Source organism: Nonomuraea sp. NPDC049309, from assembly GCF_043196965.1.
GTDB classification, from domain to species: Bacteria; Actinomycetota; Actinomycetes; order Streptosporangiales; family Streptosporangiaceae; genus Nonomuraea; species Nonomuraea fastidiosa.
Window position 1 is genome coordinate 1,747,224 of record NZ_JBICSH010000001.1, and the last position, 57,671, is coordinate 1,804,894.

General features: G+C 73.9%; 38 protein-coding genes (2 of these 38 cut by a window edge). 21 read left to right on the forward strand and 17 right to left on the reverse strand.

Annotated elements, in window-relative coordinates:
• A protein-coding gene (locus ACGFIM_RS07950; RefSeq protein ID WP_393196427.1) for a GNAT family N-acetyltransferase crosses the window boundary here: on the forward strand, nt 1-177 show its 3' portion. The gene continues 690 nt to the left of window position 1, outside the view; only the last 177 of its 867 coding nucleotides appear in the window; the start codon falls outside the window, past its left edge; the stop codon is at nt 175-177.
• Nucleotides 178-182: 5 nt separating this feature from the next.
• On the opposite strand, the gene ACGFIM_RS07955 is transcribed toward ACGFIM_RS07950, so the two are convergent.
• Nucleotides 183-1,292: an exo-beta-N-acetylmuramidase NamZ domain-containing protein gene (locus ACGFIM_RS07955; RefSeq protein ID WP_393196430.1), complete on the reverse strand. Its 1,110-nt coding sequence runs from the start codon at nt 1,290-1,292 to the stop codon at nt 183-185.
• A 57-nt stretch (nt 1,293-1,349) separates the two neighbouring features.
• Here ACGFIM_RS07955 and murQ point away from each other — a divergent pair, with 57 nt between their 5' ends.
• The 11 genes from murQ to ACGFIM_RS08010 all read left to right on the forward strand — a co-directional run bounded on the left by murQ (nt 1,350) and on the right by ACGFIM_RS08010 (nt 25,078).
• Nucleotides 1,350-2,249 carry an N-acetylmuramic acid 6-phosphate etherase gene (gene murQ / locus ACGFIM_RS07960; RefSeq protein ID WP_393196433.1) on the forward strand — a complete coding sequence of 300 codons (900 nt, stop codon included), beginning with the start codon at nt 1,350-1,352 and terminating at the stop codon, nt 2,247-2,249.
• A gap of 125 nt (nt 2,250-2,374) precedes the next feature.
• Nucleotides 2,375-3,436, forward strand: coding sequence for a serine hydrolase domain-containing protein (locus tag ACGFIM_RS07965; protein WP_393196436.1), 1,062 nt, complete (start codon nt 2,375-2,377; stop codon nt 3,434-3,436).
• 183 nt (nt 3,437-3,619) lie between these two features.
• Complete coding sequence (locus ACGFIM_RS07970; protein ID WP_393196439.1) at nt 3,620-4,921, forward strand: MFS transporter; 1,302 nt, start codon at nt 3,620-3,622, stop codon at nt 4,919-4,921.
• A 1-nt stretch (nt 4,922) separates the two neighbouring features.
• Entirely contained in the window at nt 4,923-5,126 is a 204-nt protein-coding gene (locus ACGFIM_RS07975) for an MbtH family protein (protein ID WP_393196442.1), read from the forward strand.
• A gap of 2 nt (nt 5,127-5,128) precedes the next feature.
• On the forward strand, nt 5,129-9,001 hold the full coding sequence (locus ACGFIM_RS07980) for a condensation domain-containing protein (RefSeq protein ID WP_393196445.1): 3,873 nt from the start codon (nt 5,129-5,131) through the stop codon (nt 8,999-9,001).
• Nucleotides 9,002-9,039: 38 nt separating this feature from the next.
• On the forward strand, nt 9,040-10,098 hold the full coding sequence (locus ACGFIM_RS07985) for a MupA/Atu3671 family FMN-dependent luciferase-like monooxygenase (protein ID WP_393196448.1): 1,059 nt from the start codon (nt 9,040-9,042) through the stop codon (nt 10,096-10,098).
• 158 nt (nt 10,099-10,256) lie between these two features.
• Complete coding sequence (locus ACGFIM_RS07990) at nt 10,257-14,864, forward strand: amino acid adenylation domain-containing protein (RefSeq protein WP_393196451.1); 4,608 nt, start codon at nt 10,257-10,259, stop codon at nt 14,862-14,864.
• Nucleotides 14,861-18,646, forward strand: a complete 3,786-nt coding sequence (locus ACGFIM_RS07995; protein ID WP_393196454.1) for an amino acid adenylation domain-containing protein — start codon at nt 14,861-14,863, stop codon at nt 18,644-18,646. Before ACGFIM_RS07990 ends, ACGFIM_RS07995 begins: the two co-directional genes overlap by 4 nt.
• Nucleotides 18,646-21,828: an amino acid adenylation domain-containing protein gene (locus ACGFIM_RS08000; protein WP_393196457.1), complete on the forward strand. Its 3,183-nt coding sequence runs from the start codon at nt 18,646-18,648 to the stop codon at nt 21,826-21,828. The genes ACGFIM_RS07995 and ACGFIM_RS08000 overlap by 1 nt, the downstream gene beginning before the upstream one ends.
• Nucleotides 21,825-23,888 carry a beta-ketoacyl synthase N-terminal-like domain-containing protein gene (locus ACGFIM_RS08005; RefSeq protein WP_393196460.1) on the forward strand — a complete coding sequence of 688 codons (2,064 nt, stop codon included), beginning with the start codon at nt 21,825-21,827 and terminating at the stop codon, nt 23,886-23,888. Before ACGFIM_RS08000 ends, ACGFIM_RS08005 begins: the two co-directional genes overlap by 4 nt.
• The gene (locus ACGFIM_RS08010; RefSeq protein WP_393196463.1) at nt 23,885-25,078 is read left to right on the forward strand and encodes a cytochrome P450; all 1,194 of its coding nucleotides are present in this window, start codon (nt 23,885-23,887) and stop codon (nt 25,076-25,078) included. The genes ACGFIM_RS08005 and ACGFIM_RS08010 overlap by 4 nt, the downstream gene beginning before the upstream one ends.
• Before the next feature lie 222 nt (nt 25,079-25,300).
• On the opposite strand, the gene ACGFIM_RS08015 is transcribed toward ACGFIM_RS08010, so the two are convergent.
• Nucleotides 25,301-26,188, reverse strand: coding sequence for a TIGR03619 family F420-dependent LLM class oxidoreductase (locus ACGFIM_RS08015; protein ID WP_393196466.1), 888 nt, complete (start codon nt 26,186-26,188; stop codon nt 25,301-25,303).
• Between the two features lie 158 nt (nt 26,189-26,346).
• On the opposite strand from ACGFIM_RS08015, the gene ACGFIM_RS08020 reads away from it, so the two are divergent.
• Together ACGFIM_RS08020 and ACGFIM_RS08025 are read left to right on the forward strand one after the other, a co-directional pair.
• Entirely contained in the window at nt 26,347-27,204 is an 858-nt protein-coding gene (locus ACGFIM_RS08020; RefSeq protein WP_393196469.1) for a phosphotransferase family protein, read from the forward strand.
• A gap of 59 nt (nt 27,205-27,263) precedes the next feature.
• Entirely contained in the window at nt 27,264-27,515 is a 252-nt protein-coding gene (locus ACGFIM_RS08025; protein WP_393196472.1) for a zf-TFIIB domain-containing protein, read from the forward strand.
• A 65-nt stretch (nt 27,516-27,580) separates the two neighbouring features.
• Here ACGFIM_RS08025 and ACGFIM_RS08030 read toward each other — a convergent pair whose 3' ends face one another.
• Both ACGFIM_RS08030 and ACGFIM_RS08035 read right to left on the reverse strand, forming a co-directional pair.
• Complete coding sequence (locus ACGFIM_RS08030; protein WP_393196475.1) at nt 27,581-28,447, reverse strand: hypothetical protein; 867 nt, start codon at nt 28,445-28,447, stop codon at nt 27,581-27,583.
• Nucleotides 28,448-28,589: 142 nt separating this feature from the next.
• Complete coding sequence (locus tag ACGFIM_RS08035) at nt 28,590-30,425, reverse strand: ABC-F family ATP-binding cassette domain-containing protein (RefSeq protein ID WP_393196477.1); 1,836 nt, start codon at nt 30,423-30,425, stop codon at nt 28,590-28,592.
• Nucleotides 30,426-30,847: 422 nt separating this feature from the next.
• Here ACGFIM_RS08035 and ACGFIM_RS08040 point away from each other — a divergent pair, with 422 nt between their 5' ends.
• Nucleotides 30,848-32,605: an AMP-dependent synthetase/ligase gene (locus tag ACGFIM_RS08040; RefSeq protein ID WP_393196480.1), complete on the forward strand. Its 1,758-nt coding sequence runs from the start codon at nt 30,848-30,850 to the stop codon at nt 32,603-32,605.
• A 49-nt stretch (nt 32,606-32,654) separates the two neighbouring features.
• On the opposite strand, the gene ACGFIM_RS08045 is transcribed toward ACGFIM_RS08040, so the two are convergent.
• The 3 genes from ACGFIM_RS08045 to meaB all read right to left on the reverse strand — a co-directional run bounded on the left by ACGFIM_RS08045 (nt 32,655) and on the right by meaB (nt 36,721).
• On the reverse strand, nt 32,655-33,152 hold the full coding sequence (locus ACGFIM_RS08045; RefSeq protein WP_393196483.1) for a hypothetical protein: 498 nt from the start codon (nt 33,150-33,152) through the stop codon (nt 32,655-32,657).
• A gap of 175 nt (nt 33,153-33,327) precedes the next feature.
• The gene (locus ACGFIM_RS08050) at nt 33,328-35,613 is read right to left on the reverse strand and encodes a CehA/McbA family metallohydrolase (RefSeq protein ID WP_393196486.1); all 2,286 of its coding nucleotides are present in this window, start codon (nt 35,611-35,613) and stop codon (nt 33,328-33,330) included.
• Between the two features lie 148 nt (nt 35,614-35,761).
• Nucleotides 35,762-36,721, reverse strand: coding sequence for a methylmalonyl Co-A mutase-associated GTPase MeaB (gene meaB / locus ACGFIM_RS08055; protein WP_393196489.1), 960 nt, complete (start codon nt 36,719-36,721; stop codon nt 35,762-35,764).
• A gap of 110 nt (nt 36,722-36,831) precedes the next feature.
• Here meaB and ACGFIM_RS08060 point away from each other — a divergent pair, with 110 nt between their 5' ends.
• Complete coding sequence (locus ACGFIM_RS08060) at nt 36,832-39,087, forward strand: serine/threonine protein kinase (RefSeq protein ID WP_393196492.1); 2,256 nt, start codon at nt 36,832-36,834, stop codon at nt 39,085-39,087.
• Nucleotides 39,088-39,367: 280 nt separating this feature from the next.
• Here ACGFIM_RS08060 and scpA read toward each other — a convergent pair whose 3' ends face one another.
• The 5 genes from scpA to ACGFIM_RS08085 all read right to left on the reverse strand — a co-directional run bounded on the left by scpA (nt 39,368) and on the right by ACGFIM_RS08085 (nt 46,991).
• On the reverse strand, nt 39,368-41,515 hold the full coding sequence (scpA, locus tag ACGFIM_RS08065) for a methylmalonyl-CoA mutase (RefSeq protein WP_393196495.1): 2,148 nt from the start codon (nt 41,513-41,515) through the stop codon (nt 39,368-39,370).
• A complete protein-coding gene (locus ACGFIM_RS08070; protein WP_393196498.1) occupies nt 41,512-43,257 on the reverse strand; it encodes a methylmalonyl-CoA mutase family protein in 1,746 nt (581 codons plus the stop codon). Before ACGFIM_RS08070 ends, scpA begins: the two co-directional genes overlap by 4 nt.
• Before the next feature lie 46 nt (nt 43,258-43,303).
• On the reverse strand, nt 43,304-44,071 hold the full coding sequence (locus ACGFIM_RS08075; protein WP_393196501.1) for an N-acetylmuramoyl-L-alanine amidase: 768 nt from the start codon (nt 44,069-44,071) through the stop codon (nt 43,304-43,306).
• 81 nt (nt 44,072-44,152) lie between these two features.
• On the reverse strand, nt 44,153-45,091 hold the full coding sequence (gene mtnA / locus ACGFIM_RS08080) for an S-methyl-5-thioribose-1-phosphate isomerase (RefSeq protein ID WP_393196504.1): 939 nt from the start codon (nt 45,089-45,091) through the stop codon (nt 44,153-44,155).
• 34 nt (nt 45,092-45,125) lie between these two features.
• Nucleotides 45,126-46,991, reverse strand: a complete 1,866-nt coding sequence (locus ACGFIM_RS08085; RefSeq protein ID WP_393196507.1) for a potassium transporter TrkA — start codon at nt 46,989-46,991, stop codon at nt 45,126-45,128.
• A 218-nt stretch (nt 46,992-47,209) separates the two neighbouring features.
• Between ACGFIM_RS08085 and ACGFIM_RS08090 the strand changes: the two genes are divergently transcribed.
• From ACGFIM_RS08090 to ACGFIM_RS08105, 4 genes are all read left to right on the forward strand, one after another.
• Entirely contained in the window at nt 47,210-48,319 is a 1,110-nt protein-coding gene (locus tag ACGFIM_RS08090) for a DUF5925 domain-containing protein (protein WP_393196509.1), read from the forward strand.
• 153 nt (nt 48,320-48,472) lie between these two features.
• Complete coding sequence (locus ACGFIM_RS08095; protein WP_393196512.1) at nt 48,473-49,603, forward strand: C39 family peptidase; 1,131 nt, start codon at nt 48,473-48,475, stop codon at nt 49,601-49,603.
• A gap of 3 nt (nt 49,604-49,606) precedes the next feature.
• On the forward strand, nt 49,607-51,466 hold the full coding sequence (locus ACGFIM_RS08100; RefSeq protein ID WP_393196515.1) for a prolyl oligopeptidase family serine peptidase: 1,860 nt from the start codon (nt 49,607-49,609) through the stop codon (nt 51,464-51,466).
• A complete protein-coding gene (locus ACGFIM_RS08105) occupies nt 51,463-52,731 on the forward strand; it encodes a M20/M25/M40 family metallo-hydrolase (RefSeq protein WP_393196518.1) in 1,269 nt (422 codons plus the stop codon). The genes ACGFIM_RS08100 and ACGFIM_RS08105 overlap by 4 nt, the downstream gene beginning before the upstream one ends.
• On the opposite strand, the gene ACGFIM_RS08110 is transcribed toward ACGFIM_RS08105, so the two are convergent.
• The 3 genes from ACGFIM_RS08110 to ACGFIM_RS08120 all read right to left on the reverse strand — a co-directional run bounded on the left by ACGFIM_RS08110 (nt 52,732) and on the right by ACGFIM_RS08120 (nt 55,027).
• Complete coding sequence (locus tag ACGFIM_RS08110) at nt 52,732-53,475, reverse strand: DUF427 domain-containing protein (RefSeq protein ID WP_393196521.1); 744 nt, start codon at nt 53,473-53,475, stop codon at nt 52,732-52,734.
• 202 nt (nt 53,476-53,677) lie between these two features.
• On the reverse strand, nt 53,678-54,265 hold the full coding sequence (locus ACGFIM_RS08115) for a hypothetical protein (RefSeq protein ID WP_393196524.1): 588 nt from the start codon (nt 54,263-54,265) through the stop codon (nt 53,678-53,680).
• Nucleotides 54,266-54,559: 294 nt separating this feature from the next.
• Nucleotides 54,560-55,027 (reverse strand): adenylyltransferase/cytidyltransferase family protein, encoded by a 468-nt coding sequence (locus ACGFIM_RS08120; protein ID WP_393196527.1) that lies wholly within the window; start codon nt 55,025-55,027, stop codon nt 54,560-54,562.
• A gap of 169 nt (nt 55,028-55,196) precedes the next feature.
• On the opposite strand from ACGFIM_RS08120, the gene ACGFIM_RS08125 reads away from it, so the two are divergent.
• Nucleotides 55,197-55,649, forward strand: a complete 453-nt coding sequence (locus ACGFIM_RS08125) for an ATP-binding protein (protein WP_393196530.1) — start codon at nt 55,197-55,199, stop codon at nt 55,647-55,649.
• A gap of 13 nt (nt 55,650-55,662) precedes the next feature.
• Here the strand turns inward: ACGFIM_RS08125 and ACGFIM_RS08130 are convergent, their stop codons facing one another.
• Nucleotides 55,663-56,634: a response regulator transcription factor gene (locus ACGFIM_RS08130; RefSeq protein WP_393196533.1), complete on the reverse strand. Its 972-nt coding sequence runs from the start codon at nt 56,632-56,634 to the stop codon at nt 55,663-55,665.
• A gap of 455 nt (nt 56,635-57,089) precedes the next feature.
• Nucleotides 57,090-57,671: the 3' portion of a magnesium transporter CorA family protein gene (locus ACGFIM_RS08135; RefSeq protein ID WP_393196536.1), read on the reverse strand. It continues 387 nt past the right edge of the window; 582 of the gene's 969 nt are visible here — the last part of the coding sequence; its start codon lies beyond the right edge, outside the window — the gene reads right to left on this strand; the stop codon is at nt 57,090-57,092.

The window sequence follows — 57,671 nt, forward strand, 5'->3', positions numbered from 1 at the left end:
GCCCGCGGCCTGGGCCTCGGGCGGGTGCTGCTGCGCAGGTGCCTGGCGGAGCAGCGGGCCGCCGGGCAGGACCACGCCCAGATCGGCTGGGTGGGGCCGTTGCGGTTCTACTCGCGCGCCGTGGGCGCGCGAGCCGAACGCGTCTTCTGGCTCTACCGGCGCGATCTGGCGCGATGAGCCGGTCAGTACAGAAGTCCTCCCTCGGGGCGGGCCGGCGGCGGGCACAGCTCGCGCGGGTCCTCCCCGGCCTCCAGGCACTTCTTGAGGGAGTCGGACCCCCACAGGTGGTCCAGGAACAGCTCGGGCCCCGCCCACTTCAGCTCGTCCGGGTAGAGGGTGCGGGCCACGTGCAGCATCGACAGGCCGGTCAGCACCGGCCGGAACGCCGCAGGGTCGTGCACGTGGAGCTGCACCCCCCGTACGGGGACGCCGGCGTGCTTGTGGAACGTCGGCGTGAACCACGCCTCCCTGAACCGCACGCCCGGCAGGCCCAGCTCGTTGAGCGCCGGCGCGAAGCGCGCGTCGGCGTAGGGCGCGCCGATGAGCTCGAAGGGCCGGGTGGTGCCGCGCCCTTCGGAGAAGTTCGTGCCCTCGAAGAGCCCGGTGCCCGGGTAGACCAGCGCGGTGTCGGGGGTCGGCATGTTGACCGAGGGCATCACCCAGGGCAGCCCGGTGTCGGCGTAGCTCATCTCCCGCCGCCAGCCCTCCATCGTGACGACGGTCAGGTCCAGGTCGAACCCGAACATCCCGGCCAGCTCCCCGGCCGTCCTGCCGTGCCGCAGCGGCAGCGGGAAGCGGCCGACGAAGCTCGCGAAGGCCGGATCGAGCAGCGGCCCCTCCTCCACGGCGCCGCCCAGCGGGTTGGGGCGGTCGAGCACCACGAAGCGCAGGCCGAGCCGGGCCGCGGAGGCCATGAGGTCGTACATGGTCCACACGTAGGTGTAGAAGCGGGCGCCCACGTCGGCGATGTCGAAGACGAGCGTGTCCACCCCGGAGGCGGCCACCACCTCGTCCAGGGGCGCGCCGGAGCGCTTGTGCGTGTCGTAGACCGGCAGGCCGGTCCGCTCGTCCACGCCGTCGGCCTCGCTGCCCGCGGCCTGCGCGGTGCCGCGCATGCCGTGCTCGGGGCCGAAGAGCGCGGTGAGCTTGAGCCCTGCGGCCAGCAGGGCGTCGGGGGTGGGGGTCAGATCGGGCAGGACGCCGGTGGGGTTGGTGATCAGGCCGATGCGCGTGCCGCCCGCCAGGGCGGGGTCCGCGGCCAGCCGTTCGGCTCCTGTTCTCACGTGTGGCATGAACCCATTGTCTGAAAGATATTTACAAGAGAGAAGTAGAGGGTGGAAATTAGCGACATGATTGATCCGCTATCAGAGGCGTCCACCGAGCAGAGCGACCCCCGCTACGCCCAGATCGACCGGCTGCCGACGCTGCAGATCGCCCGGCTGATGAACCAGGCGGACGCCGCCGTGCCCGCCGCGGTCGCGCTGGCGCTGCCGGCGATCTCGGAGGCGATCGACGCCATCGCCGCGAGGATGAGCGAGGGTGGCCGGCTGCTCTACGTGGGCGCGGGCACGTCGGGGCGGCTGGCCGTGCTCGACGCCAGCGAATGCCCGCCGACGTTCGGCACCGACCCGTCGATGGTGCAGGGCATCATCGCGGGCGGGCCGGAGGCGCTGACCCGTTCCGTCGAAGGTGCCGAGGACGACGCCGAGGCCGGCGCCGCCGCGCTGAAGGACCTGGAGGTGGGACCGCTCGACTCGGTGGTGGGCGTGTCCGCCAGCGGGCGGGCTCCCTTCGTGCTGGGCGCGCTGGCGGAGGCGCGCGATCGCGGCGCGCTGACCGTGGCGCTGTCGTGCAACGACGGCACCCCGCTGTCGGCTGCGGCCGAGCACGCCATCGAAGTGGTGGTGGGCCCCGAGGTGGTGACCGGTTCGACCCGGCTGAAGGCGGGCACGGCGCAGAAGCTCGTGCTCAACATGATCTCCACGATCACGATGGTCAAGCTGGGCCGGACGTACGGGAACAAGATGATCGAGATGTCGGCGATGAACAGCAAGCTCGCCGGGCGGGCGCTGCGCATCGTCAGCGACATCACCGGGGCCGACCACGCGACGGCGGAGGCGGCGCTGGACGCGGCCGGCGGCCAGGCGAAGATCGCGGTGCTGATGATCCGGCACGGGCTCGACGCCGAGGCGGCCAGGGAGCTGCTGCGCTCGCACGGCGAGCGGCTCAGCGACGCGCTCAGCGGCTGAACCGGGCGACCCGCAGGGGCCGCCGCGCGCACACCGGACGCGCGGGAGGGCTTGCGTGCGGCGGGCCGCGTGGTTTACGGCGTTGGTGGACGTCTTGGTGACAGATGAAAAGGAGGAGTACCGGGATGTCGGACCGGCTGGAGGAGATCCTGGCGACGGCGGTGCCCGAGGTGTGCCCCGCCGCGGTGGCGCTGATCGCCGTGGACGGCTCCGTGATGGCCGCGGCGGCGGCCGGCGAGCTGGTCAGATACGCCGACGCGGACGGCACGCTCGCCGCGCACCGCCCGCCGGCACGGCGTGACTCGATCTTCGACCTCGCCTCGGTCAGCAAGCTGTTCACCACCGTCGTGCTGCTCTCGCTGGCCGAGGAGGGCAGGCTGGACCTCGACGCGCCGGTGACCGGGCACCTGCCGGCCGCCGATCCGCGCATCACGCCGCGCCACCTGCTCACCCACACGGCGGGCCTGCCCGCGAGCCGGCGGATCGACAGGGAGCTGCCGCAGGCCGATCCCGCCGAGCGCCTGGCCGCCATGGTCGCCACGCCCCCCGCTCACCCGGTGGGCGGCCCCTATCTCTACAGCGACGTCGGCATGGTGATGGCGGGCCGCCTGGCGGAGGTGGCCGGAGGGGCGCCGCTGGACGTGCTCGTCCGCGAGCGCGTCACCGGCCCGCTCGGGCTGCTGGACACCGGCTACCGGCCGGGCCCGGAGCTGCTCGACCGGATCGCCGCGACCGAGTGGAAGGCCGAGCGTCCCGTGCCGGGGTGCGTGCGCGGCTCGGTGCACGACGAGACCGCGTACGCGCTGGGCGGCGTGGCCGGGCACGCGGGCCTGTTCGCCTCCGCCGACGACCTGCTGGCCTTCGGCGAGGCGCTGCGGCGCGGCGGCGGGCCCGTCCTCAGCACGGCGACCGTGGCCGAGATGACGCGGGACCACGGCGTCGAGGACGCGCCGTTCCGCCACGGGCTCGGCGTGCGCATCGGCGATCCGGGCATCGTCGGCCCGCTCAAGGACGCCTACGGCCACTCGGGCTTCACCGGCACGTCGCTGGTGATCGATCCGGACCGCCGCCTCACCGTGGTGCTGCTGACGAACTTCGTGCACCCCGTACGCGGGCGTGAAGGCATCCGCACCCTGCGTCACAAAGTGGCGGAAGAAGCGGCGAGGCTGGCTGACCTCGTTTCTTGACGAAAAGTAATTGTCAGACCACAAACCGCTTATTGCCCGGTGCCAAACTGTGTGTGATGGTACAAGTGAGACGCCCGAGGACAAATCGGCGTCTCACAGGTTCCTTTCACCAGAAGGGCCTCGGGCAGCATGGGCCAACCTCCCTCGTCCCTACAAAACCGATTTATCCAGCGCTTTTCTGGAATGAGCCGTTTCGGCCTGGTGTGGTGTGGCCAGGTCGTCACCCTCATCGGTAATTCCGTTCTCCGTTTCTCCCTGGTGATCCAGGCGTGGACGGTCGATCACCAGGCCACGCAGGTGGTGGCGCTCTCGCTGTGCGCGCTGCTGCCGCAGATGCTGCTCAGCCCGACGGCCGGGGCCCTGGTGGACCGCTGCCGCAAGCGCACCGCGCTCCAGCTCGCCGACCTCGGCGGGCTGGTCGCGGTCGGCGCCATGGCGGCCGTGTACTTCCTCGGTGACCTGCACCTGTGGCAGGTCTACGTGACCGTCGCGCTGCTCGGCGCGTGCGCCGCCTTCCAGTTCCCCGCGCTGTCGTCGGCGGTGCCGATGCTGGTCGGCAAGGAGCAGCTGCAGCGCGCCAACGGGCTGCTCGCCACCGCCAAGAGCGTCGCCGACGTCGGCGGCCCCGCGCTGGCGGGGCTGCTCGTGGTGACCGGCGGGCTCGGCGCGGTGCTCGTGATCGACCTCATCAGCTTCGCCGTCGCGCTGGCCACCATCCGCATGGTCCGCCTGGACGGCGACCGGCCCGGCGAAGGCGGGACCCGCAAGCGGCTCGGCGCCGACTCGCTCGAAGGGCTGCGCTACCTGTTCGCCCAGCCCAGCCTGCGCGGCCTGATCCTCGTGTTCTTCACCGTCAACCTCGTCATGGTGTTCGGCTTCGCCGTCGTACAGCCCATGATCCTGGCCAGGACCGGCAGCGACGTGTCCGTCCTCGCGAGCGTGAACGCGGGCATCGGCGCCGGCGGCATCGCCGGCGGCCTGCTGCTGGCCGCCTGGGGCGGGCCGAAGAACCGGGTGCGCGGCATGATGCTCGGCGTCGTCGGCATGTGCCTGAGCGCGCAGATCGTCATGTCCGTCGTCCACGGCGTCGTCGCGTGGACGGCGGCCATCCTCGTGGGCGCGATGATCATGCCCATCGTGAACGGCTCCATGCAGTCGATCATCCAGACCAAGGTGCCGGAGGAACGGCAGGGACGGGTGTTCGGGGCCGTCATGTTCGTCTCGCAGATCTCCTCTCCGGTCGCGATGGCCTTCTCAGGGCCGCTCGCCGACCACGTCTTCGAACCCCAGGCGGCGGCCGGCACCGGCGTGCCCGGACTGCTCGCGCCGCTCATCGGCACCGGCCCCGGCAGCGGCATGGCGGCCATGCTGCTCATCGCCGGGCTGCTGGGCGCCGCCGCCGCCCTGTGGGGGCTGGCCCAGCGCGCCGTACGCCACATCGACGTGCTCACGCCCGACCTCGAGAAGCAACCCGCGGGAGGCTGACATGACCACCAACCCCTTCGAGGACGAGAACGGCTCCTACCTGGTGCTGGTCAACGACGAGAACCAGCACTCGCTGTGGCCCGCGGACATCGACGTGCCCGCCGGCTGGCGCACGGCCTTCGGGCCCGCCGCGCGCGCCGCGTGCCTGGAGCACATCGAGACGCACTGGACGGACATGCGCCCGGCGAGCCTCATCCGGGCCTGACCATGAGCGTGCCCGAACCGGAACAGACGATCGCGGCGGCCGGGCCGCCGGCCGAGGCGGTCCCCGCAGGCGGAAGCGAGCCGGTGCACGAGGCGTTCGCGGCGCAGGCGGCGCGCACCCCCGAGCGGGTGGCGCTGATCTGCGGGGCCGAGCGGCTCACCTACGCCGAGCTGGACGCGCGGGCCGCGGCGCGCGCGGCCGAGCTGGGCGTCCCCGCGGGGAGCCTGGTCGGCGTGCGCATGGAGCGCGGCGTCGAGCTGGTGGTCGCGCTGCTCGCGGTGCTGAAGGCGGGAGCCGGGTACGTGGTGCTCGACCCGGCCTTCCCCGAGGAGCGGCTGCGCGTCATGGCCGGGGACGCCGGCGTGTCGGCGGTGCTCTCCCCCCGGGGCCTGGAGCGCCGGGCGGAACACGCCCGGCACGACGGGATCGCGTGCGTGATGTTCACCTCCGGCTCCACCGGGCGGCCCAAGGGCGTGGCCGCGCCGCACCGGGCGATCACGGCCACGGTCACCGGCCAGGAGTACGCGCCGTTCGACGCCGTGTGGCTGCAGTGCTCGCCGACGTCGTGGGACGCGTTCGCGCTGGAGCTGTGGGGCCCGCTGCTGTCGGGCGGCACCTGCGTGCTCTACCCGGGCGCGCGGCCCGACCCGCTCGTACTCGGCCGCCTGATCGCCGAGCACGGCGTGACCAGCATGTACCTGTCGAGCAGCCTGTTCAACGTGATCGTGGACGAGTGCCCGGACACGCTGGCCGGGCTGCGCCACCTGATCGTCGGCGGCGAGGCGCTCTCCCCCGCGCACGTCGGCCGGGCCCTCGCCCTGCATCCGGAGCTGCGGCTGCGCAACGGCTACGGCCCCGTCGAAGGCATGATCTTCCTGACCACCCATCCCGTGACCGCCGTGAACGGCCCCGTGCCGATCGGCACGCCGCTGCGCGGCAAGCACGTACGGGTGCTGGACGCGCGGCTGCGGCCGGTCCCCGACGGCCAGGTGGGCGAGCTGTACGCGGCGGGCGACGGCCTGGCGACCTGCTACCTCGGCCGTCCCGGCGCGACCGCCGAGCGTTTCGTGGCCGACCCGTTCGGCCCGCCGGGCGGCCGCATGTACCGCACCGGCGACCTGGTGCGGCGGCGTCCCGGCGGCGTACTCGAGTACGTGGGCCGCGCCGACGACCAGGTGAAGGTGCGCGGGTTCCGCATCGAGCCCGCCGAGGTGGAGTCGGTGCTGTCCGGCCACCCGGCGGTCGGGCGGGCCTGCGTGGTGGCCAGGGAGGACGTGCCGGGTGACCGCCGGCTGGTCGCGTACGTGGTGCCCCGGCCGGGCGCCGCGATCGAGCCCGGCGCGCTGCGCGCGCACGCGGCGGCGGTGCTGCCGGAGTTCATGGTGCCGTCGGCGTTCGTGACGCTGGAGGCCCTGCCGCTGACCGACACCGGCAAGCTCGACCGCGCGGCCCTGCCCGCGCCCGTCCACGGCGAGCCCGCCGCGGCTGCCGCCGAGTCCCGCGACGAGCCGCGCGACGAGGTCGAGAAGGCGCTGTGCGAGCTGTTCGCCGAGGTGCTGAAGGTGCCCTCGGTCGGCGTCCACGACGACTTCTTCGACCTGGGCGGCGACTCGCTCATGGTGGCCAGGCTGCTCAGCAGGATCCACGCCGTGCTGGGCGTCGAGGTCGGCGTCAGGACGCTGTTCGAGACGCCCACGGTCGCCGCCGTCGCCCGCCGCATCGGCGAGCGGCCCATGCCCGGCGGCGCGCCTGCCGCGCCGCCGGGGGATCCCGCCGGGCAGGCGGCCTCCTCGCCGCCTGCGGCGGGAACCACCGAGGAGACGCCCTTGTCGGCGGCGCAGCGCAGGCTGTGGTTCCTCGACCAGGTGGACGCGGGCGTCGCGTACAACATGCCGATGCTCGTCCGCCTGCGCGGCCCCGTGAACGCCGAGGCGCTGGGCGGGGCGCTGGCGGACGTGGTGGCCAGGCACGAGCCGCTGCGGACGGTCTTCACCTTGCGCGACGGCGAGCCCGCCCAGCGGGTGCTGCCCGTGGCGCAGGCGCGGCCCCGGTTCGAGGTCGCCGAGGTCACCGAGGACGAGCTGGACGCGCGGGTGGCGAAGGCGGCGCGGCACCGGTTCGACCTTGCGTCCGAGCTGCCGATCCACGCCGTTTTGTTCGTCACCGGGCCGGAGTCGTCGGCGCTGCTGCTGGTCATGCACCACATCGCGACCGACGGCTGGTCGCTGCCGCCGCTCATGCGCGACCTGTCGCGCGCCTACCGTGCGCGGCTCGACGGCACCTCCGTGGACTGGCCGCCGCTGCCGATCTCCTACGCCGAGTACGCCGCCCTGCACCGCGACCGCGTGGCCGCCATCGCGGACGATGAGCTGGCGTACTGGCGGAAGGCGCTGACAGGGCTGCCGGAACGGCTCGCGCTGCCCCGCATCGGCGCTTCCCCGGTTTCCGGCTCCCCCGGCATTTCGGTCACGAACTCGCGAGGTGTTTCCCCTGCGGGCTCTCCTGGAGTTTCCGTTACGGCCGCTCCCGGAGTTTTCGTTTCGGACTCCGCCGGCGTTTCCATGACGGGTTCTTCCGGCGTTTCCGTGAATCCGTCCGGTGTTTCCACCGCCGCGACATCCGCTGTTTCCGCCGGCGCTTTCCCGGGCGTTTCCGCCGATGGATCCCCCGCCGAATCCACGGTCGCCGGCGCGGACATTTCCGGGGCCGCGCCCCCGGCCCTTTCCGGCACCGGTTCCGGCTCCTCCGCCTTCGGCGGGGCGGCGCAGACCGTCGTCCGGCACATCGACGCCGGCCTGCACGGGCGGCTCGTGGAGCTGGGCCGGCGGCACGGGGCCACGCTGTTCATGGTGCTGCAGGCCGGGCTGGCCGAGGTGCTGCGGCGCGCGGGCGCGGGCGAGGACCTGCCGATCGGCGCGCCCGTCGCCGGGCGGTCCACCGGGCCCGTTGACGATCTCGTGGGCTTCTTCGTCAACCTGCTCGTGCTCCGTACCGACGTGTCGGGGGATCCGACGGCCGAGGAGCTGATCGCGCGGGTGCGGGAGACCGACCTGGAGGCGTTCTCGCACCAGGAGGCGCCGTTCGAGCGGGTCGTGCAGGAGCTGAACCCGGCCCGGCGGCCCGGACTGCCGCCGCTCGTGGACGTCGTGCTCGCGCTGCAGAACAACGCGCGGGCCGAGCTGGCGCTGCCCGGCGTGGACGCGCGGGTCGAGGTCGTCAGGACCGGCGCGGCCAGGTTCGAGCTGCTGGTGGACGTCACCGACACCTACGCGGCGGGCGGTGCGCCCGACGGGATCGCGGTGACGGTCGAGTACCGCGCCGACGCCTTCGAGCGGGCCGTCATGGAGTGGCTGGCCGAGGCGTTCGTCCTGGTGCTCGACGGCATGTGCGCGGCCCCCGGCGCTCCCCTCTCGGCGATCGCCGTGCCACCGCCGCCCGTCCGGCCGGCGCGGCCGGACGCCGGGGCGGCCACGCCGCTCCCCGACCGGGACGCGGGGGTGCGCGCCGCACCGCCCGAGCAGGGCGCCGGGGCGCGCGCCGCATCGCCACCCGAGCGGGACGCGGAAGAGCGCGCGGCGCCGCCGCCCGAGCGGGACGCCGCCGAGATCGAGCGGGCCGTGGCCGCCGTCTGGGCCGAGGTGCTGGGCGTCGCGCGGGTCGGGCCCGACGACGGGTTCTTCGCGCTCGGCGGCAACTCGCTGAGCGCCGTACGCGTCGCCGCCCGCCTGTCCGCCCGGGGCCTGCCCGCCACCGCCGCCCACCTGTTCGAGGCCCCCACGGTCTCCGCCCTGGCCGCCCTGCTGGCGCGGACACCGGCCAGGGCGGAACCCGCCATCACCCGCCTGCCCAGGACCCCGCGCACCCGCACCGACTGAGACCGCCCGTGTCGCGGGCGCCCGTGAGGAGCACGTCCATGGACCTCAGCGTGATGTTCTTCGGCGCCGACCCGGCCGATGCCGGAGGCACCGGCGGACACGCCGCCAAGTACGACGACATCCTGGCCATCGCCCGGGCCGCCGACCGGCTCGGCTTCACCGCACTGTGGACGCCTGAGCGGCACTTCCAGCAGGTCGGGCAGGTGTTCCCGAACCCGGCCCTGCTCAGCGCCGCGCTCGCCACCGTCACAGAACGCATCCACCTGCGCGCCGGCAGCCTGGTGCTGCCGCTGCACCACCCGCTGCGGGTGGCCGAGGACTGGGCGGTCGTGGACAACCTGTCGCGCGGCCGGGTCGGCCTGTCGGTGGCGACGGGCTGGCATTCGCGGGACTTCGTGCTGGCCCCCGAGGCGTACGAGGACCGCAGGGAGCGCGCCTTCCGCGACCTCGAGCTGCTGCGGCGGCTGTGGGCGGGCGAGCCCGCCGAGTTCACCGACGGCACCGGCGCGCGGGTGCGGGTGACGCCGCAGCCCAGGCCGTACTCGGCGAGCCTGCCGCTGTGGACCACCACGTCGGGCAGCCCGAGCACGTGGGAGGCGGCGGGACGGATGCGAACGAACATCCTCGGCGCGACCATCGGCCAGACCCGCGAGGAGCTGGCCGGGAAGATCGCCGCCTATCGCGGCGCCTACGACGCGGCTCCCGGCCGGCCGGGAGCGCCGCCCCGAGGCACCGTGACGCTGATGGCGCACACGTACGTGGCCGAGTCGGACGAGCAGGCGCGGGAGCGGGCGGCCGGGCCGCTGAAGGCGTACCTGCGGTCGTACGTGGCCCAGACGGCCGCGAACAAGGGCGGCCCCGACGGCAGGGCGGCCGCGCTGAGCGAGGCGCAGCTCGCGGCGCTGACCGACTTCGCCTTCCGCCGCTACCTGGCCTGGGGCAGCCTCATCGGCTCGCCGGAGACGTGCCGCAAGAGCCTGGCGGACCTCGCCGAGCTGGGCTGCGACGAGGTGGCCTGCTTCGTCGACTTCGGGCTCGGCCGCGACGAGGTGCTCGCCGGGCTGGAACGCCTCGCCGATCTGCGGGAGGGACTGTGACGGAGATCGCGACCGGAACCCCGACCGGGCCTGTGAACGGGCCTGTGAACGGGCCTGTGAACGGGCCTGCGGCTGGGACCTCGGCCGGGGCAGGAGCCGGGACAGGGGCCGGGACAGGGGCCGGACCAGGGACCGGCACAGGGGCCGGACCCGGGCCGGTGAGGCGGGCGGCGGGTAGGAGCGCGAGCGAGCGGTTCGCCGCGCTCAGCGGGGAGCGCCGTGTCGAGCTGCTGCGCCAGCTGGTGGAGGCGGGCAGGCTGGAGGCGATCCCCGACGTGGTGCCTCCGCGCGACCCCGCGCGGCCGGTGCGGCTCAGCCCGGCGCAGGAGGACCTGTGGGTGTTCGAGTCGCTGTATCCGGACACGGCGGCGCTCAACCTGTGCTGCTCGTACCACTTCGACGGCCCCGTGGACCCGGCCGCGCTGGAGGCGGCGCTGACGATCCTGCTGCGCCACCACGACACGCTGCGCATGCGGATCACCGGGGACGTGGACGACCTGCGGGTGACGTTCGCGCCGCCGGAGCCGTTCCGTCTCGAACGCATCGACCTGCGCGGCACGGGCGTCACGCTGCGCGAGGCGCTGCACGCCTTCAGCCGCCGCACGTTCGACCTCAACGGCGGCCCGCTGATCAGGGGCGGCTTCATCACCGTGGACGACGAGCGGGCGACGCTGGTGCTCGCGCTGCACCACATCGCGACCGACTGGTGGTCGTTCGACGTGCTGCACAACGAGCTGTGCGACGCCTACCGCGCCGTACGCGAGGGCGGCGCGCCCCGGCTGGGCCGCCCGTCCGTCCAGTACGCCGACTTCGCGGGCTGGCAGCGGGAGCTGGAGGCGGCCGGGGTGTTCGACGCCCAGCTCGCCTGGTGGCGCGACTACCTGGCGGACCCGCCGAAACCCCTCGCGGTCGGCTCCGCCGCGCCGGGCCGCCCCTTCGGGGTCGAGCAGGTCGCATTCGGCATCGACGCGCGGATCGAGGCCGCCGTGCGCCGCCTGGCCAGGGAGCGCGGCGCCACCGTGTACGGGGTGCTGATGACGGCCTTCGCGGTGTTCGCGCACCGGCTGACCGGCGAGCCCGACCTGATCACCGGCACGCCCGTCGCCAACAGGTCGGCCAGGGGCCTGGAGCGGGTCATCGGGTACGTCATGAACTCGCTGCCCGTCCGCTGGCGGATCGGGCACGACACGACGTTCGCGGAGCTGCTGGCCCGCTTCACCGCCGAGTTCCCGCAGATCATGGCGCACGGCGACGTGCCCGTGGGCCGCATCGTGCAGGCCGTGCGGCCGGAGCGGGTGGCGGGACGCTCGCCGCTGTACTCGTGGGTGTTCATGCACCTGACGAAGCAGGAGAGCGTGGCCAGGCTGCGCGAGATCACCGACCCCGAGCGGGTGCACACCGGCGGCGAGCACGACCTGGTCGGGATCGTGCGCGACGGCGACGACGGGTTCGAGGCGAGCCTGGAGGTCCGGACCGACGTCTACGACCCCGAGGTGGTGCGGGCCTGGGCGGAGTCGTTCACGGTGCTGCTGGAGTCGCTGGTGTCCGCGCCGGACGAGCCGGTGTCGCGGGCCGCGCTGCTGCGCGAGCCGCCCGCGTGCGCGGGCGAGGCGCCGCCGCCGGGCGCGAGCCTGCCGGAGCTGGTGGCCCGGCGGGCGCTCCAGGCGCCCGAGGCGGTGGCGGTCGAGTCCGGCGGGGAGCGGCTGACGTACCGGGAGCTGGTGTCGCGGGTCGACGGGCTGGCCGGGGCGCTGATCGCGCGCGGCGTGGGGCCCGAGCGGGTGGTGGCGCTGGCGCTGGAACGCTCGGTGGACCGCGTGGTGGCGATGCTGGCGGTGCAGCGGGCGGGCGGCGCGTACCTGCCGCTCGATCCCGAGCATCCGGCGGAGCGGCTGGCGTACATGATGGCGGACGCGGGGGCCTCGCTGCTGATCGCGGAGCCCGGGATGCTGCCCGAGCTGGACGTGGAGCGGGTCTCGCCGCGCGACAGCGCTCAGGTCGCGAGATTTCCGGTTATTTCGCTGGATAGTGCGGCGTACGTCATTTACACCTCCGGCTCCACCGGGCGGCCCAAGGGGGTCGTCGTCACCCACGCCGGCCTGGCCGCGCTCGCCCACTCCCTGGTCACCCGCTTCGAGCTGGGCCCCGGAGACCGGATCCCGCAGCTCGGCGCGGCCACGTTCGACATCTCGGTGGCCGAGCTGTGCATGGCGTTCGGCTCCGGCGGCACGCTCGTCGTCCCCCCGGACGGTGCCCTCGTGGGCGGCGACCTGGCGCGGGCGCTGCGGGACGGGCGAGCGACGTTCGCGCTGCTCCCGCCCTCCGTGCTCGCCACCATGCCGCCCGGAGACTGCCCCGATCTGCGCGGGGTGGCCTCGGGGGCGGACGTGTGCCCGCCCGAGCTGGTGGCGGCGTGGACGGCGGCCGGGGTGCGCTTCTGGAACGCCTACGGGCCGACCGAGACCACCGTCGCCGCCACCGTCAGCGACCCGCTCTCCTCTGACGGCACGCTGCCCCCCATCGGGCGGCCGCTCGCCGGGACCCGCACGTACGTGCTGGACGCCCGCCTGCGGCCGGTGCCCGCCGGGGTGCCCGGCGAGCTGTACGTCGCCGGTGCCGGGGTCGCGCGCGGCTACCTCGGACGCCCCGGGCTCACCGCCGAGCGCTTCGTCGCCGACCCGTACGGCGCGCCCGGCACGCGCATGTACCGCACCGGCGACCTCGTGCTGCGCCGCCCCGACGGTCTGCTCCACTTCCTCGGCCGCAGCGACGACCAGCTCAAGGTGCGCGGGCTGCGCATCGAACCCGGCGAGATCGAGGCCGCGCTCTGCCGCCACCCCGCCGTCGCCCGAGCGGCGGTCACCCTCCACGACTCGCGCCTCGTCGCCTACCTCGTCCCCGCCCCCACGGACGCGAGCACGGCCGGCGCGCACGCGACGCAACGGCCGGAAGCGACCGGCGCGGCGCCGAGCGAGCCGGCACAGGGCGCCGGGACCGAGCCGGCCCTCGACACCCGGGAGGTGCTGGAGCATGCGATGGCGGCGCTGCCCGCGCACATGGTGCCGAGCGAGTTCGTCGTGCTGGACGCGCTGCCCGTGACGCCGCAGGGCAAGCTGGACCGGGCCGCGCTGCCAGCGCCGGGCCCGGCCGCGGAGGCGTCGCGCGCGCCGGCCACCGGGCGGGAGTCGGCCCTGTGCGGCCTGTTCGCCGAGCTGCTCGGCGTGCCCGAGGCGGGCGCGGACGACGACTTCTTCCGGCTGGGCGGCGACAGCGTGACCGCGATCCAGCTCGTGAGCCGGGCCCGCGCCCAAGGGCTCGCGCTGACGCCGCGCGAGGTGTTCGCGGCGCGGACCCCGGCGGCGCTGGCGGCCCTGGCGCGGACGGTGGGCGGGCCGGTCGCGGACTCCCCGGCCGGCAGGTTCCCGATCACACCGATCATGCACTGGTGGCGCGAGCACGGCGGCCCGCTGGAGTCGTTCACGCAGTCGCTGGCCGTCCCCGTGCCGGAGGGCTGCGACGCGGGCCGCATCAGGGCGGCGCTGCGCGCGCTGGCCGCCCGGCACGCGGCGCTGCGCATGCGCCTCCTCCGCCACCCGGACTCCGCCTGGGAGCTGGAGATCCCGGACGAGCCCCAGGACATCCCGTTCGTCCATCCGGCCGCCGGCGGGCAGGACCCGCGGACGCGGCCGGATCCTGAGCGCGGGGTGATGCTGACGGCCGCGTGGACATCACCTGACCGGCTGCTGCTCACCGCGCATCACCTGGCCGTGGACGCGGTGTCCTGGCGGGTCATCGGCTCCGAGCTGGACACGCTGCTCCGCGACCCGGACGCGCGGCTCGCCGCCCCGGGCACGTCGTTCGCCCGCTGGGCGCGCCTGCTCGCCGAGGAGGCACGCGACCCCGAGCGGGTGGCGGCCGAGCTGCCGCTGTGGAAGGACATCGCCGCGAGCGCCGCTCCCCTGCTGCCGCCCGATCACCCCGGCAGGACCGGCGAAGCCGCGGCCGGGCAGGGCCGGGCGGCGGGGGCGGCAGCCGGCGGCGCCGCGACGGCCGGGCGGGGCCGGGGGAAGCGGGCGACGTTCACCGCCGTCCTCCCGGCCGGGCTCACCGAGCAGGCCGTCACCCACCTGCCCGCCGCGTTCCGCTGCGGCCCGAACGAGGTGCTGCTCACGGCGCTGGCCATGGCGGTGACCGGGTGGCGCGGCGGCACGGACGTGCTGGTGGAGGTGGAGGGCCACGGCCGGGAGCCGTTCACCGACGACGTGGACATCTCGAACACCGTCGGCTGGTTCACCGCCCAGTACCCGATCGCGCTGGACGTCTCCGGCACCCCGGCGGACGCCCTCCAGCGGACCAAGGAGCGGCTGCGCGCCATCCCCGGCAACGGGCTCGGGTACGGCCTGCTCCGCCACCTCAACCCCGCCACCGCGGCGGAGCTGGCCACGCTTCCCACCCCCGATCTGCGCTTCAACTACCTGGGCAGGTTCGACGGCGAGCTGCTCGGCATGCAGGACGCGCCCATGGCGTACGCGGTGGAGCTGGACGCCCTGACCCGCGCGGGCGAGCTGGTGGCGAGCTGGTCGTACGCGGCGGAGATCCTCACCGAGGAGCAGGTCGCGGACCTCGCGGGCCGCTTCGAGGCGGCGCTCGCCGAGCTGGCGGGACGGGCGGAGGCGGCGGGCCCCGCGGCCGGTGACTTCCCGCTGGTCGAGCTGACCCAGACCCAGCTCGACGAGCTGGCGGCCGACCTGGACAGCGAGTGGTGAGCGCCCGCCTGGCGGACGTGCTGCCGCTCTCCCCCGCCCAGGAGGGCCTGCTCTTCCACGCCCTGTACGGCGGCCACGACCCGTACGTGGTGCAGGCCAGGTTCGCGCTGGACGAGCCGGCCGACCCGGCCCGCCTGCGCGCGGCGCTGGAGTCGCTGCTCGCCCGCCATCCCAACCTGCGGGCCTGCTTCCGCCACAAGGGCCTGGACCGCCCGGTCCAGCTCATCCCGCACCGGGTCCGCCTGCCGTGGACGGAGGTGGACCCGCCGTCGGAGGCCGAGCTGGACCGCCTGCTGGAGGCGGACCGGCTGCGCCCGTTCGACGTGACGAGGCCGCCGCTGGTGCGCGCCACGCTGGTGGGCCGGCGCGAGCTGGTGCTGACCCTGCATCACATCCTGGTGGACGGCTGGTCGATGCCGATCCTGGCCCGCGAGCTGGCCACCCTGTACGCGGGCGGTGTCCTGCCGGAGCCCGCCCCCGCCTACCGGGACTATCTGGCCTGGCTGCGCGAGCAGGACGGCGAGCGGGCGCTGCGGGCCTGGCGCGAGGCGCTGGCCGGGCTGCCGGGGCCGACGCTGCTCAGGCCCGGCGCGGGCGCGGACTCCGTCCGGCAGGAGGTCCTGACGCTGGAGCTGCCGGACGAGCTGAGCGCGGACGTGCGGCGGCGCGCCCGCGAGTCGGGCGTGACGGTGAACACGCTGGTGCAGGCCGCGTGGGCGCTGGTGCTCGCGCGGATGACCGGGCGTGACGACGTGGTGTTCGGCGCGGTGGTGTCGGGCCGCCCGCCCGAGGTGCCGGGCGTGGAGTCCATGGTGGGGCTGTTCGTCAACACCGTCCCGGTACGCGTCAGGACCGCCGCGCCCGGCCTGCTGCGCCGCCTTCAGGACGAGCAGGCCGCGCTCACCCCGTTCCACCACGTACGGCTGGCGGACGTGCAGCGCGGCACCGGCGAGCTGTTCGACACCCTGCTCGCCTTCGAGAACTATCCGCGTTCCGGCCTCGACACGCCCGGCCTGCGGCTGACGGGCGTCCACGACGCCACCCACTACCCGCTGACGGTGACGGTGGTGGCGGGCGAGCGGCTGTGGCTGCGGCTCGGCTACCGGGCGGGCGTGGTGTCCCGCGCGGAGGCGGAGGCGGTGGCCGCCCGGCTGGTCACCGCGCTCGGACGCGCGCACGTGGACGGGGCCGACGTGCTGCCGGAGGCCGAGCGGCACCGGCTGCTGACCGCCTGGAACGACACCGCACGCGAGCCCGCGGGCGGGTCGGTGCCCGAGCGGTTCGCGGCGTGGGCCGGGCGCGCCCCTGACGCGGTCGCGGTCGAGTGCGGCGAGCGCACGCTGACGTACGCCGAACTGGACGAGCGCTCCTCCCGCCTGGCCGCCCGGCTCGCCGCCCGCATGAAGGCCCGTCCAGGCGGGGCGCCGGAGACGCCGGTCGCGCTGCTCATGGAGCGCTCGCCCGACCTGGTGATCGCCCAGCTCGCGGTGCTGAAGGCGGGCGGCTGCTACGTGCCGCTGGACCCTTCGCAGCCGGCCGCCCGGCTGGAGCGGCTGCTCGCGGACAGCGGCGCGGAGATCGTGCTGACGTCCGCGGACTGCGACGCCTCCGGCAGGGGATTCACGCCCGTGCCGGTGCGTCCCCAGGCCGCCGCGTACGTCATGTACACCTCGGGCTCGACCGGCGAGCCCAAGGGCGTGGTCGTCACCCACGAGAACATCCTCGAGCTGGCCGCCGACCGCCGTTTCGCCGGGCACCGGCGGGTGCTGCTGCACAGCCCGCACACGTTCGACGCGGCCACGTACGAGCTGTGGATCCCGCTGCTCAACGGCGGCACCGTCGTCATCGCCCCGCCTGGCCCGCTGCACGCGAGCACGATCGAGCGCGGCCGCCTGGACGCGGTGTGGCTGACCGCCGAGCTGTTCCGCACGCTCGCCGACCTCGCGCCCGGCGCGCTGGCCAGGGCGGGTGAGGTGTGGGCCGGTGGCGACGTGCTGCCCGCCGACGCGGCACGGCGGCTGGCGCGGCGCGGCGTTCAGGTCGTCAACGGCTACGGGCCCACCGAGACCACGACGTTCGCCACCAGCCACCGCCTCCCCCAGGAGCCGGCGATCGGGCCCGTCCCCATCGGGCGGCCGCTGGACAACACCCGCGTGTACGTCCTCGACACCCGCCTGCGGCCCGTCCCCACGGGCACGGTCGGCGAGCTGTACATCGCGGGCAGCGGCCTGGCCCGCGGCTACCTCGGCCGCCCTGGGATGACGGCGGAGCGGTTCGTCGCCGACCCGTTCGGCCCGCCGGGCGGGCGCATGTACCGGACCGGCGACCTGGCGCGGTGGACGCCGGCCGGCGAGCTGGAGTTCGCGGGGCGGGCGGACGGTCAGGTCAAGATCCGCGGGCACCGGGTCGAGCCCGGCGAGGTGGAGGCGGTGCTGGAGGGCTGCCCCGGCGTGGAGCGCGCCGTCGTCACCGCCCCCGCGTCGCCGTCCGGGCGGCGGCTGCTGGCGTACGTGCTGCTCGCCGAGGGCGGGCGGCTCGACCGGGTGCGCGGGCACGCCGCCGCCCACCTGCCCCGCCACCTCCTGCCCTCCCGGTACGAGGTGCTCGGGCACCTGCCGCTCACCCCGCACGGCAAGATCGACCGCGCCGCCCTCCCCTCCGCCGTCCTCCCGGGCTCCGGCCTGCCGGACGATGGCCTGCCGGACGATGGCCGGGCCGCCGCGCTTCCCACCGGCCCCGCGACGCGGCCCCCGGGAACCCCGCCCGCCACGCCGCGCGAGAAGGAGCTGTGCGGCCTGTTCGCCGAGGTGCTGAACATCCCCGAGGCGCACGCCGGCACGGACTTCTTCGCGGCGGGCGGCGACTCGCTGCTCGCCATGCGCCTGATGGCCGCGATCGAGCACGCGCTGGGCCTGCGCACCTCGATCGCCGCGCTGTTCGAGTCGCCGACCCCGGCCGCGCTGGCGGCCCGGCTCGACAGGGCGGCACCGGAGCTGGACCTGTCGCCGCTGCTGACGCTCAGGGCGGAGGGCGAGCTGACGCCGCTGTTCTGCGTGCATCCCGGGCGGGGCATCGGCTGGTCGTACACGGCGCTGCTGCCCCACCTCGACCCGGGACGCCCGGTGTACGCGCTGCAGTCCCCGGTGCTCCAGGACCCCTCGTACCGGCCGCCCGCCACGATGCGCGACCTGGCCGACGACTACCTGGCGCGGCTCAGGCGGGTCCGGCCCGAAGGCCCGTACCTGCTGCTCGGGCACTCGTTCGGCGGGCTGCTCGCGTACGAGATGGCCGCCCGGCTGCGCGCGGACGGGCAGGAGGCCGGGCTGGTGGCCTCGCTGGACGCGGTCCCCTGGCCGCCGGGCACGCAGGCCGACCCCGACGACGCCGAGCAGGAGGCGCTGACGATCCTGCTGCGCACCCGCACCCTGCACCCCTACGCCGAGCCCGGCCGCCTGGAGCGGGCCCGCGTGTTCGCGGCGGTCAGGGAGAGCGAGGGGCCGCTGTCCGGGCTGGACGACGAGCGCCTGTCGGCCGTGGCGGACACGGTGGCGGGGCATCTGCGGCTGGCGGTGACGTACCGGCCTGCGCCGTATGACGGGACGGTGCTGCTGTTCTCGGCCACCGCCCAGCCCGGCGGCCTGCCCTCACCGGTCAAGGCCGCCCGCTGGGCGCCGGCGACGGTGCGGGTGCACGACCTGGACTGCGGGCACAGCGACCTGCTCAGGCCCGGCCCGGCGGCCGAGATCGCCGAAGTCCTCGAACCGATCGTGAGGGAGTTCTGATGACGCCGGTCGAGTACGAGTTCCCCGTGTCACCCGCGCAGGCCAGGATGCTGGTGCTCGACCAGCTCAACCCGGGCACCGCCCAGTACAACGTGCCGGTCGCGTTCGCGGTGCGGGGGCGGTTCGACGTGGCGGCCTTCGGTGCGGCCCTGGACGCGGTGGTGGACAGGCATGAGGCGCTGCGCACGGTGTTCCGCCCGCACGGCGGCGAGTACGTGCAGGTCGTGGCGGAGCGGGCGCGGGCCGCCCTGCGGGTCGAGCGTGACGTGCCGGCGGGCCAGGCGCGGGCGCGGATGGCGGCGGACGCGGCCGTGCCGTTCGACGTGACGCGGGGCCCGCTGCTGCGCTGCACCGTCTACGCGCTCGACGACGGCACCCACCTCGTGCTGCTCGTGGCGCATCACGTGGTCTGCGACGGCTGGTCGCTGCGCCTGCTGCTGCGCGACCTGGCCGCCGCCTACTCCGCCCGGCTGAAGGGCGAGGCGGTCTCCCTCGGCGAGCAGCCGCTGCAGTACCCCGACTACGCCGCCTGGCAGCGCGACCGGCTGGCCGCGCACGCCCTGGACGAGGCGGTCGCGTACTGGGCCGAGGCGCTCAAGGACGTCCCGCGGACACTGGCGCTGCCCACCGACCGCCCCCGGCCGGCGGTGCAGTCGGCGGCGGGCGGCGTCGTACGCCTCGACCTGCCCAAGGGCGCACGCGACCGGCTGGCGGAGGTGGCGGCGGGGCGGAACGCGACGCCGTTCGCGGCGGTCTTCGCCGCCTTCGCCGCGTTCCTCACCCGCGTCAGCGGCCAGCGCGACTTCGTCGTCGGCGTGCCCGTCTCCGGCCGCGACCACCCCGACGTGCAGGACGTCGTGGGGCTGCTGGCCAACACGCTCGCGATGCGGGCCGACGTGACGGGCGAGCCGTCGTACCTGGACCTGATCGGGCGGGTGCGCGACCGCCTGCGCGAGTCGCGGCCCCACCAGGAGGCGCCGTTCGAGGCGGTGGTGGAGGCGGTGTCGCCGGGCCGCGAGCTCAGCCACGACCCCCTCGTCCAGGTCATGCTCGCCTACGACGACGACCCCGACATGGCGCTCGACCTGCCGGGCGCCCGGGTGGAGCGGCTTGAGCTGCTGCTCGACGACGCCAAGTTCGACCTGCTGCTGAACGTCCAGCGCGACGGCGAAGGGCTGGCCGCCCACCTCGTCTACCGTGCGGACCTGTTCGACGCGGCGACGATCCGGGCCTGGGCGCGGGCGTTCGAGACGCTGCTCGGCGGCCTGCTGAGCCGCCCCGAGCTGCCGGTCACCGCGCACGAGCTGCTCGCCGACGGCGAGCGCCGCCGCGTGCTGCGCGACTGGAACCGCACCGCCGTGCCCGTCCCCCGGCGCCTGGTGCCCGACCTGGTGGCCGAGCAGGCGGCGGCCCGGCCCGGCGCGACGGCGCTGGTGCACGGCGCGACCCGGCTGACCTATCGTGAGCTGCTCGCGACCGCCGACCGGCTGGCGGCCCGGCTGCGCGCGGCCGGCGTCGGCCCGGACGTGCCGGTGGGACTCTGCCTGCCCAGGGGCGCGGAGATGGCCGTGGCGGCGCTCGCCGTGCTGCGGGCCGGCGGCGCGTACGTGCCGCTCGACCCGGCGCATCCGCCGGCCCGGCTGCGGTTCATGATCGCCGACGCCGGGGTCCGGCTGCTCATCACGGCGGCCCCCGCCGACCTGGGCGCGCCGGTGACGATCTACGGCGACGACGGCCCGATCCCGCCCGTCGGCCCGGTCCGCGACACGCGTCCCACGCTGGACGACCTCGCGTACATCCTCTACACCTCCGGCTCCACCGGCAGGCCGAAGGGCGTCGCCGTCGAGCACCGGGCGCTGCTGAACCTGGCCACCGCCGTCCGCCCCCAGTTCCCCGTGACCGCCGCCGACCGGGTGCTGCAGTACGTGTCGTTCGGCTTCGACGTGGCCGTCTCCGACCTGTTCTTCACCTTCGTCGCGGGCGCGGAGCTGCACGTGGCGGGCGAGGACGAGCGGCTCGGCGACGAGCTGTACGCGCGGCTGCGCGACTCCCGCATCACCTACGCCTTCCTGCCGCCGTCGGCCGCCATGTCGCTGCCGTGCCCGCCGGACGCGCTGCCCGACCTGCGCACGCTCGCCATCGGCGGCGAGGCGGTGCCGCCCGAGCTGGTGGAGCGCTGGGCCACGCCGCGGCGGCGGGTGGTGGACGCGTACGGGCCGAGCGAGACCACCGTGTACGCGACCACCGCCGACCTCGCACCGGGACGGCCCGTGGTGATCGGCCGGCCGGTCGCGAACGCGCGGGCGTACGTGCTGGACGAGCGGCTGCGCCCGGTGCCCGTCGGCGTGACCGGCGAGATCTACGTCGCGGGCGACGGCGTGGCGCGCGGCTACGCCAACCGGCCGGGGCTGACGGCGGAGCGGTTCGTCGCCGACCCGTTCGGGCCGCCGGGCGCGCGCATGTACCGCACCGGCGACCTCGGCCGCTACGACGCGGACGGCGTGCTGTCCTACCTGGGCCGGGTGGACACGCAGGTGAAGCTGCGCGGCTTCCGGGTGGAGCTGGGCGAGATCGAGACCGTGCTGGCCGCGCACCCGCGCGTGTCGGTCGCGGCGGCGACGGTGCGCGGCGACCGCCTGGCCGTCTACGCGATCCCCGCCGGCGGGCAGGACCCGCCCACCGTGGCGGAGGTACGCGAGTGGCTGGCCGGGCGGCTGCCCGGCTACATGGTGCCCGACACGGTCGTCTTCCTGGACGAGCTGCCCCTGGGAACGTCCGGCAAGATCGACAGGTCGCGGCTGCCCGACCCGCCGCTCGGCCGGCCCGACCTGGACCGGCCGTACGTGTCGCCGGAGACGGGCACGCAGCGGATGCTGGCCGAGGTGTGGGCGCAGGCGCTCGGCCTGACCCAGGTCGGCCTGCACGACAACTTCTTCGACCTGGGCGGCAACTCGATCAGGCTGCTCGCCGTGCTGGCCGCGCTGCGCGAGCGCGGCAGGGACGGCGGGCTCACGCTGGTCGACCTGTTCCGCCACCCCACGGTCGCCGCGCTGGCCGCCCGGCTCGACGGCGGCGCCCCTGATCGGCGAACCGCAGGAAACGGCGAGGCCAGGCGGCGCGGGCAGCGGCGGCGCGAGCTGCTCGCCGCCCGCAGGAACGCACAGAGAGGTGAGAGGCATTGAGCGACGTACCGGCGGTGGCCATCGTGGGCATGAGCGGGCGCTTCCCCGGTGCGGGGGACGTGGCCGAGTTCTGGCGCAACCTGCGCGAGGGCGTCTGCTCGATCACCGACTTCAGCGAGGACGAGCTGCTCGCCGCCGGGGTGGACCCGGCCGAGCTGCGCGGCCCCGGCTACGTGGCGGCCAAGGGGTTCCTGGCCGACGCCGACAGGTTCGAGCATCCGCTGTTCGGGTTCAACGCCACGGAGGCGGCGGCGCTCGACCCGCAGCACCGCCAGCTCCTGGAGACCGCCTGGTCGGCGCTGGAGGACGCCGGGTACGACCCGCGCCGCCCGCCCGCCAGGACCGGCGTCTATGTGGGCGGCGGGCCGTCGGAGCACTCCGTCGCGGCCCAGGTGGACGGGACGCTGCGGTCCCGGCTGGGGCCGATGCACGTGCGGGTGTTCACCGACAGGGAGTTCCTGGCGGGGTGGCTGTCGTACCGGCTGGGGCTGACCGGGCCGAGCCTGACCGTGCAGACGGGCTGCTCGACCTCGCTCGCGACCGTGCACGTCGCCGTGCAGGCGCTGCTCGGCGGCGAGTGCGACCTGGCGCTCGCGGGCGGCGTGTCCATCGAGTCGCCGTACCCGCGCGGCTACGTCTACGAGCCGGGCGGCATCTCCTCGCCCGACGGCCGCTGCCGGCCGTTCGACGAGAAGGCGGCCGGCACGGTCGGCGGCGACGGCGTCGGCCTGGTGGTGCTGCGCCGGCTGGAGGACGCGCTGGCCGACGGCGACCCGATTTACGCGGTCATCCGGGGCACGGCGGCGACCAACGACGGCCCGGGCCGGGTCGGCTTCACCGCGCCGGGCGTGGACGGGCAGGTCGCGGCCATCGTGGAGGCGTGGTCGACGGCCGGGCTGGACCCGTCGGACGCCCAGTTCCTCGAAGCGCACGGGACCGGCACCGACCTCGGCGACCGCATCGAGATCGCCGCCGCCACCGCCGCCTTCGAGAACGGGTCGGGCAGGCCGGGCCGCTGCGCGATCGGCTCGGTCAAGTCGAACGTCGGCCACCTGAACGCCGCCGCCGGCGTCGCCGGGCTCATCAAGGTGGCGCTGATGCTGAAGCACCGCACGATGGTGCCCACCGTGAACGTCACCCGCGCCCACCCCGACCTCTCCCTGGACGCCACCCCGTTCCGGCTGCTCACCGCCACCGAGGAGTGGCCGGCCCCCGCCTTCGGGCCCCGGCTGGCCGGGGTGTCGTCGCTGGGCATCGGCGGCACCAACGTCCACGTGGTCCTGGCGGAGGCCCCTGCCGGCGCACGTACGGCGACGGCCTGGCGGGACCGGGCGGACGGCGCCCGCGCCCGGGGCGGCGCGGACACCGGAACCGGAGTGACCGCCGCAGGGGCCGCCAGTCGGCGGGACGCCGAGGCCCGTGCCGTGCTTCCGCTGTCGGCGCGGACCGAGGAGCAGCTGGCCACGGCCGCGCGGCGGCTGGCGGCGGCGCTGCGCGAGCCGGATGCGCCCGCGCTCGCCGACGTCGCGTACACGCTGGCGCACGGCCGCGCCGCCCTGGACGTGCGGGCGTACGTGGTCGCGACCGGCCACGAGCAGGCCGCCGCCGCGCTGGAGGCGCAGCGGTGGGGCCGGGGCGATCCCCTCGGCGACGCGTGGCTGGCGGGCGAGGAGGTCGCCTGGCCCGCGGGCCGGCGGGTGCACCTGCCCACGTACCCGTTCGCCGGGGACCGGCACGGCGCGCTCACCCTGCGCCCCCGGCCGCAGCAGGAGCAGGACGCGCCGCCGCCTGAGGGGGACGTGACGGCGGCGGTGACCGAGCTGTTCATGACCACGCTCGCCCTGTCGGGCCCCGGCGACCTGGCCCGCACGTACTTCGCCGCCGGCGGCGACTCGCTGACCGCCGTCTTCCTGGCGAGCGAGCTGCGCGACAGGTTCGGGCTCGAGGTCCCGATCGAGCTGTTCCTGACCGAGCTGCCGCTCAGCGAGATCATCGACCGGGCCGTCAACGGCGAGGAGGACGACCTGCTCGGCGACCTCCTCGACGAGTTGGAGCGATGAGCGGGGGCCGCCCGCAGCCGGACCCGGGCACGTACGACGACCTGGACCTGCTCGATCCGCGCCTGCACGCCGACTACGACCTGACCGCCTACTGGCGGCACCTGCGCGCCCACGACCCGGTGCGCAGGCACGCCGGGTTCTGGAGCGTCACCAGGCACGCCGACGTGCTGGCCGCGGTCCGGGACACCGAGACGTTCACCTCGCTCAAGGGCAACATGCTGCGCACGCTGCTGCGCGGCCACGACCCCGGCGCGGGCCGGATGATCGTGGTCACCGACGGTCCCCGGCACGCGGTCCTGCGCCGCCTGCTGACCCCCGGCTTCGGCCCGCGCACGCTCGGCCCGATCACCCGTTCGATCGAGGCGGCCACCCGCGACCTGCTGGGCGGGCTGGTGCGGCGGGGCGGCGGCGACTTCGTCGAAGAGGTCGCCGCACAGGTGCCGCTGCGCGCGATCTGCGAGCTGCTCGGCGTGCCGGAACGCGACCGGCAGCGGGTGCTGGAACTGACCGGCCGCGCCATGCTGGGCGAGAGCGGCACCGACAAGCCGGGCGCCGAGGCGCGGATCGCCCAGAGCGAGATCCTGCTCTACTACACCCGCCTGGCCGCCGAGCGCAGGGACGCGCCCGGTGACGACGTCATCAGCCTGCTCGTCTCCGCCGACCTGACGGAGGAGGAGGTGCTGCTCAACTGCTACAACCTCATCATCGGCGGCGACGAGACGGCCCGCCTGGCGATGGCGGGCGGCGTGCTGGCGCTGGCCGAGCACGACAAGGAGTGGACCCGCCTGCGCGCCGACCCCGGCCTGGTCGAGCCGGCCGCCGAGGAGATCCTGCGCTGGACCACGCCGGCCGCGCACGTCGGCAGGACGGCCGTGCGGGACACGGAGCTGGGCGGCCGGGCGATCGCGGCGGGCGACGTGGTCGCGCTGTGGACGGTCTCGGCCAACCGCGACGAGGCCGTCTTCGACGACCCCGACACCTTCGACATCGGCAGGAGGCCGAACCGGCACCTCACCTTCGGCCACGGGCCGCACTTCTGCCTGGGCGCCCAGCTCGCCCGCGCCGAGCTGCGGGCGCTGCTGGCGGAGCTGCGCGCCACCGTGTCGTCGATCGAGGTGACGGGCCCGGTGACGTGGCTGCCGTCGAACTTCATCCGCGGCGTCGCATCCCTCCCGGTCGCCTTGGCATAGCCGGCCATGAGCGTCCAGCTGGACCACACGATCGTGCCGGCCAGGGACCGGGAGGCCGCGGCGGGCTTCCTCGTGGACGTGCTCGGCCTGGAGCCGGCGCCGGCCCTTCGGTCCCTTCCGCGTCGTGACGCTGGGCAACGGGGTCTCGCTCGGCGTCGCGCAGGCCGACGAGGTGCCGGCGCCGCACGACGCGTTCCCGGTGAGCGAGGAGGCGTACGGCGGCTAGGGCGCGAGCGCCTCCAGCGCCTCCTCGGCTCTGCGCATCGCCTCCTTGGCGTCCGCGGACGCGATGTCCTGGTCGAAGTTGAGGTCGTGGAAGACGTCGGTGACGCCGGCCTCGGCCAGCGCGGCCACGTCGCGGCGGATCTTGCCATACGTACCCGAGAGCGGCCGCTCCTCGTCGGTCTCCCGCACCCGCGTCACGCCGCGCACCACGAACCTGAACGACTCCGGGTCGCGGCCCGCCGCCGCCAGCTCCTCCTTGATCATCCGGATCCTGCCGCCGATGGCCGTCAGGTCCTCCCTGCTGGAGCTGACCCAGCCGTCGGCCAGCCGGGCGGCCCTGCGCAGCGCGACGTCGGCCGTACCGCCGAGCAGGACGCGCGGCGGCCCCGGCTCCGGCTTGGGGTCGATGTGGGCGGGCGGCACCCGGTAGAACTCGCCGCTGTGCTCCACCACCTCGTCGGTCCACGCCCGGCGCAGCAGCTCGACGAACTCCTCGCCCCTGCGCCCCCGCCGCGCCATGTCCACGCCGCTCGCCTCGAACTCCTCCGGCAGCCAGCCCAGGCCGATGCCCGCCGTGACCCGCCCGCCGGACAGCGTCTGCAGGGTGGCGAGCTGCTTGGCCAGCAGGACCGGCGGCACGTACGCGTTGATCACGGCGACGCCGAGCCCGATGCGGCTCGTCATCCCGGACACGTGGGCCAGCGTGATCAGCGGATCGTGGACGGCGCGGTAGGTGGGCCCCATGCTGCTGCCCACCGGATAGAGCAGCCGCTGGAACGTCCACAGCTCCGCGTAGCCGAGCTCCTCGGCCCTGACGGCGACCCGGCGCACATGCTCCGGCGTGGCCCACGGCCCTGACACGGGTACGGCGAAACCAACTCTCATACGCCTAGTCTGACCGACAAGATCTCCCCTGGACAGCCGCCCGTCCTGAGTCCGGCGCCGCCCGCCGCGAGCGCGGCCGGGCCTTGCCGAACACGTGCGCCGCGGCCGGGCGCGATGATCGTCGCGGTGGCGGCAAGTGGCGGCAATAGGCTGGAGGCGTGGGCTTGGAGGAGGAGCTGGCGGGCATCGCCGCCGCGTACGGCGGGACGGGCACGCCCGTATGGCATCCGACGCGCACCGACGTGCGGGTCTTACGGCTGGGCGAGGTCGTGGTGAAGGCCCACTCGGCGCGCGACGACCCGGAGGCGCTGCGGCCGAGGCTGCGCGCGGCGGCGAGCGCCGCGCTGAGCGGCGTGATGCTCGCCCCGCTGGAGCCCGAGGTGCTGTCGGCGGCGGGCCGCGCGGTGACGGTGTGGCCGGCCGGGCGGCCCATCGCGCAGGACGACGACCCGGGCACCGCGCCCTGGGAGGAGGGCGCGCGGCTGCTGGCCAGGCTGCACGCCGTCCCGCTGACGCTGCTTCCCGCGTTGCCGCCGGCGGGCGGCCCGGCCAGGGCGGCGCGCGCGGTCGGTCGCATGCCGGGCGACGGGCCGGTGGAGCAGCTCATCCGGCGGGCGTTCAAGGAGCTGCCCGACCCGCCGCCCGCGCCGGGGCTGCTGACGCACGGCGACTGGCACCTCGGGCAGCTCGTCCACCGCGAGCGCTGGCTGCTCATCGACGTGGACGACCTCGGCGTGGGCGACCCGGCGTGGGACCTCGCCAGGCCCGCCGCCTGGTACGCCGCGGGCCTGCTCGAACCCGCCGTGTGGGAGCGGTTCCTGGGCGCCTACCTCGCCTCGGGAGGGCCGGCGCTCGGCCCCGGCGACGACCCGTGGCGCTGGCTGGACGTGCCGGCCAGGGCGCTCACCATCCAGCTCGCCGCGACCGCCGTCGTGAACGCCGGCCGCGAGGGCCGGGAACTGGACGAGGTCGAGCATTCGTTGATCGAGGCGTGCAACAGAATCGTCAGGGCGTGACGGGGTTGCGCGCGATGGCTTTCACCTTGAGACCTCGGAAGCTGAGGAGAGCGACTTAGATGCAGTGCCCCAAGTGCCGCGGAAACATGCGGACTTACGAGCGCAACGGCGTCCACATCGAGCAGTGTGACAACTGCCGCGGTATCTTCCTCGACTACGGCGAGCTCGAGACGCTGACCCGCCTGGAGGCCCAGTACCACGCGGCGCCCCCGCCTCCGCCCGCCCCCGGCCCGGCCTGGGGTGCTCCCCACCACGGCCACTACGGTCACCACCGCCACCGCAGCTGGGTGGGCATGCTGTTCTCCACCTGATCCGGGCGTCTTACGGGCCGCGCCCCCGTCCGGGGCGCGGCCTTCCGCGTCTCACGGGGTCCGGATCAGCCTGGGAAGTCGTCGGGGTCCACCTGCGTGGTGCGGGCGTTGCCGCCGCTGATGGCGTGCAGCGTGAGCCGCCAGTCGTGCCAGAGGATCTGCGTCGCCGTGTACGTCGTCTTGAACGTCACGGTCTTCTCGAACCGCTCGAAGCTGCAGTTCCGGGTGAAGGCGCCGGTCTTGCCGTCCCAGTCGGTGCCGTGCGTGAAGTAGATCTTGTACTTGCCGTCGCGCACGCCCTTGACCTTGAACGTCGCCTTCTTGCGCACGTACACGCTGAACACCTTGCTGCCGCCCCGCAGCGCGGTCACGACGGCGTCGAGGTTTCCGCCGTTGTCGATCTCCAGCGAGCTGCGGCCGTCGAGGGTGCCGCCCTTGCGGACGAACGCGCCGTTGCGCAGCCGCCGCGTGCGGCGCTCCCCGGCCTTGACGTTGACGACGTCGGCCGGGTAGTCGCCGGCGGCCTGCAGGGCGCGGCCCGCCTTGTCGAGCGCGGCCAGCTTGTCGCCGAGGTCGGCGAGCACGGCCGAGGAGGTGCACAGGTCGCGGGCGCCGACCTTGCCGGCCGTGGAGCCGAGTTCGGTGGCGACGTCGCGCAGGCTGGCGACGTACGCGTCGTGCTGGGCGCGCACGTCCTCGGGCGGCGTGATGGCGGCCAGCGCCTCGGCGGCGCTGGTCAGCGTCTCCTCGGCCTTGCCCACCCGCTGGTCGAGCGCCTTGAGCCCGCGCGCCTTGGCCAGACCGCTGATCGCCTCGGTCATCGCCTTGCGCCGGCTCTGCAGCGCCTCCTTGTACGCCTCGGGGGTCAGCGCCGCCTTCGTCCCGTCGCGTTCCGCGGGAGCGGTGCCCTCGCCGCCCGCGACGCCCGACACCTTCGACTCTCCCCCGGTCGGTGACTCTCCGGCCGGGGAGCACGCGGCGAGGGTCGTGAGGGTCGCGAGGGCGAGAAGACAGGAGATCAACCGGGGTGTAGCCACCTGCCACACTATCTCCGGATTGATCCCTAACCGTCAATCACGATTCCGACAGTCCCTCCTCACGGTCCTGCCGCAGCCAGCGGGTGATCCCGAGGGTCTCCAGGAACGGCATGTCGTGGCTGGCCACGATCAGCGCGCCCCGGTACGCCGACAGCGCCTCCGCGAGCTGCCTGACGCTGGCCAGGTCGAGGTTGTTGGTCGGCTCGTCGAGCAGCAGGAGCTGAGGCGGCGGCTCGGCCGACAGCAGCGCGGCCAGCGTCGCGCGGAAGCGCTCGCCGCCCGACAGCGTGCCCACCCGCCGCTCGGCGCGCTCCCCGCGGAACAGGAAGCGGGCCAGGCGGGCCCGTACCTCGTTGATCGAGGCCGACGGCGCCACGGCGCGGACGTTGTCCACCACGCTCAGCCGGTCGTCCAGCAGGTCGAGCCGCTGCGGCAGGTAGCGGACCGGCACGTTCGCGCCGTGCGCGACGATGCGCTTCAGCAGCGTGGTCTTGCCCGAGCCGTTGGGCCCGAGCAGCGCGATCCGCTCGGGCCCGCGCACGACCAGCCTCTCCAGCACGATCCTCCGTTCGCCCTCGCCTCCGTCCACCGGCCCCGCGACCGCGTTCTTCGACCCGCCCGCGCCGTCCGGCGGCCCGGCGATCGCGTCCACCGGACCATCGGCCCCGTCCGGCCGAGCGGTCGGCGCACCCACCGGATCGGCGGGCGGATCGAGCGGGGCCGAGGGGATGACGGACCTATCGGGCGAGGCGAAGGGGCCCACAGGAGGTGAGGCGGGAGGGCCCGCGGGAGGCGCGGCGTGGGGCCCGGCGGGCGGATCGAGCGGGGCGGCGGGCGGGTCGAGGGGCAGGTCCAGGATGATGCGGCCGGCGGGGACTTCGGTGCCGGGCAGCTCGATGCGGATCTCCGCGTCGTCGCGCACCGCCTGTTCGGCCTCGCGCAGCCGCTCGCGCGCCTCCGCCAGGCGCTCCTCGTGCAGGGCGCGCTGCTTGCCCGCCGTCACCTGGGCTTTGCGCTTGAGCGCGCCGGCGGCCATCTTGCTCACCTTCTTGTTCTCGAACGCCTTCCGCCCGGCTCTGGCGCTCCGCTCGAGCCTGGTCCGCAACTCGATCAGCTCGCGCTGCTGCCGGCGGACCTCGCCTTCGGCCGTGCGGACGCCGCGCTCGGCGGCCTCCTGCTCGGCGGCGACCTGCTCCTCGTACGCGCTGAGGTTCCCCCCGTACACGCGGACGGCGCCGTCGCGCAGCTCGGCGATCTGGTCGACGAGTTCGAGCAGCGCCCTGTCGTGGCTGACGACGAGCAGCACGCCCTGCCAGGCGGTGACGGCGGCGTAGAGCCGCTGCCTGGCGTCGAGGTCGAGGTTGTTGGTCGGCTCGTCGAGCAGCAGCACGTCCGGGCGCTTGAGCAGCTGCGCGGCGAGCGCGACCATGACGGCCTCGCCGCCGGAGAGCGTGCCCACGGTGCGGTCGAGCCCGATGTGGCCGAGCCCGAGGCGGTCGAGCTCGGCGCGGGCGCGTTCCTCGACGTCCCAGTCGTCGCCGATGACGGCGAAGTGCTCCTCGGCCACGTCGCCGCGCTCGATGGCGTGCAGCGCCTCCCGCTTGCGGGTGATCTCCAGCAGGTCGGAGACGGTACGGCCGGCGCGCAGCGGCACGGTCTGCGGCAGGTAGCCCAGTACCCCGGAGACGGTGACGGACCCCGAGCGCGGGGCCAGCTCGCCGGCGATGATCCGCAGCAGCGTGGACTTGCCCGACCCGTTGAGCCCGATGAGCCCGGTACGTCCGGCGGGGATCGCCGCGTCGAGTTCGTCGAGCACGGACGTGCCGTCCGGCCAGGAGAAGGACACGTGATCCACGACAATCGAAAACGCCATAAAAAGCGGCTCCCATCACAAAAGTCGGAAATTTCGCGACTTTGCGGGAATCACCGCATGCGCACGCGCCAGCGTGGAGGCTCGAAAGAAGAATCCGCGGCCGGGAAGGGCGAGGATCCGCCGGAGGTCCAGGTGACGCGCGCACGCCCAGACGCGGCCCGCGGCCGGGGCGAGCCCACGACGGGGTGCCCGGGACGGTGCTCACGGCAGGGCGGGACGGCGCGGTGCCCGCGACCTCAGATCCTCAAATCTGCTGCCCTCACGGATCGGCGACAGGACGGGGGGAGCTTACGCGAAAAGCTCTGGCCAGGCAAGACGCTTCTCCGCCGGAGAGCGCGGGCAGCGCAGCGGCTCATCGACCATCGACGGAAAGGCCGCGATCACCTTACAGTCGGGGCCAACCACCCCCCAGGAGGTCAGGCATGTCCAGCATTCCCTCCCTGCTGCGCGACCGGATCGCGGCCACCCCCGACGCCGAGGCGTACCGCGTGCCCTCGGACGACGGGTGGGTCTCGCTGACATGGCGCGAGGTGGGCGACCGGGTACGCGGGCTGGCCCTGGGCCTGGCGAAGCTCGGCTCCGGCCCGGGAACCCGCGTGTCGATACTCTGCTCGACCCGTCTCGAGTGGATCCTGTGCGACCTGGCCGTGCTGGCCACCGGCGCGGCGACGACCACGATCTACCCGTCCAACACCGCGGCGGAGGCCGCGTTCATCATCGGCGACTCGGGCAGCACGCTCGTCATCGCCGAGAACGACGACCAGGTCGCCAAGCTCAGGTCGGTGCAGAAGGAGCTGCCCGGCGTCACGAACGTGATCGTCATCGACGGCACGCCCAGCGACGACGGCTGGGTGATCCCGCTCGGCTCGGTCCACTCGGACGAGGGCGACTATGACGCCATGGTGAACGCCATCGCCCAGGGCGACCTGGCCACGCTCATCTACACCTCGGGCACCACCGGCCGCCCCAAGGGTGTGGAGCTGACCCACGACAACTGGCTCTACACCGCCGAGGCGATCCGCGAGATCCGCATGATCTCCGCGTCCGACCTGCACTTCCTGTGGCTGCCGCTGTCGCACTCGTTCGGCAAGCTGCTGGAGGTGGTGACGATCGGCGAGGGCGTGCCGACCGCCATCGACGGCCGCCTCGACAAGATCGCCGAGAACCTCGGCGTGCTGCGCCCCACGTTCATGGCGGCGGCGCCGCGCATCTTCGAGAAGATCCACAACACCGTCGTGGCGAACATGCGCAACGAGGGCGGGCTCAAGCTGCGCATCTTCGAGTGGGCGCGCAAGACCGGTATCAGGGTCGTACGGGCCCGCCGGCGCGGCGTGCCGGTGCCGCTCACCACCCGCATCGAGTACGCGCTCGCCGACCGGCTGGTCTTCGCCAAGCTGCGGGAGCGGTTCGGCGGCAGGATCCGCTACTTCATCTCGGGCGCGGCCCCGCTGTCGCAGGACATCGCCGAGTTCTTCGACGCCGCGGGGCTGACCATCCTCGAGGGCTACGGCCTGACGGAGTCGTCTGCGGGCACGTTCCTCAACCGGCCGGAGTCGGTCAAGTTCGGCACGGTCGGCCTGCCGCTGCCCGGCACCGAGGTGCGCATCGCCGAGGACGGCGAGATCCTCATCAAGGGGCGCGGCGTCATGCGCGGCTATCACAACCTTCCCGAGGACACCGCCGAAGCGCTGGAGGACGGCTGGCTGCACACCGGCGACATCGGCGAGCTGGACGACGTGGGCCGGCTGCGCATCACCGACCGCAAGAAGGAGCTGATCAAGACCTCGGGCGGCAAGTACGTCGCCCCGGCCTACCTGGAAGGCAAGATCAAGGCGGCCTGCCCGTACGTATCACACGTGTTCGTGCACGGCGACCGCCGCAACTACGTCACCTGCCTGGTCACCCTCGACATGGAGGTGGTCCGGCCGTGGGCGCAGGCCAACTCGCTGCCCCTCGACCCCGGCGAGCTGCGCGAGCACCCGCGCATGCGGGCCGAGGTCGAGAAGGCGATCGATCAGGTGAACGCGGGCGAGGCGAGCTTCGCCACGGTCAAGAAGTTCGCCATCCTGGGCAGCGACTTCACGGTGGAGACGGGCGAGCTGACCGCCAGCCTCAAGATCAAGCGGAAGGCCGTCGAGGAGCGCTACGGCAGCGTCCTCGACGGCTTCTACGACTCCTGAGAACCTGAGGATCTCACGACGGTCCGCTCACGGCCGCCGGGCGCGGCTCTCAGCACCCGCTTGGCGCCCGGCGGCGAGCGCACCAGGTAGGCCGGCCCCAGCACGGCGGGGGCGCGAGCACCAGCATGATCGCGAACTTGACGATCGCGATCGCCTCCAGCGGGCGGAGCGCATATCCGAGCCCGGCCGGCACCAGCGGGTGGACGATGTGGACGGTGAAGCGTGCTGGGCGAGGAAGCGCCCGCGCGGCCCCTGCGTGTCGAATCATGCTGATCGCGAAGGCCGTCTCCCACAGCGCGGTCAGCGCGGCCGAGACCACCCCGGCCGTCATGAGGGAGGCGGGCAGCACGGTCGCGGTCGACACGGCGGCCGCGATCAGCCCGATCCGGCCGGCGCGCGCGGGCAAGGAGGTGTACCAGCCGCGCCGCCAGGCCACGCATCCGGCCCCGAACATGGCGGCGTGCTGCGGCAGGAAGTGGGGCGACGGCAGGCCGAGCACGGGCACGTACGAACCGATCGGCACCCGGATCCGCCACACGGTGGTCACCGCCGCGAGCCCCAGCGACGGCGGCCGACCGGGTGACGGCCATGACGCGGACGTCGAAGTCGCGGAACTCGCCGCTCTCCTGGCTGACACAACCGGCCGGCTTTCCCGCTCCGCAGGCCCCGTCCATGCGAACGGGCCCGCCGGCGGCGGGCCCGTGTCCTCGATGAGCCGCGGGTCAGGGCTCCAGACGGTTGAGGTAGACCGTCCTGGCCTGCTCGAGCAGGGACATGTGATCGCCGAACTGGTACGGGCTCACCAGCCGCCCGTGCTGGCGGATCAGCTTCTCCAGCAGGTCGAGCCACTCCAGGCACCACAGCACGTCCTCGCGCCTGGCCACCGGCCTGCCGTCCACGTTCACGTAGACGGGGCTGGTCAGCGCGTACCCGGTGGCGGTGAGCGTGCGCGGGTGCGGCTCGCAGAGCGCCTCGGCCACCACGTACGTGGGCGCGTCCAGCGTCAGCTCGGCCGTGACCGTCAGCACGTCGTCACCGCCGTCGCGGCCGGCGGGGGCCAGCCGCTCGGCCCCCGCCCGCACCCCCTCGGCGGTGCGGATGCGGACCGCCACCACCTCGGGCCCGACGGCGGCGGCCGTGACCGTGACCCGGTCGCCCTCCGTCGCGTGGATGACGTGGCCGGGGCCGTGGCCGTTGACGTCCAGCTCGAGCCACGGCCCGGTGGTGGCGAACGTGCGGCCCGCGCGTACGGCGGCGGCGAACGAGCGCGCGGTCAGCTCGCCCTCGACCTGCGCATAGACGCGGGCCCAGCCGGGCGGGTTCGAGTGGGTGTCGGAACGCGTGAACGAGATCATCGCGTCCGTGCCCGCGGTGACCGCCAGCCGGTTGCCCGCGCCGATCAGCCGCCGGTAGACGGCCGCCGTGGCCGGGATGGAGGCGTGGGTGAGCACGTCGAGGCTGTCCACGAGCCCGAGCGCGGCGTCGGCGACCAGCTCGCGGGCGGTGCAGTCGCGCGGCACCGGCGAGACCACGCCGGACGGCGGGTCCCCGTCGGCGATCGCGCCTTGAAAGGGATGGCTGTAGCCGACGAGCGCCCCGAGACCGCGCAGCTCGCGCAGCCCGTCGGCGTTCGGCGGCCAGTCGGCGTCGTCCTCGAACCCGGTGTGGTAGCGGCCGGGGGCGGCGCGCGGCGCGAACGCGTAGACGTGGCCGAGCAGGTCGTTGCGGTACTCGACGCCCATCCTCGCCACGTGCGTGGCGTCCGACCACGGCAGGTCGCGCCCGGTCCAGTGTTCGAGCGCCTCCCTGTCGTAGACGCGGCGGCCCGACACGTTGCCCGCCAGCAGGTTGAGCACGTGCAGGTCCTCGCCGAGCTGCGCGGCGGCCGCGTCGGCCGGCACGGCCACCAGGTCGCCCGTCCCGTTGAGGTGGACGTGCAGGTCGCCGCCGTACCAGCCGCGGGCGGCGGCGTCGTACAGGCGCTCCGGGGCCAGCTCGACCAGCCGCTCGGTGCCGGGGGCCGGGGTGAGCGCCAGTTCCCGCTCGCCGTACTCCATGCCCCGCGCCACCCGCACGGTCAGCGGCAGGCAGGGGACCTCCACCACCAGGTCGTCGCCGTGGAAGTACGGGCGGCCGTGGTAGTCGTAGCGGTGCGGCACGCCGTCGGGGAACCAGCCGCTGCCGTCCTCGGCCACCACGCTCCACCGGCACGGCATCCCCGCCGACAGGCGCAGCCTGGCCGCGAGCACGGGGCGCAGCAGGCTGTCCAGGCGTACGCGCTCGCCGTCCACTGTGATCACGCTGTCCCGGTCCGCCTCCGCCAGCCAGGCGCCGCGCGGCGCGAGCACCCGCTGGGCGCCGTCCACGCTGACCGTGCAGGGCTCGTCGCGCCGTGAGTCGAACAGCAGCGAGATCCGCTCCACGCCGCGTCCCGGCAGCGGCGCCCGCGCCCCCGGCCAGGGTGCGGCGGAGCCTTTCCGCCCGGCCGCCTCGGCGGGTTCCCCCCCTGCCTCCGCACGCCGCCCGACCGCCTCCGCGCACTGCCCGACCGCCTCCGCACGCCGCCCGACCGCCTCCGCGCACTGCCCGACCGCCTCCGCACGCCGCCCGACCGCCTCCGCACGCCTGCCCGCCGTGTCCTCCGCGGTGACCAGCACCGTGCGCGGCGCGCCCTCCAGCGAGACCGCGCCGGGCCCGATGCGGACGGCGACGAGGTGTCCCGGCAGCTCCCCGTCGAGGGTGTCGCGCAGGACGCGGTCGTAGTCGGGCTCGGCGAGCCGGGCGGCGAGCCGGTCACCCGGCTCGTCCGGATGCTCGTCCGCCACGGCCTGGTGCACCAGGGTCCAGAAGCGGTCGAAAAGCGCAGGCGGCAGAACCTTCCGCCGGGCGAAGAACTTCACGTAATGGATCTCCGGTTCTCCCCAGGTGATGCCGTGGCGGCCGAGGAGGCGGCCGTACTCCTCGAGCTCGTCGGTCACCCTTCCGGGCAGCATCGAATCCGCACCCATGTGCGCCCCTCCCCCACGTCGGTTGCGCGCCATCGTGGCATGGATCACAGGAAGGTCTCGCCGGGCCGGAGCGGGGCGGAGGGGGAATCCTCATCCCCGGGAGAGGTATCTCCACCTGAGGGGTTCCGAAGCTGCTCCCCCTACCCGATCAGGATCGGGTGAATGCGGACAGAATGCGCTCCGCGGCCAGCGCGGGGGTCAGCTCGCCCGCCAGCACGGCGCGTTCGACCTCGGCGCTGATCTCCGCCACCCGCGGGTGCGTGCGCAGCTCGGCGAGCAGCCGGTCGCGCACCAGCGCCCACGTCCAGTCCACCTGCTGGCTGCGCCGCTTGGCGGCCAGGTCGAGGCCGTCCTGGTGGTCGAGCACCTTCTTCCAGACCTCGTCCAGCCCCTCACCGGTCAGCGCGCTGCAGGTCAGCACGGGCGGCGGGGCCGAGTCGGTACGCAGCATGCGCAGCGCGCCCGCCAGCTCGCGGGCCGCCTTCTTGGCGGCCAGCGCGTACTCGCCGTCGGCCTTGTTGACCGCGATGACGTCGGCCAGCTCCAGCACGCCCTTCTTGATGCCCTGGAGCTGGTCGCCGGTGCGGGCCAGGGTCAGCAGCAGGAACGTGTCCACCATGCCGGCCACCGCGGTCTCCGACTGCCCGACGCCGACGGTCTCCACCACGACGACGTCGAAGCCGGCCGCCTCCACCACGACCATGGCCTCCCTGGTGGCCTTGGCCACGCCGCCGAGGGTGCCCGAGGTGGGCGAGGGCCTGATGAAGGCGTTGGGGTCGGCGGCCAGGCGGGCCATGCGGGTCTTGTCGCCGAGGATGCTGCCGCCCGTCCTGGTGGACGACGGGTCCACGGCCAGCACGGCGACCTTGTGCCCCTCGCCGGTCAGCTTCGTGCCGAGCGCGTCGATGAACGTGGACTTCCCCACACCCGGCACGCCGGACACGCCCACCCTGCGGGCGTGCCCGGTGAGCGGGGTGAGCTCGACGAGCAGCCGCTGCGCGAGCGCGTTGTGGTCGGCCCTGGTCGACTCGACCAGCGTGATCGCGCGGGCGATCCACGTACGGGAGCCGACCCGTACGCCCCGGACGTAGTCCTCCAGCGCGTGCACCCCACCACCCCTTTCTTCGCAGTTGATGAGCCTAACTTCTGACAAATGTTGACTTTTGCCAGTAGGGTGCTGGAGTTCGTTTCACAGCCGTCACAGGAGTCACTCCCCTCATGCCCAACGTCGAACCCCTCCGCGAGGGCGACCCGGCAGCGGTGGGGCCCTACCGGCTGGTCGGACGCCTCGGCGCGGGCGGCCACGGTGTCGTCTACCTCGGCCAGGCGCGCAACGGATCCCCTGTCGCCGTCAAGCTGCTGCGCGAGGACCTCGCCGTGGACGACCGCCTGGCCGCGGCCGTCGCCGCCGCGCGCAAGGTCGAGCCGTTCTGCCTCGCGCGGGTGCTCGACGCCTCGACCAGCGGCAGGCCGTACATCGTCTCCGAGTACGTGGACGGGCCCTCGCTGCAGCAGGCCGGCCGGCGCGGCGGGGCGGAGCTGCAGCGGCTCGCCGCGGCCACCGCGACCGCGCTCGACGCCATCCACCAGGCAGGGGTCGTGCACGGCGACCTCACGCCGTCCAACGTGCTGCTCGGCCCGGACGGCGCGAAGATCGTGGACTTCGGCTTCGCCGCGGTCCTCGGCTCGGGCATGAAGGCCACCAGCAACATCGTGGGGACGCCCGCGTACATGGCGCCCGAGCAGCTCGCCGGGCGGCCGGTGGGCGCGGCGGCCGACGTGTTCTCGTGGGCCTCGGTCATCGTGTTCGCGGCGACCGGCGTGCCGCCGTTCGGCGACGACGCGCTGCCCGCCGTGATCAACCGCATTCTGCACGACGAGCCGGAGCTCGGCGAGCTGGAGCCGCCGCTGCGCGACGTCGTCACCGCCTGCCTGGCCAAGGACCCGGGCGCGCGGCCGTCCATGCGCGACGTGCTGCGGAAGCTGACGGCGCCCTCCCGGAGCACCCTCGCGCCGCACGCCGCCCCCGACGCCTACGACACGCCCGACCGGCAGAACGTGCCGCCGCTGCCGCGCCGCAGGCCCGCCGAGGCCACCACCCGCGACCTCGGCCCCTCCGCCCAGGACGCCCCGTCCGGCCGTCCGGGCGCGGCCCAGGCCGGCGAGGCCCGTGACGTCCAGGCACATGGGAGCGGGCACCCGGGTGAGGAGCGGCGCGGGCCCGAGCAGGGCGGGCACGACGTGAGCGCCCAGAACGGCCGGACGGCCGCGTCGCTGCAGGCGCTGTTCGACCTGTCGTCGCCGGTGGAGCCGCCGGCCGGCACCCGTGATCGGCGAGGGGGCGCCGTGCCGCTGGGCGCGCCGGTCGCCTTCGACGCGCCGCCGGCGGGTCCGCGGCCGGCCCGCGGCCACGCCGGTCCTGACGGCTCCGGCGGCAGGGCGGGCGCCCGCGGCTTCGAGCCGGCGTCCCCACGGCCCGGGTCCGGCGACCGGGCGGGCGGACAGGGCGCGGCCGCAGGGGGCTCCGGCTCCGCGGCGGCGCACGGACGTCCCGGCTTCGCGGACGCGGCGAGCGGGCGCGGCCCCACTTCGGGCGGCCCCACCTCGGGCGGCCCCACCTCGGGCGGCCCCACCTCGGGCGGCCCCGCATCGGGTGGCCCCGCATCGGGTGGCTTCGGCGCCACGCCGGGCGGGTTCGCGGGCGCGCCCGGCGCGACGGGCAGCCTCATCGCCGCCGTCGGCCAGGGCACGGCGGGCGGACAGGCGGGCGGCAAGACGGCGAACGGCCAGGACAGCGACCAGGGAACCGGGGACGGCGCGGGCGGCCACGAACAGCCGGCGCCCCGCCCGTCGCGGCGGCGCCGGGTCAAGACGCTGGCCATCGCGGCGGTCTCCGGCGTGTCCGTGTGCGTGCTGGCCGCCGCGATCATCTGGCTCACCCCGACCGAGCCCACCCCGAAGACGGGGAACGTGCCGGCCACCGGCAACGTCCCCACCACGCCCGCGGCCACCCGGCCCGCCACCGCGCCGGCCGAGCCGCCGTCGTCGTCCGAGGACTCGGCGGACGCCGGCGCCCAGCGGTCCACCGCCGACCCGGCCGTCACCGCGTCCACCCTGCCGGCCGACGACCGCAAGACGCAGCCCGCGTCGAACTCGGCGAACCGGCTGAGCCTCGTCTACGTGCGGGCGGGCGGCACTAGGAGCGGCGACTGCTGGTCGGGCGGCCAGGTCACGCTGCAGGCCCTGGTACGGCGCAGCGGCGCGGCGACGTCGTTCACCTACACCTGGCTCGTCGACGGCACCGCGATCGGCCGCTCCTCGGCGCTGATCTCGGCGAACGGCGAGCGCTACATCGCCGCGCCCCGCACCCTGCGCAGCACCGGCGGCGTGCACCGCGTGACGCTGCGCATCACCGCGCCGGTGGCCGTCGAGCGCACGGTCTCGGTCCCGATGTGCGAGCAGGGCACCTCCTGAGTCCCGATGCGCGAGCGGGGCGCCTGCCGACGCCCGCCACCTGAGCCGCCCGTACCGGCCCTCCCACGCGACCCAGGTCACCGGCCCCGCTCAAGCCCTCGGCCGACGCCCCCGGCCGCCCGGCTGAGCGAGGCCATCCGTCGCCCTGCCGCCCCGGCGGCCGCGCCGCCGCGCGGCGCCCTTCCCCGGCGCCGCACGAGCGCGTCCGGAAGGGCGCCCCAGGCGGACGAGTGGCGCGCCGCGAGCCTTCTTGTGCCGGCGGCGCTTCGCGCGCCCCCTCTCACCGCTGGCGCTTGCTGAGCTGTTCCAGCAGGTCCAGGGCGGCGTCGGCGATGACGGTGCCGGGCGGGAAGATGGCGGCGGCACCGGCGGCGCGCAGCGCGTCCTCGTCGCCGGGCGGGATGACGCCGCCGACGACGATCATGATGTCGGAGGCGTCGAGCGCGGCGAGCGCCTCGCGCAGCGCGGGCACGAGCGTGAGGTGCCCGCCGGCCAGCGTCGAGACGCCGACGATGTGCACGTCGGCCTCGACCGCCTGCCTGGCGACCTCCTCAGGGGTCTGGAACAGCGGGCCGACGTCGACGTCGAAGCCGAGGTCGGCGAAGGCGGTGGCGATCACCTTCTGGCCGCGGTCGTGGCCGTCCTGCCCCATCTTGGCGATCAGGATGCGCGGCCTGCGCCCCTCGGTCTCGGCGAAGGCGTCGCAGGCGCGGCGGGCCCGCTCGATGCCCTCGGCCTGGCCTGACTCATCGCGGTACACGCCAGTGATCGTACGCACCGGCTCGGCGTGCCGCCCGAAGACCTTCTCCAGGGCCTCGGAGATCTCGCCCACGGTGGCCTTGGCGCGGGCGGCGTCCACGGAGAGCTTGAGCAGGTTGTGCTCCAGGCCGGGCTCGGGGTGCGAGGCGGCCTTGGTGAGCGCGTCGAGTGCGCGGCGCACGGCGTCGGGGTCGCGCTCGGCCTTGAGCCTGGCGAGCTTTTCGAGCTGGCTCGCCCGTACGGCGCTGTTGTCGACCTTGAGCACCTCGATGGGGCGGTCCTCGTCGGCGCGGTACTTGTTGACGCCGATCACCGGCTGCCTGCCGGAGTCGATGCGGGCCTGGGTGCGGGCGGCGGCCTCCTCGATGCGCAGCTTGGGCAGCCCCGCCTCGATGGCCTTGGCCATGCCGCCGGCCTCCTCGACCTCCTGGATGTGCCGCCAGGCGCGTTCGGCGAGGTCGTGGGTGAGGCGTTCGACGTAGTAGGAGCCGCCCCAGGGGTCGATGACGTGCGTGGTGCCGGACTCCTGCTGCAGCAGGAGCTGGGTGTTGCGGGCGATGCGGGCGGAGAAGTCGCTGGGCAGGGCGAGCGCCTCGTCGAGCGCGTTGGTGTGCAGCGACTGCGTGTGGCCCTGGGTGGCGGCCATGGCCTCGACGCAGGTGCGGGCGACGTTGTTGAAGACGTCCTGGGCGGTCAGTGACCAGCCGGAGGTCTGGCTGTGCGTACGCAGGCTGAGCGACTTGGGATTCTTCGCCCCGAATCGCGAGACGAGCTTGGCCCACAGCAGCCGGGCGGCGCGCAGCTTGGCGACCTCCATGAAGAAGTTCATGCCGATGCACCAGAAGAACGACAGCCGGGGCGCGAAGCGGTCGATGTCGAGCCCGGCGGCGATGCCCGCGCGCAGGTATTCGACGCCGTCGGCGAGCGTGTAGGCCAGCTCCAGGTCCAGCGTGGCGCCGGCTTCCTGGATGTGGTAGCCGGAGATGCTGATGGAGTTGAATTTCGGCATCTTCTCGCTCGTATAAGCGAAAATATCCGAAATAATGCGCATCGAGGGGGCCGGTGGATAGATGTAGGTGTTGCGGACCATGAACTCCTTGAGGATGTCGTTCTGAATGGTCCCCGCGAGCTGCTCGGGCGCGACGCCCTGCTCCTCCGCCGCCACGATGTAGAGGGCCAGGACGGGCAGCACCGCCCCGTTCATGGTCATGGACACCGACATGCGGTCGAGCGGGATGCCCTCGAAGAGCTGCCGCATGTCGTAGATCGAGTCGATCGCGACCCCCGCCATGCCCACGTCGCCCGCGACGCGCGGGTGGTCGGAGTCGTAGCCGCGGTGCGTGGCCAGGTCGAACGCCACCGACAGGCCCTTCTGCCCGGCCGCCAGGTTGCGCCGGTAGAAGGCGTTGGAGTCCTCGGCGGTGGAGAAGCCGGCGTACTGGCGGATGGTCCACGGCTGGTTGACGTACATGGTGGGGTACGGCCCGCGCAGGTACGGCGGCGCGCCCGGATAGGTCCGCAGGAAGTCCAGCCCGTCCAGGTCGGCGGCGGTGTAGAGCGGCTTGACCGCGATGCCCTCGGGCGTCTCCCACACCTCGCCGTCCGGCTCGGGGGCCCCCGCGGGCTCGGGCAGGGGGCCGAGCGGGATGCCGGAGAAGTCCGGGATCATCGGGTCACCTCCAGGTCGTCGAACGTCTCGCGGAGCACGGCCAGCACGTCGCAACCGGCGTAGAGGTTCGCGTCCACCCCCTCGTGACGTCCCTTCCCGGCCAGCCACACCTTCTTCGCACCGGCCCTGCGCAGCGCGGCGGCCACGGCGGCGGCGTGCTCCTCGTAGAGCCGGTCGGTGGAGCACAGGCAGGCCACGGAGGTGCCGGCGGCGGCGAACGCGGCGGCGATCCGCTCGGGGTCGGTGCCGGGCCCCGACGTCTCGACGGCGAGGCCCCCGGCCTGGAACAGGTTGGCGGCGAACGTGGCCCGCGCGCTGTGGGCGGCCAGCGGGCCGATCGTGGCCAGGAACACCTTCGGCCGCTCGGGCTGGGCGTCGGCGAGGTCGCGCAGCCGCTCGTACGGCTCGGCGTAGCGGATCCTCGGCAGCCCTGATGCGGACGCGCGCGGCGCGGGCGCGCCGTCGCGGCGCAGCGGCTGCTCGGCCGGGTCGGGGAACTCGCTCACCCCGGTGATGGGGAAGCGGCGGTGCGCGATGTCGTCGTCGCGGCGCGCGCGGGTGGCGGCGATGCGCTCCGCGATCAGCGTCTCCGCCTCCAGGATGCCGCCGGCCGCCTCGATCTCCTGGAAGAAGGACCAGGCGGCGGAGGCGAGGTCGTCGGTGCGGCGCTCGACGTACCAGGAGCCGCCCGCCGGGTCGATGACGCGCCCGAGCCCCGACTCCTCCAGCAGCAGCGACTGGATGTTGCGGGCGAGCCGCCGGGAGAAGCCGTCGGGCAGCCCGAGGCAGGCGTCGAACGGCTGCACGGTGATCGCCGCGGCCCCGCCGGCCCCGGCGCCGAAGCAGGCCAGGGTGGTGCGCAGCAGGTTCACCCAGGGGTCGCGGACGGTCATCATGGCCGAGCCGGTGACGGCGTGCTGCCGCTGGCCGCCCGCGCCGGGCGCGCCGCAGACCTCGGCGACCCTGGCCCACAGGCGGCGCGCGGCCCGCAGCTTGGCGATGGTGGCGAACTGGTCGGCGGTGGCGGCGTACCGGAACTCGATCTGGCCGAGCGCCTGCTCGGCGCTGAGCCCCGCGGCGGTGAGCGCGCGCAGCTCGGCGACGCCCGCCGCGATCGAGCAGGCCAGCTCCTCGGCGTCGCTGCCGCCCGCGTCGTGGTACGGCGTGGCGTCCACGGTGACGGCCCGCAGGTCCGGGTACCGCTCCAGGCAGCGCCGCGCCAGCTCGGCCCCGCCGGTGCCGCGCGCCGCCGACGCGCCCAGGTTTCCCGACGGCGCGACGCCGCGCTCGGCGGCCAGCGCGAGCAGGGCCTCGGCGGCCTCGGGGGTCTGCTCCCCCGCTTCCAGGACGACGGGTGCGAGGTCCAGGTAGACGTCCTTGAGCACGGTGCCGAGCGCGCTCACCGGGATGGCGTCGTCGCCGACGACCAGCCAGAGCGAGGTGACGCCGTTCTCCAGGTCGGAGAGCACGGCATCGGGGTCGGGCACGGCGTGCCGCTGCCGCACGTCCCAGCCGCCGCGCACGCGCGAGCCCCGCACGTAGGGGGCGGCGCCGGGACGTCCCGGGTCGCCGGGCAGGTCGTCGGCGTCGTAGAGCGGCGCTATGGTCAGCCCGTCGTACGTCGTCCTGGACAGCGCCTGCTCCGGGGAGTCCGTCTCGATCCCCGACTTGCGCAGCACCGCCGCGGCCAGCGCCCGCCAGTCGTCCCGTGAGGTGGGAGCGAACCCCGCTGCCAGTTCCATGATTCGGATAGTAGGCGTAACCACCCGAAACCAGTAACCCCGGGGTCTAACCCTCCCAGGTCAGGCGCCAGGTGATCGGCCCGACGATGCCGTCCACGGTCACGCCCTGCTGCCGCTGGAAGCGGCGGCACATGTCGCGCGACTGCGGTCCGTACGCGCCGTCCACGTCCAGCTCCCAGCCGCGCCGCCGCATCTGCGCCTGCCAGGTGAGCACGTCCTCGCCGCGCATCACGGGCGGGTAGCCGAGCAGCCGTCCGGGGAACGGCGGAGCCACCGGGGCGGCGCCGCCCTCGTCGTCGCCGCCGCCCGGGCGGGGCGCGCCGCGCCGCACCCAGGCGTAGAGCGGCTCGCCCGGGCAGTCGGTGGCGTAGCCGTCGCGGTGGCCCTTGATCTCCTTGCCGGCGCTGCCGTTGCGCCGGACGAACTCGATGGCGTCGACGATGGCGTGCAGCATGCCGTCGGGCGGGCGGACCAGGCCGGCGTTGCCGACCAGGCCGAGCACGGCGTAGTGGCCGGCGTTCAGCCCGGGGCCGTTGGCGGCGGGCAGGTGGTGCAGGCCCCGGCCCTCGAACACCTTGCGGTGCGGGCAGGCGACGTAGCTGTAGCCGATGTCGATCCAGCCGTTGCCGTCCATGTGGTAGGCCTGGATGGAACGTACCAACGCCACGCACCGGTCGTGGTCGGACACGATGGCCTCATCGACCCTGCCGCCCGTGTAATGAACCTTGACTCCTTTGGTGGAGTCGAGCTGTGTGTAGTCGCCGCGCGGGGCGCGGGCGTTCCATTCGCGCCTTAACACCAGGTCGATGGCCACCGTGAGCTCCGAGAATCGCTGTCTTGGCAACTGAGCGTAACCCGGAGGGCGCGAACCGGTCAGGGGATCGCCGATATTCCTTTACGGTCTGATGACCCGCCGCTCGGTCACGATCGCGGTGATGAGGTCATGGGGCGTCACGTCGAAGGCCGGGTTGAGCGCCCGCGTGCCCTCGGGGGCGATGCGCACGCCGCGGATGGAGACGATCTCTTCGGGCCCGCGGTCCTCGATCTCGATCTTGTCGCCCGACGGGGTGTCGGGGTCGATCGTGGACTCGGGCGCGACCACGATGAACGGCACGCCGGCGCGCTCCGCGCCGAGCGCCAGCGCGTACGAGCCGATCTTGTTGGCGGTGTCGCCGTTGGCGGCGATGCGGTCGGCGCCGATGAGCACCGCGTCGACGTCGGCCCGCGCCAGCAGGTAGGGGCCCGCGGAGTCGGCGATGAGGCGGTGGGGCGCGCCCATCCTGGCCAGCTCCCACGTGGTGAGCCTGGCGCCCTGCAGCAGCGGCCGGGTCTCCAGCACCAGCACCTCGGCCAGCCGCCCCCGCTCGTGGAGCGTCTGCACGACGCTGAGCGCGGTGCCGCGCTCGACGGCGGCGAGCCCGCCGGTGTTGCACACGGTCATGACGCGCAGGCGGTCGCCTTCGAGCAGGTCGGCGCCGCGCTCGCCCATGGCCCTGCTCGCGGCCAGCTCGTCGTCGCGCACGCGCAGGGCCGCGGCCAGCACGGCCTCGCGGCCCTCGCTCAGGTGGGCGGCCGCCTGGTCGACGCCCCGGGCGAGGTTGACCGCGGTGGGCCGGGCGGCGCGCAGCGCGGCGATCTGGCCGGGGTCACCGTCGGCCAGCACGACGCCGAGCGCCCCCGCCACGCCGAGCGCCGGCGCACCGCGCACCGCCAGCCGCCGGATGGCGTCGACCAACTCGGCGACGGTGTGGATGCGCAGCGTCACGCACTTGTCGGGCAGCAGGGTCTGGTCGATGATCTCGACGGCGCCGTCCACCCAGTCGATGGTCCTCACGGCAGAAACGTAACCCAATCTCGCGTCGCGGCGATCAGCGTCCGGACAGCACGATCACGCAGTCGCGCTCGCCCAGCACGATCGGCTTCCTCTTGTCGGGGTTGAGGACGATGCCGTAGTGCGGCGGATCGTTCCTGCCGCTGTTGTCGCGGTAGCCGATGGCGGTCTCGCCCCTGCGCCGCGCGGCCTCCACGACGGTGGAGAACGACACCTCCACGCCCGTCTTGACGTAGTCGGTGGCCGGGCGCGGGTAGACCTCCGAGCCGCGCGAGTCGAAGAGATAGGAGAACACCTCCGCGAGGTGCCGGTTCTCGGCGAGCTGGGCGAGCAGCAGGCCGATGACCGTGTCGCTGATCACGATGTCGTCGGCCTCGGTGACCTCGGCCAGGGCGCGGTTGCTCTCTTCGTGCATCTCGCTGACGATCGAGTAGTGCTCGCCGAGCGTCTTCTGCATGTCGCGCAGCTGCAGCAGCGTCATGAGCGTGCGCGTGTCGGCGTGGTGCGGGGCGTAGCGGTCGTCGGAGAGCACGATGACGTGCTGGAACAGGCCGACTCCGAGCGCCTCCAGCTCGAACCTGTCGGTGGTGGCGCAGTCCTTGACGTTGACGGTGAGGTTGCGCAGGCCCGTGAGATCCATGCCGGCCTTGGGATGGTCGGTCGCGACCTCCAGCACCGAGCCGGGGGCGACGTAGCCGTCGAGGTAGCGGATGACCTGCTCGGCGCGGCCGTTCCAGTTGAGCAGCAGCGTGCGCTCGGGCTCGGTGGGCGCCTTCTCCGTCGCGACGATCGCCGCCTCATCGATCCGCGGCTCCTCATCGGCCAGCCGGACGTGGGAGTCGTCCTCGGCGATGACGATCACCTGGTCGTCGGCGTTGATGACGGTGTCGAACGGCGGGTTGAGCACGACGCCGGTCGGGCGGCGCAGGCCGATCACGGAGGCGGTCTCGTACGCGTGCAGCGCCTCCCCGTAGGTGACGCCGACGAGCTTCTTCGGGGTGCGGAGGTAGATCTCGCCGCCGTCGAAGTTCAGCAGGTCCATGCAGACCACGGACATGCCGGACTGGCGGGAGGACTGCACGATCAGCCGGGAGGCGGTGTCGTCGGAGTCGACCAGGTGCACGTCGTCGCCGCCGGCCAGGCGGGCGGCGGCCATGTTGCGGCTGGAGGTGAGCGCGGCCACCACCGGCGGGCGGATGCCCTCGCGCTTGGCCAGCGCGAGCAGGATCTTGATGACGTGGGCGTCGGGGTCGTCGCGCTCGGGCGAGAGCACGACGACGGAGCGGGCGGTGGCGAGGTTCATCAGCTCCAGGTCGCGCGGCTCGGTCGGGCGTCCCGTGCGGCAGACGACGCGGGTGTGGCCGAGGTCGCCGAGCCGCTCCCTGATGTCCTCCTCCATCTCCAATTTGTCACGTTCCGCAAGGATCGAGATGACGGAGTGCTTCTGGCTGGCCTGGGCCTTGGCCAGCTCGGAGATGATCGTGAACACCTGGTCGGACCAGCCGAGGATCACCGTGTGCCCCGACTCCACGATCCGCGAGCGCCCTCGGCGCAGCCGGTCCACCTTCTGCTTCAGGCCGTTGGACAGCAGACCGACCAGCATGCTGACGATGAACAATCCGCCGAGCGACATGGCGAACATGACGCCCACGTACGCCACCGAGCCCTCGTCGCTGGCCACCTTGCCCGGGCTCAGCGCGTGCATGAGGGCAATCCACATGATCTCGCCGGCGTGCCGCACACCGTCGGGCTCACCGGGAGCGAGCCACAGCGTCAACCCCGTCACGACCACGATGAGCGCCAGGGACACGATCGCCAGCCACCCGATGAGCGAGGCGGTCCCCTTGGACATGGTGTTGTCGAACCAGTACCTCGCCCGCTCGCGGAACGTGACTTTCGGCACTTCCCCCACACCTCCGCTTAAGCACTGATTTACCCGACGTCACAAGGTACCGGGCGACGTTGGCCCGCGCATGGCGAAGCACTCCGAATCCCCTACGCCATAGGGCCTGGCGCGCCCGGCGCCCTCCTCGCGACCCGGCTGGGTACCCTCAGAGGGACACAGTGTCCCCAGCCGAAAACTCGTCGACATACGGCCCCGAGACGGAGATCATCAACGGTATGTCTGTGATCAAGGAGGTGCCGTTCCCCAGCCCGGACTCCTCTGAGCTCCCGATGAACATCTGGATCGACGACGCCGACTCCGCCATCGACGTGATCGACGCGCTGGCGCTGTCGCCGTTCGCGACGGGCGTGCAGCCGTGGTCCCGCCTGGCCAACCTCGAGCGCGTGCGCCCCGACGCCCCGCTCGCCCCCGCCGGCGGCCGGGTGCTGCGCACCGCCCGGGTGGAGGACGGCCCGGAGTCGCGGCTCATCTGCGGAGACGGCTGGACGCTGCGGGTCGTGCGCCACCGCAACCGGACGGCGACGGTCAGCGTGACCGCGGTCAACGAGGACCTCGCCAAGAGCGTGCTCGCCGAGAGCATCGAGGGGGCGGAGGAGCCCCTTCCCGAAGCCGATCACGTGGAGATGGGCTTCTGGTGGCGCGGCATGCACGGCGGCACCCGGTCCGAGAAGCCCATCACGGCGCAGCCCTGGTCGGAGATCAGCGGCAACTACTCGGCCAAGATCCGCCCCGCGCTCGACCGGCTCATGTCGATCAGGCCGGAGGACGTCAGCGGGCGCCTCATCCTGCTGCACGGCGAGCCCGGCACGGGCAAGACCACGCTGCTGCGCACCCTCGCCAAGCAGTGGCGCGACTGGTGCCAGGTCGACTGCGTGCTCGACCCCGAGCGGCTGTTCAACGAGCCCGGCTATCTCATGGAGGTCGCCGTCGGCTACGACACCGACGAGGACTCCCAGCGCTGGCGGCTGCTCGTGCTCGAAGACTGCGACGAGCTCATCAGCTCCGGCGCCAAGGCGCAGGCGGGACAGGGGCTCTCCCGGCTGCTCAACCTCACCGACGGGCTGCTCGGGCAGGGCCGCGACGTCCTCGTCGCGATCACCACGAACGAGGACCTCGCCCGCCTCCACCCCGCCGTCGTCCGCCCCGGCCGCTGCCTGGCGCAGCTCGAGGTGGGGCCGCTGAGCAAGGAGGAGGCGACCGCGTGGCTCGGCACGTCCGAGGGCGTCGGCCCGTCGGGCGCCACCCTGGCCCAGCTGTACGCGCTGCGCGCCGGCCGCGAGATCACCCCGACGCCCGGCGACGAGTCCACCGGCCTCTACCTGTGACCGGCCCGGGGGCGCAGGTCCTGCGTCCCCAGGCCGGCGGGCCGGCCACAGGACGCCCCGCCCGCCGGGCGCCCCGGCCGCCCGCGGCACGCACGGACCGGCGATCCCCGGTACGTAAACCATCCGATGTGCGACCTGCCGCACAAAACCACAATGTGGCTGGTGCTCACCGTCGATCTGGCCCGCGTAGCCTTCACCCGCTTCGCCGTACCGACGACCCCGGACGACGCCGCACCGACGACCCTGGAAGGCCCGGCGGCGCGGCAAGGCACCGTACCGGCGAGCCGGGAAAGCGCGGAGTGGACGAGCGACGAGCACCCGATCGGCTTCGCCGCCACCCAGATCATCCCGTCGTGGACGGCCCGCACTCCGCCCGGCTCATGGATCGAGATCGTCTTGCGCGCCAGGCCCGCCGCGCAGCCGGAGAAGTGGACCAAGTGGTACGTCATGGGCCGCTGGTCCGAGCACGGCGACCCGCGCACGTCGGTGCCCGGCCAGGGCGACGAGGACGGTGACGTCGCGGTGGACACGTTCGTGGCCAGGCACCCGGTGACGGCCTACCAGGTACGGGTGACCTGGCACGGCGAGGGCGCCGAGATGACCGGGCTGGGCGTCATGGCCTCGGCCCTGCCGCCCCACCCGCCGGCAGCGAGCGCCTTCGGCCCCGGCGGCGCGGTGGAGCTGGACGTGCCCCGCCACTCGCAGCATGCGCACGCGGGCCACCACCCGCGCTTCGACGGCGGCGGCGCCAACTGGTGCAGCCCGGCCTCGGTGGCGATGGTGCTGGCGTACTGGGGCCGCGGCCCGTCGCCGGACGAGCTGGCCTGGGTGGGCGACGGCGACCCCGCTCCGGCGGTGGACCACGCGGCGGCGGGCACGTACGACGCGAGCTACCAGGGCACCGGCAACTGGCCGTTCAACGTGGCCTACGCCGGCCGCTACGGCCTGCGGGGCCTCGTGACCCGGCTGCGATCGGCGGCGGAGCTGGAGCCGTTCGTCAGGGCCGGCATCCCGGTGATCACCTCGCAGTCGTTCAAGGCGCACGAGCTGCCCGGCTCCTGCTACAGCACCGACGGCCACATCCTGGTCGTCACCGGCTTCACGGCCGGCGGCGACGTCGTGGTCAACGACCCCGCCGCTCCCACGGACGACGAGGTCAGGCGGGTCTATCCGCGGGCCGCGTTCGAGCACGTGTGGCTCAGAAGCTCGGGCAGCGGCGGCATCGTGTACGTGCTGCACCCCCCAGACGTCCCTCTTCCTCCGAGTACCAACGGCAATTGGTGAGTTATGAGCATTAGCCCGATCGACGTGGCCAGAACCGACGGCGGACCCCAATGGGTGGAGGCGGTGGCCACATCCGCCGGGGTCGAGGTGTGGTGGGACGAGCCCCGCCCGCACGAGGGAGGACGGCGCTGCGTGGTCCGCCGCCTGCCGGACGGCACCCGTACGGACGCGCTCCCCGAGGGCTGGAACGCGCGCAACCGGCTCGTCGAGTACGGCGGCCGCTCCTGGCGTCCGCTGCCCGGCGGCGGCCTGGTCTTCACGAACTGGTCCGACCAGCGCCTCTATCGCCTCGACGACGGCGGGACGCCGATGCCGCTCACGCCCGAGGGCCCGTCGCGCTACGGCGACCTGTACCTGCCGCCGGGCCGCGCGGAGGTGTGGGCGGTCAGGGAGACGAACGACGAGCGCGACCTGGTGGCGGTGCCGCTGGACGGCGGCGGCGTACGGGTCATCGTCAAAGCGCAGCACTTCCTGATGAACCCGCGCATCTCCCCCGACGGCCGCAAGGTCGCCTGGATCGGCTGGGACCACCCGAACATGCCCTGGGACGGCACGGAGCTGTGCGTCGCGCCGTTGCACGACGACGGCACGGCGGGGCCGTACGAGGTGGTGGCGGGCGGCCCGAGCGAGTCGGTGACACAGGCGGAGTGGCGCGACGCGGACAGCCTGTACGCGGTGACCGACCCGACCGGCTGGTGGAACGTGCACCTCGTGCCGCTCGGCGGCGGCCCCGCCCGCAACCTGACCCCGATGGAGTCGGAGTTCGGCGTGGCGATGTGGAAGCCGGGCCTTTCCACGTTCGCGGTGGCCGAGGACGGCCGCCTGGTCGTCGTGCACGGCACCGCCGACCACCGCCGCCTGGGCGTGCTCGACCCGGAGACGGGCGAGCTGCGCGAGGTCGGCGGGGACGCCACCCACTGGTCGGCGACCGTCTCGGTGGCGGGCGGCAAGGCGGCGGCGGTGAAGGGGACGCCGTACACGCCGCTCGAGGTGACGCTGGTCGGGCTGGACGACGGCGCACACGAGGTGGTGTCGCCGCCCAAGCCGCTGCCGGACCGCGCGCTGCTGCCGGCCCCGGAGACGGTGACGATCGAGGGCGTGCACGCGCACCTGTACCCGCCGTCCGGCGCGCAGGCGCCCGGCCCGTATGTGATCTTCGTGCACGGCGGCCCCACCGGCTCCATGCCGCTGCTGCTCGACCTGGAGATCGCCTACTTCACCAGCAGGGGCATCGGCGTCGCGGTGGTGAACTACGGCGGCTCGACCGGGTACGGCCGCGCCTACCGGGAGCGGCTGCGCCACCAGTGGGGCGTGGTGGACGTACAGGACTGCGCCAAGGTGGCGCGCGGGCTGGTCGAGCGCGGCGTGGCCGACGCCAACAGGATCGCCATCAGGGGCGGCAGCGCGGGCGGCTGGACCACGGTGGCGGCGCTGGTGCACAGCGACGTGTTCGCGGGCGGCGTCGCGCACTACGCGATCACCGACCCGGAGAGCTGGGCCGCCGAGACCCACGACTTCGAGTCGCGCTATCTGGACGGCCTGGTAGGCCCGCTGCCCGAGACGCGGCAGCGCTACACCGAACGTTCCCCGCTGCTGAACGCCTCCCGCGCGTCGGGCCCGTGCCTCATGCTGCACGGTCTCGAGGACGCGATCGTGGACGTGAGCCAGGCCCAGCGGTTCACCGCCGAACTGGACAAACACGGTAAAGAGTGGGCCTTGCTCACCTTCCCTGGAGAACAGCACGGCTGGCGCAGGGAAGAGACCATCGTCGCGGCGCTGGAGGCCGAGCTGGCCTTCTACGGGCTGATCTTCGACATGGAGACCCCCGACGTGCCGCCTCTGACACTGAAGGGGAGAGCGTGAAGAGCGTCGCCGAGATCTGCTCGGACCTGATCAGGTTCGACACCACCAATCCCGGCTCCGGAGAACGACCGGCCGCCGAGTACGTCGCCACGCTGCTGGCCGACGCCGGGATGGAGCCGGTGGTCTTCGAGTCGGCGCCCAAGCGGACCACGGTCGTGACCAGGATCGACGGCGACTCGTCCGACGCGCTGCTGATCCACGGGCACCTCGACGTGGTGCCCGCCGACCCGTCCGAGTGGGCCATGCACCCGTTCTCGGGCGAGATCGTGGACGACTGCGTGTACGGCAGGGGCGCGGTCGACATGAAGGGCTCGTGCGCCATGACGCTGGCGACCGTGCTCGGCATGGCCGAGCGCGGCGAGCGGCCCAAGCGCGACCTGGTGCTGGCGTTCCTCGCCGACGAGGAGGCGACCGGCGACTACGGCTCGCGCCACGCGGTGGGCGAGCACCGCGAGCTGTTCGACGGGGTGAGCGAGGCCATCAGCGAGTCGGGCGGGTTCAGCGTCACCGCGGGCGAGCACCGCGTCTACCCGATCGCGGTGGGCGAGCGCGGCACCGCCTGGATGAAGCTGACCGCGCACGGCGTCGCCGGTCACGGCTCCCGCCCGCCGGCCGACAACCCGGTCGCGACGCTGGCGCACGCCCTGTCGCGAGTGGCGTCGTACGAGTGGCCGGTGCGCCTGACGCCCCCGGTCGCGGCGCTCATCAAGGACCTCGGCGAGATCACCGGGCAGCCGGTGGACCTCGACCGCCTCGACGCCGAGGCGGCCCGGCTCGGCGCGCTCGGCCACCTGTTCAAGGGCCAGATCCGCAACTCCGCCAACCCCACCATGCTGGACGCCGGCTACAAGGTGAACGTCGTGCCCTCCACGGCCGAGGCGCACGTGGACGGGCGCTACCTGCCGGGGCTGCAGGAGGAGTTCCTCGACGTCATCGACGACCTGCTCGGCCCGAAGGTGACCCGCGAGTTCGTCAACCTGGAGGACGCCCCGGGCGCGCCCTACCCGTCGCCGTTCTTCGACGAGCTGGCCGGAGCGCTGATGGCCGAGGACCCGAAGGCGCGGCCGGTGCCGTACGTGATGGCGGGCGGCACCGACGCCAAGTCGTTCGCCAGGATCGGGATCAAGGGCTACGGCTTCGCGCCGCTCATGCTCCGCCCCGACCTCGACTACTTCGGCATGTTCCACGGCAAGGACGAGCGGGTGCCGGTGGAGGGCCTGGAGTTCGGCACCCGCGTGCTGACCCGCCTGCTCACGGCCGCCTGATCAGGCGAACTTGGTCTTCGGCCGGTCCTGCCGCACGCCGTCCACGTAGACGTCGACCTTCTCGTCGTAGAAGGCGATCAGCCCGGCGATCTTCTCGCTCTCGGGCAGCGGCGTGCGGTAGGACCAGGCCAGGTCCTTCGTGCCGTTGACCGACCAGTACTCGGCCGTGCCCTTGTACGGGCAGTGCGTGACGGTGCCGGTGGGCTCCAGCAGGTCGAGCCGTACGTCGGTCTTGGGCAGGTAGTAGCGGGTGGGCAGCCCGGTCTCGAACAGCAGCCGCGGGCTGCGCGAATCGGCCACGGTGACGCCGTCCACCTCGATGCGGACGTGCCTCGAGCTGCTGAGGATGTCCACCCGCGTGTACGGGTCGCGCGGGTGGAAGAAGACCTCCTCGTCCTCCTCGAACCAGGCGTCCATGGCGTCCCACTCGAACCGCACATGGCCCCGGATCTCCTCGAGGGGCGAGTCGGGGTAGACGAGGGCGGCGTCCTTGGCCTCCGACGCGCCGGAGACGACGTCGTAGATCACCGCGTCGCCGCGGCTCGGCGAATGCCTGGTCGCGCCGGTCGGCTTGAGCGCGGACTCCTCGACGTCGGCCTGCGGAAAGTAGTAGGTGGGATAGTAGGGGACCTCCCACACCAGGAGGGCGGAGGTGGTGTCGGCCACCACCCGGCCGCCGAGGTAGGTCCTGACACGCTTGGCCGTACGCTCGACGCGCACCCGGCCGCGGCTCTTGGCATCCATAACGGCGGCAACCCGGCCGCCCGCACGCCTATTCCGCCGCCCCCTGCTGACCGCTCGCCGTTCCCGGACATGTTTCGCCGCCGCTTGGTCACCGCTCGCCGTTCGCGGACCATTCCGGCGCCGCTTTGTGACCACTCGCCGTTTCCGGGCGTGACCACTCGCCGTTTCCGGGCGCTCCGCCGTCGCTCTCGGGCGCCGGGCGTCAGCCGAGACCGAACGCGGCCAGCGTCCCCCACGTGATCAGCGCCCCCACCGCCGCCCCCGCGGTGACCTGGGACCAGGTGTGGTGCGACAGCCGCACCCGCGCCCACCCCACCAGCGCCACCACGGCCGCCCCGACGAGCACGGCCGGCCAGGCCGGCAGCACGTGCGCGAGGACCACGACCGTACCCGCGGAGACGGCGGCGTGGAAGGAGATCTTCCAGCGCAGCGTGATCGGGACGGTCACGCCCAGCGCGATCAGCATCGCCGTCACCGTGGCCACGAGCAGCCTCGGCGCACCCATGAGGATCAGCAGCACCAGCGCGACCAGCACGGCCGCCACGGCCGCGAGCAGCGGCTTGGTGCGGCGCGTGCGGTCCACGATGTGATGCGAGTCCAGCCGGCCCCTGCGCACTCCCACCGCGATCACCGCCGCCGGCACCCCTCCGCACAGCGCCGACGCCACCAGCCCCCAGGCGGCGCCGCTCCACCCCTGCGCGAGCAGCCCGACGGCGGGCGGCATGACGATCACCAGAACTTGCGGGGCCAGGATGTTCGTCACCCGCTTCGCCACCAGCTCGGCCGTCATGTCACGAAACAGTACGCGATCATGCCCTGCATCCGCCCGACCGACCCGGCAAAACCCCAGGTAAGCCCTCGTATACCCACCATCTCCCCACCGGGCCCGCCCCTGCACCTCCGCTGACCTCGCCCGTCCATCGGCCCACCTCCGGCGATGAGGCGCCGGCCCGCCGTCGGACGCCGAGGTGGGTGAAGGCCCCGGCCGCGGAGGGCCGGCCCGCCAAAGCCCGGCCGCACAGGAACACCCCCGCGAAACCCCGGCCACGCAGAAACACCCCCGCGAAGGCCTGGCCGTGGAGGGTCAGCCCTGGGAGGCGGCGTTGACGATGCGGGTGGTGGAGCGGCCGGGGATGGCCTCCATCTCCCAGCACTCGGCCCCCAGGATGGCCGCCGCCGCGGCCCTGGCCCCCGCGTGCGGGTCGCCGGCGGTGTGGGCGAGCGCGCCGGGACGCATGGGGGCGAGCAGGTCGATGTAGTCCTCGGGCCCGTGCGCCTCGGGCGGCCCGGTCACGATGAACACGCCCGTCACGAACCGGAGCGCGGCCAGCACCTCGGCCCGCTCCGCCGCCGGGTTGACCGGCCGGGTCGGCCCCTTCCAGGCGCGCACCCGCGGATCGTCCTCGACACCGACGACGAGGGGGAGCCCGCGCGCGGCCACCGCGCCGAGGTAGCGCACGTGACCCACATGCAGAATGTCGAAGACTCCGGTGACGACCGCCGCGCCAGGCCGGTCGTACGGTTGCACCCAGACGGCCTCCAGGCTGCTCACGCGACCTCCTGCTCCCCCATGGGCCTAGACGACTCGTCGATCGCAGCGTACTCGGTCGGCGCGGCAGGCCGTGCAGCCGACCTCGGCAAGGCGATTCCTACCTTTTCGCGATACTCTCCGGGCCGCTGTTCGCGCGTCTCACTACGTCACCGATATGGGGGAGGTCGCCGTGGCACCGCCGGACAGGCAGCAGGTGATCGAGGACTACCGGCCCGGCCCAAGCGATCATGTGGTCCGGCTGCCGGGGAAACCGTCGCAGGTGTCGAGGGCCAGGGCACTGGTGGCGTCGGCGCTCGGCCGTGATCATCCGCTCTACGACGACGTGGTGCTGCTGACGAGCGAGCTGGCCACGAACGCCGTCCTGCACAGCAGGTCGGGTGCGGGGGGCTCGTTCACGGTGAGCCTGGCCAGCTCGCACGGCGCGGTACGGGTGTTCGTGACGGACTCGGGATCGGACCGGCCGCCGTGCATGTGCCGTACGGGGGCGCAGGACACCACCGGCCGGGGGCTGCCGCTGATCGAGGCGCTGAGCCACCGCTGGGGCTTCACCCGCGAGCAGGGCTCGACGACGGTCTGGTTCGAGCTGGTCAGCGAGCGGGTGCCCACCGGCCTGGCCGTCTGACGGGGCGGGGACGTCAGAGGTCGAGGCGGCACAGGCCCTCGGCGAGCGCCTTGGTGGTCAGGCGGGTACGGCTGTCGCAGCCGAGCTTGGCGAAGATGTGCTCCAGGTGCGTGGTCACCGTGCGCACGCTGAGCACGAGCGCCGCCGCGATCTGCGGATTGGAGTCGCCGGCCGCGACCCTGGTCAGCACGTCGACCTCGCGGCCGGTCAGGTCGTACGGCAACGTGCAGGGCCGCTCGGCCACCACCGCGCCCTGCAGCGAGCCCTGGAATCCGACCCCGGCCCTGACCAGCCGCACCTCGTGCCAGCCGCCGTCGGCGCCGAGCCACAGGCCGTGCCTGCTCAGCTCGCGCGAATCGATGAAGGACCGCGCGTACGCGGCCATCGCCGGGTCGTCCCACAGCACCGGCGAGACCTCGTGGCCGGGCACCTCGCGCCGGGTGCCGAGCCGGTCGAAGGCGACCGCGCGGAACCCGGCCGGCAAGCCCACCGGGTCGATCACGCACCGGTTGAGGTCGGTGATGTGCGCGAGCAGCGGGCTGACGGCCGATACCAGCGCGCCGGTACGCGGCGGGAACGCCTCCCTGGCGGCCAGGTGGAGCAGGCCGGTGAAGCGGCCCTCGTCGAGGAAGAGCGGCGCGGTCAGCCCGGCCCGCCAGCCGTAGGGCGCGAGGTGGCGGCGGAAGTAGCGCTCGGTGTCGGGCTCGGGCATCTCGACGGGCTCGCGGGTGGCGAGCGCCCTGCGGTAGGCGTCGAGCCCGGCGTACTCCTCGGCCGCGTCGTGGTCGATGCGCGGGTGGCCCTCGGAGATCACGCTGTGGTGGCGTCCGGTGGCGGGGTCGTAGGCGACGAACTCGTACGCGTCGAGCGGGACGACGCGGCGCAGCGCCGCCATCGCGCCCTGGGCGCCCCCACCGCCCGCGACCTGGTAGCCGACCTCGGCGAACGCCTGGAGATGGCGCACGTCAACGGTGATCTGGGCCACGCCTGCCTTTATACCATTTACGGTTTTCGGACCTTCCCTTTACCGATGACCTCCGTGTTACGCGGCGGACGCGGGCGCGTGTTCCCGCGTGCCCGCGCGGCTCGGGGCTCCCCTACCGGCCGCCGGCGGGAGCGGCCGTGCACAAGGCCATCGAGGACTAGGTCCACGAGCTCGAGCGCAGGAACGGCTGCCAGCACGTCAACTCGCCGGTGCTGGGCAAGCGGGAGCTCGAACGACAGATCGGCCGCTGGGCGCACTACCCCGCGGGGCCGCGAGAGCACCCTGTCCACCGTGCGGGCCGGCCACTTCCAGCCCGGGCGCTTCGGCCTGGGCGTCCCGTGATGATGCACCGCAGCGTGGTGGGCGGCATCGAGCGGCTGGTCGCCCACCTCGTCGAGGTGCACGGCGGCGCCGGCGCTGCGGCCCGCCCGCGACGTGCGGGGCCGGCCCAGCGATCAGAGCCAGTCGTTCTTCTTGAACACGACGTACAGCGTCACCGAGGTGAGCGCCATCAGCACCATGGACAGCCAGAACCCCCACAGCTCGCCGATGCCCGGGTAGGGCACGTTCTGCCCGTAGAAGCCGGTGATCGCGGTGGGCACGGCGATGATCGCCGCCCAGCTCGTGATCTTCTTCATGATCACGTTGAGCCGGAAGCCCTGCTGCGACAGCTGGGTGTCGCGGACGTTGGCGAGCATGTCGCGGACCTCGTCCACCCACTCGCCGACGCGCAGCACGTGGTCGCGGACGTCCTCGTAGTAAGGGGCCATGACCGGGTCGCTCATCAGCGCCTCGTCCCGCCTGAGCAGGGTGCCGATGACCTCGCGCATCGGCACGGAGACGCGGCGCAGCTTGGTGACGTTCTTGCGCAGCACGTACAGGGTGCGCTGGAGGCTCTCGTCGTCGGTGAGCTCGCCGGCGAACAGCGACTCCTCCAGCGTCTCGGCCTGCGCGTCGAGGTCCTGCGCCACGTCGAACTGGGTGTCCACGACGTAGTCGAGCAGGCCGTGCAGCAGGAACATCACGCCGTGCCCGGC

What these genes read in the sequence shown, in the direction of transcription:
- ACGFIM_RS07955 (WP_393196430.1), bottom strand. Translation starts at nt 1,292, where the DNA reads ATGCCACACGTGAGAACAGGAGCCGAACGGCTGGCCGCGGACCCCGCC.
- murQ (WP_393196433.1), top strand. Translation starts at nt 1,350, where the DNA reads ATGATTGATCCGCTATCAGAGGCGTCCACCGAGCAGAGCGACCCCCGC.
- ACGFIM_RS07965 (WP_393196436.1), top strand. Translation starts at nt 2,375, where the DNA reads ATGTCGGACCGGCTGGAGGAGATCCTGGCGACGGCGGTGCCCGAGGTG.
- ACGFIM_RS07970 (WP_393196439.1), top strand. Translation starts at nt 3,620, where the DNA reads ATGAGCCGTTTCGGCCTGGTGTGGTGTGGCCAGGTCGTCACCCTCATC.
- ACGFIM_RS07975 (WP_393196442.1), top strand. Translation starts at nt 4,923, where the DNA reads ATGACCACCAACCCCTTCGAGGACGAGAACGGCTCCTACCTGGTGCTG.
- ACGFIM_RS07980 (WP_393196445.1), top strand. Translation starts at nt 5,129, where the DNA reads ATGAGCGTGCCCGAACCGGAACAGACGATCGCGGCGGCCGGGCCGCCG.
- ACGFIM_RS07985 (WP_393196448.1), top strand. Translation starts at nt 9,040, where the DNA reads ATGGACCTCAGCGTGATGTTCTTCGGCGCCGACCCGGCCGATGCCGGA.
- ACGFIM_RS08000 (WP_393196457.1), top strand. Translation starts at nt 18,646, where the DNA reads ATGACGCCGGTCGAGTACGAGTTCCCCGTGTCACCCGCGCAGGCCAGG.
- ACGFIM_RS08010 (WP_393196463.1), top strand. Translation starts at nt 23,885, where the DNA reads ATGAGCGGGGGCCGCCCGCAGCCGGACCCGGGCACGTACGACGACCTG.
- ACGFIM_RS08015 (WP_393196466.1), bottom strand. Translation starts at nt 26,188, where the DNA reads ATGAGAGTTGGTTTCGCCGTACCCGTGTCAGGGCCGTGGGCCACGCCG.
- ACGFIM_RS08025 (WP_393196472.1), top strand. Translation starts at nt 27,264, where the DNA reads ATGCAGTGCCCCAAGTGCCGCGGAAACATGCGGACTTACGAGCGCAAC.
- ACGFIM_RS08035 (WP_393196477.1), bottom strand. Translation starts at nt 30,425, where the DNA reads ATGGCGTTTTCGATTGTCGTGGATCACGTGTCCTTCTCCTGGCCGGAC.
- ACGFIM_RS08040 (WP_393196480.1), top strand. Translation starts at nt 30,848, where the DNA reads ATGTCCAGCATTCCCTCCCTGCTGCGCGACCGGATCGCGGCCACCCCC.
- ACGFIM_RS08050 (WP_393196486.1), bottom strand. Translation starts at nt 35,613, where the DNA reads ATGGGTGCGGATTCGATGCTGCCCGGAAGGGTGACCGACGAGCTCGAG.
- ACGFIM_RS08060 (WP_393196492.1), top strand. Translation starts at nt 36,832, where the DNA reads ATGCCCAACGTCGAACCCCTCCGCGAGGGCGACCCGGCAGCGGTGGGG.
- scpA (WP_393196495.1), bottom strand. Translation starts at nt 41,515, where the DNA reads ATGATCCCGGACTTCTCCGGCATCCCGCTCGGCCCCCTGCCCGAGCCC.
- ACGFIM_RS08070 (WP_393196498.1), bottom strand. Translation starts at nt 43,257, where the DNA reads ATGGAACTGGCAGCGGGGTTCGCTCCCACCTCACGGGACGACTGGCGG.
- ACGFIM_RS08090 (WP_393196509.1), top strand. Translation starts at nt 47,210, where the DNA reads ATGTCTGTGATCAAGGAGGTGCCGTTCCCCAGCCCGGACTCCTCTGAG.
- ACGFIM_RS08095 (WP_393196512.1), top strand. Translation starts at nt 48,473, where the DNA reads ATGTGGCTGGTGCTCACCGTCGATCTGGCCCGCGTAGCCTTCACCCGC.
- ACGFIM_RS08100 (WP_393196515.1), top strand. Translation starts at nt 49,607, where the DNA reads ATGAGCATTAGCCCGATCGACGTGGCCAGAACCGACGGCGGACCCCAA.
- ACGFIM_RS08110 (WP_393196521.1), bottom strand. Translation starts at nt 53,475, where the DNA reads ATGGATGCCAAGAGCCGCGGCCGGGTGCGCGTCGAGCGTACGGCCAAG.
- ACGFIM_RS08115 (WP_393196524.1), bottom strand. Translation starts at nt 54,265, where the DNA reads ATGACGGCCGAGCTGGTGGCGAAGCGGGTGACGAACATCCTGGCCCCG.